The organism is Jeotgalibaca sp. PTS2502, from assembly GCF_001975685.1.
GTDB lineage: Bacteria > Bacillota > Bacilli > Lactobacillales > Aerococcaceae > Jeotgalibaca > Jeotgalibaca arthritidis.
On sequence record NZ_CP019433.1, the window covers coordinates 2,115,511 to 2,173,181 of the forward strand.

The 57,671-nt window shown below is 38.6% G+C and carries 52 protein-coding genes, 1 pseudogene, 1 riboswitch and 1 other annotated feature (1 of these 55 running past the window's edge); of the genes and pseudogenes, 44 read left to right on the forward strand and 9 right to left on the reverse strand.

Annotated elements, in window-relative coordinates:
- Both BW721_RS10590 and BW721_RS10595 read left to right on the forward strand, forming a co-directional pair.
- Nucleotides 1-1,634 carry the 3' portion of an ABC transporter ATP-binding protein gene (locus BW721_RS10590; RefSeq protein ID WP_076768427.1) on the forward strand. Its footprint begins 121 nt before the window's first position, so 1,634 of the gene's 1,755 nt are visible here — the last part of the coding sequence; its start codon lies off the left edge, out of view; it ends in the stop codon at nucleotides 1,632-1,634.
- Nucleotides 1,627-3,399 carry an ABC transporter ATP-binding protein gene (locus tag BW721_RS10595; RefSeq protein WP_076768428.1) on the forward strand — a complete coding sequence of 591 codons (1,773 nt, stop codon included), beginning with the start codon at nucleotides 1,627-1,629 and terminating at the stop codon, nucleotides 3,397-3,399. The genes BW721_RS10590 and BW721_RS10595 overlap by 8 nt, the downstream gene beginning before the upstream one ends.
- Before the next feature lie 273 nt (nucleotides 3,400-3,672).
- Here BW721_RS10595 and BW721_RS10600 read toward each other — a convergent pair whose 3' ends face one another.
- A complete protein-coding gene (locus tag BW721_RS10600; RefSeq protein WP_076768429.1) occupies nucleotides 3,673-4,674 on the reverse strand; it encodes a nucleoid-associated protein in 1,002 nt (333 codons plus the stop codon).
- A 138-nt stretch (nucleotides 4,675-4,812) separates the two neighbouring features.
- Between BW721_RS10600 and BW721_RS10605 the strand changes: the two genes are divergently transcribed.
- The 8 genes and pseudogenes from BW721_RS10605 (at nucleotide 4,813) to BW721_RS10640 (ending at nucleotide 13,301) form a co-directional block, all read left to right on the forward strand.
- Nucleotides 4,813-5,592, forward strand: a complete 780-nt coding sequence (locus BW721_RS10605; RefSeq protein WP_076768430.1) for an IclR family transcriptional regulator — start codon at nucleotides 4,813-4,815, stop codon at nucleotides 5,590-5,592.
- A gap of 234 nt (nucleotides 5,593-5,826) precedes the next feature.
- Nucleotides 5,827-6,804 (forward strand): annotated as a pseudogene (locus tag BW721_RS12130) (sugar kinase).
- A 60-nt stretch (nucleotides 6,805-6,864) separates the two neighbouring features.
- Nucleotides 6,865-7,036, forward strand: a riboswitch (Lysine riboswitch).
- A 110-nt stretch (nucleotides 7,037-7,146) separates the two neighbouring features.
- On the forward strand, nucleotides 7,147-8,394 hold the full coding sequence (gene lysA / locus BW721_RS10615) for a diaminopimelate decarboxylase (RefSeq protein WP_076768431.1): 1,248 nt from the start codon (nucleotides 7,147-7,149) through the stop codon (nucleotides 8,392-8,394).
- 18 nt (nucleotides 8,395-8,412) lie between these two features.
- Nucleotides 8,413-9,294, forward strand: a complete 882-nt coding sequence (dapA, locus tag BW721_RS10620) for a 4-hydroxy-tetrahydrodipicolinate synthase (RefSeq protein WP_076768432.1) — start codon at nucleotides 8,413-8,415, stop codon at nucleotides 9,292-9,294.
- On the forward strand, nucleotides 9,291-10,001 hold the full coding sequence (gene dapB, locus BW721_RS10625) for a 4-hydroxy-tetrahydrodipicolinate reductase (protein WP_076768433.1): 711 nt from the start codon (nucleotides 9,291-9,293) through the stop codon (nucleotides 9,999-10,001). Before dapA ends, dapB begins: the two co-directional genes overlap by 4 nt.
- 118 nt (nucleotides 10,002-10,119) lie before the next feature.
- The gene (locus tag BW721_RS10630) at nucleotides 10,120-10,806 is read left to right on the forward strand and encodes an alanine:cation symporter family protein (RefSeq protein ID WP_076768434.1); all 687 of its coding nucleotides are present in this window, start codon (nucleotides 10,120-10,122) and stop codon (nucleotides 10,804-10,806) included.
- A 118-nt stretch (nucleotides 10,807-10,924) separates the two neighbouring features.
- Nucleotides 10,925-12,646 (forward strand): IS1182 family transposase, encoded by a 1,722-nt coding sequence (locus BW721_RS10635; RefSeq protein ID WP_076768435.1) that lies wholly within the window; start codon nucleotides 10,925-10,927, stop codon nucleotides 12,644-12,646.
- 1 nt (nucleotide 12,647) lies between these two features.
- Nucleotides 12,648-13,301 (forward strand): alanine:cation symporter family protein, encoded by a 654-nt coding sequence (locus tag BW721_RS10640; RefSeq protein WP_232222985.1) that lies wholly within the window; start codon nucleotides 12,648-12,650, stop codon nucleotides 13,299-13,301.
- 238 nt (nucleotides 13,302-13,539) lie between these two features.
- On the opposite strand, the gene BW721_RS10645 is transcribed toward BW721_RS10640, so the two are convergent.
- A complete protein-coding gene (locus BW721_RS10645) occupies nucleotides 13,540-15,510 on the reverse strand; it encodes a S9 family peptidase (protein WP_335617479.1) in 1,971 nt (656 codons plus the stop codon).
- Between the two features lie 151 nt (nucleotides 15,511-15,661).
- Nucleotides 15,662-16,786, reverse strand: coding sequence for a DNA cytosine methyltransferase (locus BW721_RS10650; RefSeq protein ID WP_156892247.1), 1,125 nt, complete (start codon nucleotides 16,784-16,786; stop codon nucleotides 15,662-15,664).
- Between the two features lie 111 nt (nucleotides 16,787-16,897).
- Between BW721_RS10650 and BW721_RS12355 the strand changes: the two genes are divergently transcribed.
- The 9 genes from BW721_RS12355 (at nucleotide 16,898) to yidD (ending at nucleotide 23,230) form a co-directional block, all read left to right on the forward strand.
- Nucleotides 16,898-17,152 (forward strand): helix-turn-helix domain-containing protein, encoded by a 255-nt coding sequence (locus BW721_RS12355; protein ID WP_198031361.1) that lies wholly within the window; start codon nucleotides 16,898-16,900, stop codon nucleotides 17,150-17,152.
- Entirely contained in the window at nucleotides 17,139-18,230 is a 1,092-nt protein-coding gene (locus BW721_RS10660) for a hypothetical protein (RefSeq protein ID WP_076768438.1), read from the forward strand. The genes BW721_RS12355 and BW721_RS10660 overlap by 14 nt, the downstream gene beginning before the upstream one ends.
- A 29-nt stretch (nucleotides 18,231-18,259) precedes the next feature.
- Nucleotides 18,260-19,435 carry a GNAT family N-acetyltransferase gene (locus BW721_RS10665; protein WP_076768439.1) on the forward strand — a complete coding sequence of 392 codons (1,176 nt, stop codon included), beginning with the start codon at nucleotides 18,260-18,262 and terminating at the stop codon, nucleotides 19,433-19,435.
- Between the two features lie 14 nt (nucleotides 19,436-19,449).
- On the forward strand, nucleotides 19,450-20,343 hold the full coding sequence (locus tag BW721_RS10670; RefSeq protein ID WP_076768440.1) for a diacylglycerol/lipid kinase family protein: 894 nt from the start codon (nucleotides 19,450-19,452) through the stop codon (nucleotides 20,341-20,343).
- 84 nt (nucleotides 20,344-20,427) lie between these two features.
- The gene (locus BW721_RS11970; protein ID WP_076768441.1) at nucleotides 20,428-20,622 is read left to right on the forward strand and encodes a hypothetical protein; all 195 of its coding nucleotides are present in this window, start codon (nucleotides 20,428-20,430) and stop codon (nucleotides 20,620-20,622) included.
- Between the two features lie 73 nt (nucleotides 20,623-20,695).
- Nucleotides 20,696-20,995: a hypothetical protein gene (locus tag BW721_RS11975; protein WP_076768442.1), complete on the forward strand. Its 300-nt coding sequence runs from the start codon at nucleotides 20,696-20,698 to the stop codon at nucleotides 20,993-20,995.
- A gap of 222 nt (nucleotides 20,996-21,217) precedes the next feature.
- On the forward strand, nucleotides 21,218-21,700 hold the full coding sequence (locus tag BW721_RS10685; protein WP_232222921.1) for an Lrp/AsnC family transcriptional regulator: 483 nt from the start codon (nucleotides 21,218-21,220) through the stop codon (nucleotides 21,698-21,700).
- Nucleotides 21,697-22,866 (forward strand): aminotransferase class I/II-fold pyridoxal phosphate-dependent enzyme, encoded by a 1,170-nt coding sequence (locus tag BW721_RS10690; protein WP_076768444.1) that lies wholly within the window; start codon nucleotides 21,697-21,699, stop codon nucleotides 22,864-22,866. Before BW721_RS10685 ends, BW721_RS10690 begins: the two co-directional genes overlap by 4 nt.
- A gap of 67 nt (nucleotides 22,867-22,933) precedes the next feature.
- Nucleotides 22,934-23,230, forward strand: a complete 297-nt coding sequence (gene yidD, locus BW721_RS10695; RefSeq protein ID WP_076768445.1) for a membrane protein insertion efficiency factor YidD — start codon at nucleotides 22,934-22,936, stop codon at nucleotides 23,228-23,230.
- A gap of 3 nt (nucleotides 23,231-23,233) precedes the next feature.
- Here the strand turns inward: yidD and BW721_RS10700 are convergent, their stop codons facing one another.
- Nucleotides 23,234-24,502: an ABC transporter permease gene (locus tag BW721_RS10700; RefSeq protein WP_076768446.1), complete on the reverse strand. Its 1,269-nt coding sequence runs from the start codon at nucleotides 24,500-24,502 to the stop codon at nucleotides 23,234-23,236.
- A complete protein-coding gene (locus BW721_RS10705; protein WP_076768447.1) occupies nucleotides 24,495-25,394 on the reverse strand; it encodes an ABC transporter ATP-binding protein in 900 nt (299 codons plus the stop codon). Before BW721_RS10705 ends, BW721_RS10700 begins: the two co-directional genes overlap by 8 nt.
- A 200-nt stretch (nucleotides 25,395-25,594) precedes the next feature.
- Between BW721_RS10705 and BW721_RS10710 the strand changes: the two genes are divergently transcribed.
- Both BW721_RS10710 and ybaK read left to right on the forward strand, forming a co-directional pair.
- On the forward strand, nucleotides 25,595-26,134 hold the full coding sequence (locus tag BW721_RS10710; protein ID WP_076768448.1) for a CDP-alcohol phosphatidyltransferase family protein: 540 nt from the start codon (nucleotides 25,595-25,597) through the stop codon (nucleotides 26,132-26,134).
- A 21-nt stretch (nucleotides 26,135-26,155) separates the two neighbouring features.
- Nucleotides 26,156-26,641 carry a Cys-tRNA(Pro) deacylase gene (gene ybaK, locus BW721_RS10715; protein ID WP_076768449.1) on the forward strand — a complete coding sequence of 162 codons (486 nt, stop codon included), beginning with the start codon at nucleotides 26,156-26,158 and terminating at the stop codon, nucleotides 26,639-26,641.
- Nucleotides 26,642-26,830: 189 nt separating this feature from the next.
- On the opposite strand, the gene BW721_RS10720 is transcribed toward ybaK, so the two are convergent.
- A complete protein-coding gene (locus BW721_RS10720; RefSeq protein ID WP_076768450.1) occupies nucleotides 26,831-28,003 on the reverse strand; it encodes a pyridoxal phosphate-dependent aminotransferase in 1,173 nt (390 codons plus the stop codon).
- A gap of 327 nt (nucleotides 28,004-28,330) precedes the next feature.
- On the opposite strand from BW721_RS10720, the gene BW721_RS10725 reads away from it, so the two are divergent.
- From BW721_RS10725 to BW721_RS10745, 5 genes are all read left to right on the forward strand, one after another.
- The gene (locus BW721_RS10725; protein ID WP_198031362.1) at nucleotides 28,331-30,091 is read left to right on the forward strand and encodes an ABC transporter ATP-binding protein; all 1,761 of its coding nucleotides are present in this window, start codon (nucleotides 28,331-28,333) and stop codon (nucleotides 30,089-30,091) included.
- Nucleotides 30,088-31,845, forward strand: a complete 1,758-nt coding sequence (locus tag BW721_RS10730) for an ABC transporter ATP-binding protein (RefSeq protein ID WP_076768451.1) — start codon at nucleotides 30,088-30,090, stop codon at nucleotides 31,843-31,845. The genes BW721_RS10725 and BW721_RS10730 overlap by 4 nt, the downstream gene beginning before the upstream one ends.
- 304 nt (nucleotides 31,846-32,149) lie before the next feature.
- Nucleotides 32,150-32,845: an NAD(P)H-dependent oxidoreductase gene (locus BW721_RS10735; RefSeq protein WP_076768452.1), complete on the forward strand. Its 696-nt coding sequence runs from the start codon at nucleotides 32,150-32,152 to the stop codon at nucleotides 32,843-32,845.
- Nucleotide 32,846: 1 nt separating this feature from the next.
- Nucleotides 32,847-33,026, forward strand: a complete 180-nt coding sequence (locus BW721_RS10740) for a hypothetical protein (RefSeq protein WP_076768453.1) — start codon at nucleotides 32,847-32,849, stop codon at nucleotides 33,024-33,026.
- A gap of 2 nt (nucleotides 33,027-33,028) precedes the next feature.
- Complete coding sequence (locus BW721_RS10745; protein WP_076768454.1) at nucleotides 33,029-33,406, forward strand: hypothetical protein; 378 nt, start codon at nucleotides 33,029-33,031, stop codon at nucleotides 33,404-33,406.
- 24 nt (nucleotides 33,407-33,430) lie between these two features.
- Here BW721_RS10745 and BW721_RS10750 read toward each other — a convergent pair whose 3' ends face one another.
- Nucleotides 33,431-33,931, reverse strand: coding sequence for a GNAT family N-acetyltransferase (locus BW721_RS10750; protein ID WP_076768455.1), 501 nt, complete (start codon nucleotides 33,929-33,931; stop codon nucleotides 33,431-33,433).
- Between the two features lies 1 nt (nucleotide 33,932).
- A complete protein-coding gene (tyrS, locus tag BW721_RS10755; protein ID WP_076768456.1) occupies nucleotides 33,933-35,204 on the reverse strand; it encodes a tyrosine--tRNA ligase in 1,272 nt (423 codons plus the stop codon).
- Between the two features lie 50 nt (nucleotides 35,205-35,254).
- Nucleotides 35,255-35,456 (reverse strand) — a binding site (T-box leader).
- Nucleotides 35,457-35,731: 275 nt separating this feature from the next.
- Between tyrS and BW721_RS10760 the strand changes: the two genes are divergently transcribed.
- The 13 genes from BW721_RS10760 to BW721_RS10820 all read left to right on the forward strand — a co-directional run bounded on the left by BW721_RS10760 (nucleotide 35,732) and on the right by BW721_RS10820 (nucleotide 49,475).
- The gene (locus BW721_RS10760; RefSeq protein ID WP_076768457.1) at nucleotides 35,732-37,048 is read left to right on the forward strand and encodes a C40 family peptidase; all 1,317 of its coding nucleotides are present in this window, start codon (nucleotides 35,732-35,734) and stop codon (nucleotides 37,046-37,048) included.
- A 156-nt stretch (nucleotides 37,049-37,204) separates the two neighbouring features.
- Nucleotides 37,205-39,220: a methionine--tRNA ligase gene (metG, locus tag BW721_RS10765; RefSeq protein ID WP_076768458.1), complete on the forward strand. Its 2,016-nt coding sequence runs from the start codon at nucleotides 37,205-37,207 to the stop codon at nucleotides 39,218-39,220.
- Nucleotides 39,221-39,406: 186 nt separating this feature from the next.
- Nucleotides 39,407-40,180: a TatD family hydrolase gene (locus BW721_RS10770; RefSeq protein ID WP_076768714.1), complete on the forward strand. Its 774-nt coding sequence runs from the start codon at nucleotides 39,407-39,409 to the stop codon at nucleotides 40,178-40,180.
- Nucleotides 40,177-40,755, forward strand: a complete 579-nt coding sequence (rnmV, locus tag BW721_RS10775) for a ribonuclease M5 (protein ID WP_076768459.1) — start codon at nucleotides 40,177-40,179, stop codon at nucleotides 40,753-40,755. The genes BW721_RS10770 and rnmV overlap by 4 nt, the downstream gene beginning before the upstream one ends.
- Nucleotides 40,756-41,652, forward strand: a complete 897-nt coding sequence (gene rsmA / locus BW721_RS10780; RefSeq protein WP_076768460.1) for a 16S rRNA (adenine(1518)-N(6)/adenine(1519)-N(6))-dimethyltransferase RsmA — start codon at nucleotides 40,756-40,758, stop codon at nucleotides 41,650-41,652. It abuts the gene before it with no gap.
- A gap of 116 nt (nucleotides 41,653-41,768) precedes the next feature.
- The gene (locus BW721_RS10785) at nucleotides 41,769-42,026 is read left to right on the forward strand and encodes a Veg family protein (RefSeq protein WP_076768461.1); all 258 of its coding nucleotides are present in this window, start codon (nucleotides 41,769-41,771) and stop codon (nucleotides 42,024-42,026) included.
- Nucleotides 42,027-42,184: 158 nt separating this feature from the next.
- Nucleotides 42,185-43,039, forward strand: coding sequence for a 4-(cytidine 5'-diphospho)-2-C-methyl-D-erythritol kinase (gene ispE / locus BW721_RS10790; RefSeq protein ID WP_076768462.1), 855 nt, complete (start codon nucleotides 42,185-42,187; stop codon nucleotides 43,037-43,039).
- Between the two features lie 258 nt (nucleotides 43,040-43,297).
- A complete protein-coding gene (locus BW721_RS10795) occupies nucleotides 43,298-44,233 on the forward strand; it encodes a metal ABC transporter substrate-binding protein (RefSeq protein WP_076768463.1) in 936 nt (311 codons plus the stop codon).
- A 20-nt stretch (nucleotides 44,234-44,253) separates the two neighbouring features.
- Complete coding sequence (locus BW721_RS10800) at nucleotides 44,254-44,961, forward strand: metal ABC transporter ATP-binding protein (RefSeq protein ID WP_076768464.1); 708 nt, start codon at nucleotides 44,254-44,256, stop codon at nucleotides 44,959-44,961.
- A complete protein-coding gene (locus BW721_RS10805) occupies nucleotides 44,907-45,725 on the forward strand; it encodes a metal ABC transporter permease (protein ID WP_076768465.1) in 819 nt (272 codons plus the stop codon). Before BW721_RS10800 ends, BW721_RS10805 begins: the two co-directional genes overlap by 55 nt.
- Before the next feature lie 146 nt (nucleotides 45,726-45,871).
- Entirely contained in the window at nucleotides 45,872-46,690 is an 819-nt protein-coding gene (purR, locus tag BW721_RS10810) for a pur operon repressor (RefSeq protein ID WP_076768466.1), read from the forward strand.
- A 333-nt stretch (nucleotides 46,691-47,023) separates the two neighbouring features.
- Nucleotides 47,024-48,409 (forward strand): bifunctional UDP-N-acetylglucosamine diphosphorylase/glucosamine-1-phosphate N-acetyltransferase GlmU, encoded by a 1,386-nt coding sequence (gene glmU, locus BW721_RS10815; protein ID WP_076768467.1) that lies wholly within the window; start codon nucleotides 47,024-47,026, stop codon nucleotides 48,407-48,409.
- An 82-nt stretch (nucleotides 48,410-48,491) separates the two neighbouring features.
- On the forward strand, nucleotides 48,492-49,475 hold the full coding sequence (locus BW721_RS10820; RefSeq protein ID WP_076768715.1) for a ribose-phosphate diphosphokinase: 984 nt from the start codon (nucleotides 48,492-48,494) through the stop codon (nucleotides 49,473-49,475).
- Nucleotides 49,476-49,749: 274 nt separating this feature from the next.
- Here BW721_RS10820 and BW721_RS10825 read toward each other — a convergent pair whose 3' ends face one another.
- A complete protein-coding gene (locus BW721_RS10825; RefSeq protein ID WP_076768468.1) occupies nucleotides 49,750-50,721 on the reverse strand; it encodes an L-lactate dehydrogenase in 972 nt (323 codons plus the stop codon).
- A 173-nt stretch (nucleotides 50,722-50,894) separates the two neighbouring features.
- On the opposite strand from BW721_RS10825, the gene pth reads away from it, so the two are divergent.
- From pth to BW721_RS10850, 5 genes are read left to right on the forward strand one after another with little or no spacing between them, the layout of a single operon-like run.
- Entirely contained in the window at nucleotides 50,895-51,464 is a 570-nt protein-coding gene (pth, locus tag BW721_RS10830) for an aminoacyl-tRNA hydrolase (protein ID WP_076768716.1), read from the forward strand.
- A 54-nt stretch (nucleotides 51,465-51,518) separates the two neighbouring features.
- Nucleotides 51,519-55,040, forward strand: a complete 3,522-nt coding sequence (mfd, locus tag BW721_RS10835; RefSeq protein WP_076768469.1) for a transcription-repair coupling factor — start codon at nucleotides 51,519-51,521, stop codon at nucleotides 55,038-55,040.
- A 6-nt stretch (nucleotides 55,041-55,046) separates the two neighbouring features.
- Nucleotides 55,047-56,636, forward strand: coding sequence for a putative polysaccharide biosynthesis protein (locus BW721_RS10840; protein ID WP_076768470.1), 1,590 nt, complete (start codon nucleotides 55,047-55,049; stop codon nucleotides 56,634-56,636).
- Nucleotides 56,633-57,319, forward strand: a complete 687-nt coding sequence (locus BW721_RS10845) for a MazG nucleotide pyrophosphohydrolase domain-containing protein (RefSeq protein WP_076768471.1) — start codon at nucleotides 56,633-56,635, stop codon at nucleotides 57,317-57,319. The genes BW721_RS10840 and BW721_RS10845 overlap by 4 nt, the downstream gene beginning before the upstream one ends.
- On the forward strand, nucleotides 57,306-57,572 hold the full coding sequence (locus tag BW721_RS10850; protein WP_076768472.1) for an RNA-binding S4 domain-containing protein: 267 nt from the start codon (nucleotides 57,306-57,308) through the stop codon (nucleotides 57,570-57,572). Before BW721_RS10845 ends, BW721_RS10850 begins: the two co-directional genes overlap by 14 nt.
- The last annotated feature ends 99 nt before the right edge of the window (nucleotides 57,573-57,671 follow it).

Consider the following 57,671-nt stretch of genomic DNA (forward strand, 5'->3'; position numbering starts at 1 on the left):
TTCTAGTTGACCGCGTTATTAATAGTGGTGAATTAAATCTATTGGAACCCTTATTGCTGTTAATGATTGCATCAACAGTTATCCGAATGGTTTTACGTTATGTGTTCCAACTTCAATTTGAGCAAATTAGTCAAAATGTTCTCTATAAAATCCGCGAGGAGCTTTATATAAAATTGCAGGAACTTGATTTCACCTTCTTCAATACGACACGAGTAGGAGACATTATGGCTCGAATGACGGGTGATACAGATGCCATTCGTCATGCAGTAGCGTGGGCTTATTTTAATATTTTAGATAATATTGTTTTGTTTATTTCAGCCCTTATTTTCTTAGCAGCATTTGAATGGCGTTTAACTCTTGCTTTGTTAGTGGTGACACCTGTGATAGCTCTTTTAACGGTTTTATTATCTCGTGAAGCCAACCAAGCCTTTTACCATATTAGAGAAAGCTTCTCCCGTTTAAATTCAATGGTAGAGGAACATATCGGTGGCAATAAGGTCGTTAAAGCATTCGCACGTGAAGAATTTGAAATTGAGAAGTTTAATCATCGTAATGAAGATTTTAAAAAGCGAAACTTGGCATCTGCTAAGGTTTCCGCTACTTATTTGCCAATTATTGAAACATTCGCTGGCTTTATGAATATTATTGCGATTGGATTAGGTGGTTTGCTTGTTCTTCAAGGGGCCATGTCGATTGGTAATTTAGTCACCTTTAACGGCTTGATTTGGATGTTGAACATTCCTATGCGTAATGTCGGAAACCATGTCAACGACTTGCAGAATTTTAATGCTTCAACCTATAAAATTCGTCAAATGCTAGCAACTGAACCACAAATTCCTGTCAGCTCACAAAAAACAGTTGATAAGTTGCAAGGTGATGTCGAATTCCAGCATGTTTCCTTTGCATTCTCGGATGATCCAGATACAAAAGTTTTAACTGATATTAACTTTAAGTTGAAGGCTGGGCAAACATTAGGTGTGTTAGGTGAAACAGGTTCAGGGAAGTCCACTTTAGTTAACTTGATTTCACGCTTCTTTGATCCAACGGAAGGCCGTGTTCTTCTAGATGGCATTGATGTCAAACAAATGAATGTGATTGACTTACGACGGAATGTTGCGATTGTGATGCAAGATGTGTTCTTGTTCTCTGATACGATTCGTAAAAATATTTCTTATGGAACACCAGGTGCTCGCTTTGAGACCGTTCGTCGTGTAGCCGAAGTAGCTGATGCTGATCAATTTATTGAACGGATGCCCGATCGTTATGAAACATACCTAGGTGAGCGTGGAAGTGGCTTATCAGGTGGTCAAAAGCAACGCTTGTCTTTAGCACGTGGGTTAATTAAAGACCCATCTATTTTAATTCTGGACGATACCACATCTGCTGTCGATATGGAAACAGAAGTGAAAATCCAAGAAGGGTTGAAAAAAACGAGTGAGCAGAAAACGACGATTATCATTGCAAACCGTATTTCTTCTGTTAAAAACGCCGATATTATTTTAATTTTATCGAAGGGACAGATTGTAGAACGTGGCAATCATGAAGAATTGCTGGCTAAGGGCGGCGCTTACTATCAAATATATGAAGAACAGCTCGGCCAGGCTGAAGTAGAGGAGGAACTATCAGATGAATAATGCCTTTTCTGAAATGAAAGAAAATAAAATTAATACGCAGAATTTCAAACGACTAGGTAGTTATTTGTTGCCTTACAAGTCTGTTGTAGTGAAACTGTTAATGGTTATTATTTTCTCCAATATCGTCTTGATATTAGGACCCTATTTAACGAGTTATGTGATTGATACAGTCATTCCCACTCAAAATCGACAAGCACTTGTTTGGGTAGTCGTTATTTATACTGTTGCAACGATTTTAAATGGCTTAGCTACCCGTTATCGTATTTTAAATATTACAACTTTAGGACAGGATGTGCTAAGGGACATTCGTTCTGACTTATTTAATCATATGCAAGAAATGTCCTTTAAATTTTTTGATTCACGTCCACATGGTAAGATTTTAACGCGAATTGTTAATTATATTAATTCCTTAAGTCATATTTTATCGTCTGGTTTAATTACGGTTATCTCTGATATTTTAAGTATTGTGGTGACCTTAATTATCATGGTCACCATTGACCCAGTTTTAACCTTGTATAGCTTTTTGCTACTGCCACTTTTATTTATCGTAACGCTAGTGATTAAAAACAAACAGCGGTTGGCTTATGAGGAATTAAGTGAAAAGCAGTCGAATTTAAATGCCTATATTCATGAATCAATTGAAGGGATTAAAACGACTCAATCCTATACCCGAGAAGATATGAACTTTGACATTTTTGCGGATGTTAGTGATCAACAACGAACATCCTGGATGAAGGCTGTTAGGATGCAGTTTTTACTAGGCCCTATTGTTCAAGTCATTGCTACAGTAACGATTTCTTTCATTTACTATGCGGGAATTAAGAGCTTAGGTGTTAATGTATCGACAGGTGTATTGATTGCCTTTGTCGCTTATGTGAATAACTTTTGGAATCCGATTATTAACTTGGGTAACTTCTATAATTCACTCGTTTCAGGAACCGTTTATTTGGACCGAGTTTTTGAAATGATGGACTTAGATCCGTTAATTACAGAAGCTGAGGATGCCTTTGAAATGCCGCCTGTTAAGGGAGACGTTGTTTTCCGCGACGTAACATTTGGTTATCAGGAAGGGCAACCCATTTTTGAACACTTGTCATTCCATGTTCAGCCAGGTGAAACCATTGCTCTTGTTGGTCCAACTGGCGCAGGTAAGTCGACTATTACCAATCTGATTTCTCGTTTTTATGATATTCAAGCAGGGCAAATCTTGATTGATGGCATTGATATTCGTGATGTGACGTTGAAATCACTTCGCCATGAAGTTGGGGTTATGTTGCAAGACACCTTTATTTTCTCAGGAACGATTATGGATAATATTCGTTATGGGAAACTGGATGCAACTGAGGAAGAAATTATTGAAGCTGCTAAAGTAGTACGGGCTCATGATTTTATCAAGGACTTAAAGGAAGGGTACCATACGATTGTTCAGGAACGAGGAAGCACCTTGTCGGCTGGTCAACGTCAATTGATTTCTTTTGCCAGAACCTTATTGGCTGATCCGAAAGTATTGATTTTGGATGAAGCAACGTCAAGTATTGATACCCAAACTGAGATTCTGCTACAAGAAGGATTGGATTATTTACTAGAGGGGCGGACAGCCTTTATCGTTGCTCACCGCTTATCGACCATTCGAAATAGTGACCGTATCTTCTTTATTGGTAACCGCCAAATTTTAGAATCGGGTTCACATACGGAGCTGATTAGTCAAAAAGGACGCTATTACGACTTGTATCGAACACAATCAGAATTGTTGAAAAAAATGTAACTTAATAAAAAATGCTAGTGAGTTTATCCAAACCTATGCCTACGATGCAATACCAATATTAACTATCATTCCTATGCAGAACAAGTCACAGGTAAATTCGCGATGTTGAAGATAGCTAAGTACTTAAAATTAGAACTAGTAGCTCTTTAAAAAATAAAATGTAGTCAAATAGCCATCAGCTAGGATTTTCATCCCAGCTGATGGTTGTTTTTATTGGTTGTGAGGAAGATCAGCGTTCAAAAACGTTCAGATGTAGCTTCAGAAGAGACAACCCTAGAATAAATTTTTGATTTTCTCTATATTCTTAATCATAACGGATGTTGTTCCGTCAGGATTATTAATAAATTCGACAACTTCGGTATCTTTGTACAATTTTAGAGGGATACTAATCTCAATCCCGTTATCTAAACGGAATTTTTGTTTAGAATATTTTGGTCCAGCTACAGCTACTTCAGCAGGAGCGCGGTCGACATAACCCATCTCATTGATTTGCTCAAAAAACTTTTCTTTTTTTGCATAGTTATCGCCGTACAAGGTCTCCGCAATGGCTTGATTATCAATGACATTTTCCTCGTTCATGCTATGTACAATAGCTTCTTTTGTCTCAGCGAGAACTTGGAATTCTTCGTCGTTAAAGGCCTTGCTCGTTTTCTGAACAGCCTTTTTAATAATTGCAATATTTTCCTTTAAGCTTGGTTGTGGCTTATCCTCTAAAAATAACTCAGTAAAGTAGAAGACTTTTTCTGCCAACTCATCAATCAAATGTTTTTTCTCAATGACGTGGTATTCCATATTAGTGAGGTTTAATACCATTCCTTCTTGAATAGCTTGGCGCGCACTCGGTAAAATTGACCGATTCACGATCAATTGATTCGTCAAAGTGTCATCTTCATAGGAAACATGATGAGTAATTGAATCTGAATGATTCAGTTTAAACAAACCTAAACAAGGCACTTCATCCATAGTAAAGAGTGTAAATAACAAATCTGCCGGTGGAATTTCAGAATTGATTTTAGTAATGGCAAAAAATTGTTCCGTTAACTCTTTCGTCGCTTCAATAAAATCCGTTTCAATACGATTAAAAACTGGAACTAATGGATTTTCGTCAGCTAGCATACCAGTTTTCATGCTGTCGGAATCTTCTACTTTTTCAATTTTGGCATGAATATAATCTAAGGTGAATTTCTCGCTAATATCCAATCCCGCAAAGGAAAAAATAGCTTCATTGCTGTTTAAGTCAAAAATATGTAAAATAGCTTCTTTTATATAAATCATTGGGCTACCTCCGTTTCAGTCACGCTTAGTAGTATCTCACACATTTGAATTTCCTAAAAGTAAATTTTGATTTGCAAACCACCTATATTTGTCTTATATTTGAAAGAACGATTGATTTAATCAGAATGGAGCATAACAATGACTCAACCACAACCATACGGCACAGTGTTGCTGAAAGCTGAGAAGATATTGAGTTTTCTAGCTTCCAAAAGTGAGCCACAGCCCTTACATGTGATTGCCAAAGAGACAGAAATGACAAACTCAACGGCATCTAAAATTTTATCTACCTTAGAATTAATTGGTTATATTCACCGAAATGACAAAACGAAAACCTACCAATTGGGTAGTGGTCTCGTTAAATACGCCAACCAATATTTGAAGGATTTAAGTATTTCAAAAATTGCTTATCCTTATTTAAAAGAGTTGCATCGTCTGTTAGATGAAACGGTTCATCTGTCCATTCGTGAAGGTAACGAAATGCTGTATCTCAATAAGCTAGAATCAACCCAGCCCATTGTTGTCACCACATCTCGCATTGGATTTACGAAACCCATGTACGCCTCAGCTATGGGAAAAGCTGTGTTAGCAGAATGTTCAACAGCAGAATTGGATGATTATTTTTCAACCGTGAGGATGACGGCCTTTACCCCGAATACACGTGTAGACCGCGATGATTTAGAAAAAGAATTTCAATTTGTGCAAGAGCACGGCTATGCCTTCGAAAACAGTGAAGAGCAAATCGAAGTTTTCTGTATTGGTGCATCCTTATCAGTGGATGGGAAGAATTACGGCGCCTTTAGTGTGAGTATGCCAACTTACCGCAGAACACCTGAATTAGAAGAAAAAGTAATTTCTGCTATTTTGGAAACGAAGAGAAACATTATTCAAGAGTTAAAACAAGTTTATCATTATTTATAAAAGAGAAGAGACAGCCTTTTTTAGTGAAAATGGGTTGTTCTCTTCTCTTTTATATTCTATAATAGAAGAAACATTTCCTATTAAAAAACAAGATTTCCTATTCGGAAAGAAAAGCAATTTTACTAGGGATTTAAATTTTAATAACATTTGTAACCGTAAACATTTAAAAAATAGAGAAAAAGAGGGTCCGTTACGAAACAAAATATTTTATGCGTTGGAGAAACACTTGTCCGCTTGTCAACTCAAGTTGGGGTTCACTTTTACGATACGATTAGTCTAAATTTAAACTATGGTGGAGCTGAAGCTAACGTTGCGATTAACTTGGCTAACTTAGGCCATAAAACAACTTACTTCACCAAAGTACCTAACAACCAATTAGGTCAAACTGCGATTAAAAATACACAAAAATACGGAGTCGATGCAAGCCATGTTATTTATGGTGGCAACCGCATTGTATCTTATTATCTAGAAGCAGGGGCTGGTCCTCGTGCCGCAAATATTATTTATGACCGCGCTCATTCCGCTATTTCAGAAATGAAAGTAGACGAAATCAATTTTGATGAGCTATTAGAAGGAAAAACCATGCTTCATATTACAGGGATCACGGCAGCTCTTTCTAAAGATAGTGCTGAAGTGACTTATCAATTGATAAAAGCGGCTAAAGAAAAATGATTGGTTGTTAACTTTGACGTCAACTTCCGTTCTAAATTGTGGACTGTGGAAGAGTGTGCAGTCTTCTTGAAACGTATTCTTCCTTATGTCGATTACTTATCAGCAGGTAAATTGGATGCCATTAACTTCCTTGGTGTGAAAGAATTAGATTCAAATCAATCAACAACAGAAATTGAACAATTGGATTACTATTTTGGGAAAATCCATGAACGTTATCCAAATATCCAAATTTTCTATGCAACAATCCGTAATGTAATTTCAGCAACCCACAATACGTTACAAGGTGCGTTTTGGAAAGAGGGTATTACTTATTATTCGAAGATTCAAGATATGGACCACATCATTGATCGTATTGGTGGGGGAGATGCGTTTGCGGCAGGTGTTTTACATGGTATTTTAGAAAATTATGATCCAGAATATACCATTAACTTCGCAACAGCACTATCATCATTGAAACATACCATTTATGGAGATGTGTCCCCATTCACGGTGGAACAAACAGAACGTACGATGACACACGATGCGCGTGTTGATCGCTAACAAATAAGTTAAACAAATAATGAGTAGACAATTAGTTTTGTTAATGTTATTCTAATGTAACGTATAGATAGAGGTAGCAATGTAAATGAGTAAGACATGGGAGAAGGCATTCTAGGATCATGTTTGAAAGGTAATCATTGCCGAACAGTTAAAATTGGCAAATTTTAATTGTGGGGATGTGGGGAACACCTACATCACTCCTACTTGCAAAAGTGGTGGTGCTAAATATGTTGTCTACATCTGCTTGTAAACAATATAAAGGCGCCAGAAATGGCGTCTTTTTTTTGTTATAATAAAAGAAAATAAAGGAGCAGATGAATAGTAGAATCGAGGAGAGAGACAATGACGGAATTACACATTGGCGGTGCTGCCGCTAGCCAATTAGTGGCGCAATATGGCAGTCCCTTATATGTTTATGATCAACAACAACTTGAAACGAATATACACTCATATAAAAAAGCCTTCAAATCTGATCGTTTTCCAACCAAAATTTTATACGCATCCAAAGCCTTCCAGACGGTTGGGATGATGAATTTGGTCAACCAATATGGATTTGGTGTGGATGTCGTGAGTGCTGGCGAATTGTATACAGCCTTACAATCAGATGTGCCAGTTGACCATATCTACTTTCACGGCAATAACAAATCAACAGAAGAACTGAAAATGGCTTTTGAATCGGGTATGCAACATATTGTTTGCGATAACTTAATGGAATTGACAGAGTTAAGCCAATTAGCAAATGATTACAAACAACCGATGCAAATCATGTTTCGTTTAAATGTCGGCATTGAGGCTCATACTCATGAGTATATCGTGACGACTCACATTGACTCGAAATTTGGGATGGCTTATGACAGCTCAGATTTTAAAGCTTGTTTAGAGCTATTAAACGACAGTGACTACCTTGAATTAGAAGGCTTCCATGTTCATATTGGTTCACAAATTTTTGAAATGGATGCATGGTATGCGGCTATTGATAAGATGGTGTCTTACTTGAACGACTTTGACCAACCGTTAGCCCTTAATTTAGGTGGTGGCTTTGGTGTTCGCTATACCGAAGACGACAAGCCGCTAGGGATTGAGGAAACGATGCACCTATTATTACGTTATTTGGACCAATCGTTAACGGCAGCAGATTTAACCATTAAAGAACTAATTATTGAGCCGGGACGCAGTCTAGTTGCTGAAGCGGGTTATACCCTTTACGAAATTGGTTATCAAAAACAAACACCAAACAAAACATATTATTTTGTAGATGGTGGTATGGCAGATAACATTCGTCCAAGTTTGTACCAAGCGAAATATAGTTGTGATGTGGCCAATAAAATGGATGCAGAAAAAACAGAACACGTAACAGTGGCTGGAAAGTACTGTGAATCGGGCGATGTTTTAATCCAAGATGTTGCATTACCAAAAGTTGAAAAAGGGGATTTACTAGTCGTTTATGCAACAGGTGCATATGGCTACTCAATGAGCAGCAACTATAACCGTAGTTTAACGCCAGCAGTTGTTTTTGTTAAAGACGGCCAAACAACTGAAATTGTCAAACGTCAAACTTACCTAGACTTGTTACGTAATGACCTAAAATAGAAACCGGAGGATGATGAAATGTTAAGCGGATCTTTAGTAGCCATTATTACGCCTATGCATGAAGATGGCAGCATTCACTTTGAAAAAATGGGTGAATTAATTGAATACCATATCGACAACCATACAGATGGGATTGTATTATTAGGAACCACCGGTGAAGCATCAACTATGACTTTCGAAGAGGAGAAACAATTAGTTTCTTTTGCAGCTGAAAAAATCGCTAAACGTGTGCCCCTTATTGTCGGCAGTGGTAGCAACAACACGGCAACAGCTGTAGAAAATAGTAAAGCTTTTGCTGAACATGGTGCGGATATGCTCTTAGTAGTAACGCCGTATTATAATCGTGCCAACGAAGGCGGTATGGTTCGCCACTTTGAAACTATCGCTAATAGTGTTGATGTTCCGATTATTTTATACAATGTGCCAGGGAGAACAGGATGTAGCCTGTCTGTATCAGCCGTAGCGACACTAGCGAAACATCCGAATATTATTGGGATAAAGGAAGCATCAGGTGATATTGGTTATGCCGTTAAACTGGCTCCCTTATTGAATGATGACTTTGCTATGTATAGCGGTAATGATGACATTATCGTGCCACTATTGAGTTTAGGTGCCAAAGGTGTGATTAGTGTTTGGGCGAATATTATGCCGAAAGAGGTTCACGATCTAGTTAGCTTCTATCTAGAGGGTCGCCACCAAGAATCGTTAGCAATTCAAACTGCTTATTTAGACTTGGTCGGTGCGCTATTTTATGAAACCAATCCTATTCCAGTTAAGCACGCCATGAATGAGTTAGGTTTTGGTGTTGGTCCACTCCGAATGCCACTTGGTGAAATGGATGCGCCTAATTATCAAAAATTAGTTGCTGTTTTAGCCAAGTATAAGGAGGTATGGTCTTGAAAATCGGTTTAGTAGGTTATGGTGCTATGGGACGGGTTGTGGAAGAATCTATTCAAGCAGATGACGAATTAGTTGTTTTTGCACCCGAAACAAATCAGTCCTTAGCAGGCTATCAAGAAAAATTAGCAGTGTTGATTGATTTTTCAAACCCGGCTAACTTGGATAGTATTGTTCAATATGCCAGTGACTACAAAGTACCCGTTGTAATTGCAACAACAGGTTTTTCAAGTGAAGAACAAGCAAAAATTACAGCTCTAAGCGAAAAAGTTCCCGTTCTTATGAGTGCTAATTTTAGCTTAGGCGTTATGTTGGTTAATCGGATGTTGAAGGACTATAGCCCTATTTTAAAGGACTTCTTTGATATTGAAGTGATTGAGAAACATCACCGTTTAAAAGTAGATGCACCGTCTGGTACAGCAAAAATGTTTGCTGATACCATTAATGAGACGCTCAACTACGATTTTGTTTATGGACGAGAAGGTGTCAGCAAGCGCCAAGATAAAGAGATTGGCATCCATGCGGTTCGTGGTGGCAGTATTGTTGGCGAACATGAAGTTATTTTTGCTGGACAAGACGAAGTCATTTCAATTAAACACCAAGCTTTTTCGAAACGGATTTTTGCTGTTGGCGCATTAAATGGTGCTAAATGGCTAGCTGGAGATAAAGAACCAGGTTTTTATGATATGAATGACGTTTTATTTGATTAAGGAAGAAACGCGGTTGGGAAAAACCAATTGCGTTATTTTTATGGTTGATTTTTAATCGAATTCTAATCATAATAGAACGAGTTATAGTTGTTTGACTATGCCTGAAAGGGGAGAGTAAATGGGTGACGTGTTGGGTATCGTCGAACAACTAAATAGTTGGTTGTGGGATTTATTATTAATTGTTTTATTATGTGGGATGGGATTATTTCTATCTATTCGCTTGCGATTTATTCAGTTTCGAAAATTTGGAGAAAGTTTTCGCAAAACGTTTGGATCAATGTCGTTGAAAGGAGACAAAGCGAGTGCGGAAGAAGGAATGACATCTTTCCAATCGCTAGCGACATCCATTTCAGCACAAATTGGGACTGGGAACCTAGCTGGTGTGGCAACTGCCATGGTATCTGGCGGACCGGGATCAGTGTTTTGGATGTGGTTGAGTGCTTTGTTAGGGATGGCTATTATTTACGCCGAAGCAACATTGGCTCAAAAGTATCGGACAACGGAAAATGGTGAGCTGGTCGGGGGGCCAGTTTACTATATTCAAGCAGCCTTTAAAGGCAAACTAGGTAAAGTGATTGCTGCTATTTTTTCTCTTTTAATTATTATGGCATTAGGATTTATGGGGAATATGGTGCAAGCTAATTCAGTTGGACACGCTGTTAAGAGTGCTTTTGGTATTGAACCTTGGCTAACAGGGACCGTGATGGCTGTCATGGCACTAGTTGTTTTTATTGGTGGCGTTCAGCGGGTTGCTGCTGTAACAGAGAAGATTGTGGGACTGGGAAAAAACTCAGTCCCTGAATAAAGAAAATCCCCAACTCTTTCTAAATTGAAGGAGTTGGGGATTTTATTGTTTTAAAAGACATAGTGAGCCAAATACCTTATAATTTAAGTACGACCAAAAACCAAAGGAGTGACTCACCATGTATCAAAATTATAACACAATGGAGACGGCCTTAGCACTACAATTGGATTTTACAATCCCGAGTGATCACGAAGCACGCCTCATCAGCCGTTTCGTCGATTCGATTCCTTCGGAATTTCTCCTGGAAGAGACGTCTCATACAGGTCGCCCTGCCTTTCATCCCGCGATGCTTTTGAAGATGTGCTTATTTGCCTATAGCCGCACCACATTTTCCGGACGCAAAATGGAACGCATGAATGAAGAATCGATTCCCATGAAGTGGTTGACAGGCGACACTTCTGTTAGCTACAAGACAATCAACAATTTCCGTTCAAGCGAGCATGCATCAAAGCTTATTAAGTATGCCTTCATTCTTTTCACAACACTCTTGAGTGACAACGGCTTGATTCACGAAGATGCGTTATATATCGACGGTACGAAGATACAAGCCGATGCAAATATTTATAGTTTTACTTGGAAGAAAGCAATCGAACGCTATGAAGCAAAACTCAATGATAACGTTTCGAAATTGTATGATGAACTCGTCCAAGCAAAAGTAAACCTCGCTTTATCGGAAGAGACATTGAAAACAGCAGAAGGTATTAAAGAAATAATCGGTTCTCTCGACAAGGAACTTGTGGCCGTCGAAGCTGCGATTACAGAAGAAAAAGTGGTTCCTAAAGGTGGTTCGGAACAGAAGCGACGTCGTCGCATCCTCAAAAAATACCGGAATAAATGTAAAAAAGATTTCTTACCGCGTAAGCAACGCTATGAAGAAGCAAACGCCACATTTGAAGACCGAAACAGTTTCTCTAAAACAGATACGGACGCAACGTTCATGTGCATGAAAGAAGATCCGATGAAGAACCGTGAGTTGAAACCGGGCTATAATCTTCAGGTCGCATCGAGCAATCAGTTTGTCATCGCCTATGATATTTTTTCAAATCCGACGGATACACGCACGTTTATCCCTTTTTTGGAATCCATTCAAACGTTGGATTTATTCACGTATATCGCTGCAGATGCCGGTTATGGCAGCGAAGAAAATTACGAGGCGGTTCTGGATACCTTTGGTAAGGTTCCGCTCATCCCATACGGCATGTATCATAAAGAAAACACTAAAGCCTATCGCTCTAATCCTAAACACCGCTATAACTGGGATTATGACGAGATCGAGGATGCCTATACAGATTTAGACGGTGTACGCTTTAGTTTCTCGCATTACAGTACGCGAAATGATAAGAATGGTTTTCAAAGACAATTTAAAGTATACAAGGCTGATGTGGAACAACAGGACGAGTCGCGCAATCAATTAGCCAAGACACCGAAAGGTGCCCAGCGCCAGACAGCGGTCAACTATAACTGGGAATACTTCAAGCAGCATGTAAAAGAAAGCCTTGAGAGCGATCGTGGAAAAGAAATCTACGCACAACGAAAAATCGACGTAGAAACTGTTTTTGGTCGTATGAAAGGTGTATTTGGCATGCGCAGAACTCATGTCAGAGGCAAGCAAGCCGTTCATAATGACATCGGGATCATGCTTATGAGCATGAATCTTACAAAACTAGCCCTTGAGGCTAGAAGAAAAGCGGAAGCTTTTTACAAAAATCCAGTGAAAAATAAAAATCGCAATGAAACAATCAGAATTATGATTATTTCATTACGCTTTTTTTATTTAAGGCTAGTTATTTCCCAGTCCCGTCTTTTTTACGATTGCTTGTTTTATCGTTATTGGCATTAATATTAAAGCGGTACCGGCTAGTTTTCAAATGATTTTTGTGGGTGCTTTTAAACCTGAAGCTGTCTTAGGCGGGGTGTTAGGTGTTTCTGTCAAGCAAGCGATTCGCTTTGGGGTGTCACGTGGCTTATTTACTCATGAAGCAGGAATGGGGTCAACACCTCACGCACATGCATTAGCTCGGGTAAACCATCCGTGTGAACAAGGACTGGTTGCGATGATGGGCGTTTTTATTGATACGATTGTCTTATTACCGATGACTGTTTTAGTGATTTTAACAACGGGATCACTCGATGGCGCAACAACAGGGATTGAATTGACGCAAGTAGCTTTTTCAAAAGTTTTTGGTGATTGGGGCTACAGTATTGTCGCAATCAGCGTATTTTTCTTTGCTTTTGCCACCATTATCGGTTGGTACTTTTTCGGTGAAGCAAATGTAAAATACCTCTTCGGACGTAAAGCGATTCCGCTATATAGCCTATTAGTGGCAGCTTTTATTGCTGTCGGTAGTGGATTGAAAGTGGATTTAGTTTGGGCGTTGGCTGATTTGTTTAATGGATTGATGGTTCTCCCTAACTTACTAGCACTCTTCGTCTTAACCAAGCTAGTTGTTGAGTTAACAGCTGACTACGAATCTGGACAACTAGATAACGACTAGCTATATTTTTCAATAACCTAGACAAAAAGCATGACTTCTCCCAGTTAGGAGAGGACATGCTTTTTTATAGACTAGGGGATTATAAGTTCAGCCATCAATGTCTAGCTCCCAAGTCCTGGCCTACTGAAAAAAAGATAAATTTGCCCCATTGCGCGCTTCGCTGCTCATTCAGGGTCAAATTTCCTATTTTTTCATAGGCCAAGGCGGACTTGTCCGCTTTTCTTATCAATTAGGATTATTACTGATAAGTATCCAACCAAGCCATCATGGCGTCAAAGCGGCTCATCCGCAGATTAGGAAGACCGTCTCGTGACAAGCCGTGATTAGATTGCGGGAAGGTAATTAATTTCGTATCAACATGATTTTTCTTCATAGCCACATAAAATTGCTCAGCTTGTTCCATTGGACAACGTAAATCTTGTTCGCTGTGCATCAATAATAATGGTGTTGTAGCTTGGTGAGCATGGGCAAGTGGCGACATCTTCCACAGACCTTCTACATCTGATAAATCGCGTTGCAATTGGAATTCCACAAAGAAAGCACCGATATCACTCGTTCCATAAAATGAAATCCAGTTAGAAATCGACCGTTGCGAAATAGCGGCACGGAAACGATCCGTATGACCAACAATCCAGTTGGTCATAAAACCACCATAACTACCACCAGCCACATAGAGACTAGAGCTGTCAATTTCAGGATGTTCATTTAGCACATGAGTCGTTCCTAACATCAAATCCTCGTAATCCTTATGACCATAATCACCCAGAATAGACGAAACGAATGACTGGCCGTAGCCGTTGCCGCCACGTGGATTCAATAGAATAACACCGTAACCTTGTCCAGCCAATACTTGCATTTCATGGAAGAAGGATTCCCCATAACAGACTTGTGGGCCACCGTGGATATACAAAATAGCAGGGTGATTGTCCCGCTTCTCAACAGGCGGTAAGTACCAGCCTTGAATATCCCACTGATCAGCACCTTTAAACCAAAAGCGCTCCGGTTCTACTACAGCATGAGACTCAAAATAAGTTTGGTTAGGCTGGTACAAACGGTCAAGATGGCCGCTAGCCAAGTCAATGACTGCCAACGCACTTGTTTCTGTTAAAGAGGAGTAAGTGACAACTAGCTGCTGGCCGTCTTGCGACAAACTGCCATCTGTAAGATGAAGTTGTTCATCAAAGAGTAAGGTGGTATGACCGTGTCGATCCCCTTTGTATAGTTGGATTTTACCATGGTGAGTGGCTGGGAAGAGGAATTCAGAATCTGTTAGCCAAGTCGGACGAATCCCTTGCACGCCTTGCTGGAAATCTGCAACAATCGTATCCAATACTTCTACATCTAAATCATCAGTTAAACAGATTAATTCATGTGAAACCATATCGTAACCATAAAGCTTATTTAAGGATACAAAGGCATGCTCGAAATCATTTCCGACTAATAAGAGATAATCTTCTTGATCAGACATAGCTGCAAAATAGAAGCTTCCTTTTGGAACAGTTGTTGTCAGTGAACGTTGTGTTTTTGTATTTAAGTCATAATAGTAAATCGTACTTCCATAAGACCATTCATCGTCACGATTTAAATCGTCATTCAATAATAAATAACTCTCGTCTTTTGCTACATAAGACAAGCGAACGGGATGACTTTCTTCAAGTAAGGTTTCAACGTTTTGACTTGCGACGCTGATTCTCTTGACTAAATGATGACGGTCTTGAGGGAGTATACCTGCACCATCTAATTTGTAAGTTAGTTTATTAATCTCAGTTGGCGCGGGCAGTTTCTTTTCTGACGACTGTGTCTGGCCGTCCTTTTTAGTTAAGATTGTCGTTTGGTAGAAAATGGCACTTGAATTGTCGGCCCACATATAGTGAGAAACGCCTTCTTTTTCAGTTGTTAAGGTAAAAGCACTCCCGCCATCTAGCGGCATAATCATAACTTGCATTTTCTTATCGTTATGATTATTACTTAAATAAGAGAGATATTTTTTGTTGGGTGACAGTTGCAAATGAAGTTGCTTGTTCCCACCATCTCCCCATTGTCGGCGTTCTTTGGTTTTTAGGTTGTAGCTGTAAATAGCTGATGTGTAAGAGTTCTCTTCTTTATTAGCAATCGTCTCAAGGTAAAAAACGAGCTCTCCCCACATAAGGGGTTGGCTCAAACTTTTTAAATCAAAGAGACTATCCATTTTTAATGGTTCTTTTGTCAAAATATAACCTCCATCTATTCTCATATAAAATAATTAGAGCATAGGTTATGAATGTTGTAAAGGCTATGTGTATTCAAAAATGACCGTGAGCAATAAGGAAAAATGCCTACCATTAAAAATAATAGTAGACATGATTATATATATATTTAACTTATTCAGCTAAGAATAGAGGGATTTGTTCATGATTAGCTTTTTTCTCAGTAGTAAACCATGTGCTCCAATTTTTAGAAATATGCATTCCTATATTGTATGCTAATACAGGGGGAACAGCATTACCAATGATTTTGTATGCTTCCGATGCGCTAACACCATTTTGAACAAATTCGTATTCATCAGGAAAAGATTGAAGTCTTGCGCATTCTCGAACTGTAAGTCTTCTTTCTTCACCATCTAGTGTAACACCACCATGCTCTTTAGATAAACGTCTAAATTCTATATTACCGTGATGTTCAGCTCTAATTGTTGGTGCGACACCATTCCATTTAACTTCAGTTTGTCCTTGTACTTTATTCCCATAATACTTGGCCTTGCTGTATGATTTTTGAGAAGGGTCTAAGGAAAATTCTGGCTCAGGTAAATCCTGTAAAACTTGTTTTACAGAAATAAAAGAATCGTTACTATATAGTGGGGTTGGAAATGGGTTAATATCTTCTGTTACTAGAGCCTCTGATTTAAACCCCATAAAAATTACACGCTCTCGATTTTGTGCTACTCCGTAATGTTTAGCATTTACAACTTTTGTAAAAACCTTATAGCCCAATGATGAAAAGTCATTTTTGATTATCTTATATACATCATCTAAATTTGTTAAACCTTTAACGTTTTCAGCAATGAATATATTAGGCTGTATAATGTTTATTGCCTCCATCATCCACATATATAATTGCCCTCTATTCTTTACAGACGCCTCTTCAATTTCGGTTTCTTTAAACTTATTTCCACTATGTGAAACAGAGCTATTAAAACCTAGTCTTTTACCAGCAACTGAGAAATCCTGACAAGGAAATCCGCCAGTAACAATATCTGCTTTAGGAAAAGTGAATTTTCCTTCCCTATGCTGATGGATAAGGTCAACGATGCTATCTAGATGATAGATGTCATCTCTTTTAAAGTAATTTTCCCAGGCTATTTTTGCACCTGGACGAATATCATTAGCAAATATAGTTGTTAGCCCCGTTTTAGGGAGTTTACGTTTAGTGGCAACATCAATAAATCCGCCCTCTAAACCAAGGTCTAAGCCTCCGCAACCACTAAATAAAGATACTACTTTATACATAAATCCACCTATTTCTATATTTTTCATTTTAACCTATAATAAGTATGATAATCATTTTATACAATAACTACTATCATTTTATAACTTCTGGAGTTATAAATCAAGAAGAAGGTGATTAAAATTATAACTTTTAATCTCGATGAGCTACTTAAAGAATTAAAAATTAGTAGAAATCGTTTCTCTGTCTGTAGTGGAATTAGACCAAATACAATAAATGATATGTGTAATGGCATTACAAAGAGAATAGAAATAAATACCCTTAATTCAATCTTAATTTGCTTAAATAATATGAGTGATCGCTCTATTAGTATAGAGGACTTGATTGCATTTAACAATGAGGAGGTAGATAGAGTTGCAAAGAAATAATTATAAAAATTTATTTGATGAATTGATTACAGCTATCGAAAGCAATGAGCATTATTCAAATTGTGAAACTGGTCTAGCTTTCGAAGAAATCGTGAAAGAAGTTTTAAAGTACTTACAGAAAATATATGATTTTTCATTTAATGATAATGGGAAACATGCGTTTCCTGATTTGACTGTAGTTATTAATGATAAAAATATAGGTCTAGAAGTAAAGTTTTCTGCAAGTGGAAGTTGGAGTTCAAATGCAAATAGTGTATTTGAAAGTATTTCAAATAAGGAAGAGAATGCTTATGACGATATCTATGTTATTTTTGGAAGAAAACCTAAAAAAAATGAGAATAAGGCCAATTTAGAAGTTAGAATTAATAAGTACAGTAATATTATTAGTAGTATTGCTGTAACTCATTCACCTCGGTTTTTAATAGATATGAATACAAGAGAAGAGAGTTTTTTTTCTGAACTAGAGGTTTCATATGAAGAGTTTAGGAAATTTGATAATAATAAAAAAAATCTTTTATTAAGAGAGTACTTTGCTAATAAAAATAAAGAAAAGGATAAATGGTATATTCCATTACAGATTAATAAAGATGAAGATAATATTTTGCCTCAAAGGTTCTCAAGCCTAGATGAAAATCAAAAGAAAAAACTTATAGCGGAAGCTTTTGTTTTATTTCCAACTGACCTTTTTAGGAAACGAGCAATTTATTTTAATGTAGAAGATTATTTTTTGAATAGGTATTTTATTATCTCCTCATCTCTTAGAGATCATTTTACAGCAGGGGGCAAAGCTGACTTAAATAATGACTCTAATGTTAAATACCCTAAAATGGTAACAGTTTATAAAAACGTCGAGAGAATTATAGATGCATTACTTGAGAATCCTAGTGAAGAATTTATAAATTATTGCTATAGTTCTTGGAATAAAGAAAAAGACTTAATAGAACTAGGTGTAAATTCAGAGACTAACATAAAAAATGCATTTAATACGATAAAAACAAAGCTTGCTATAAAAATTGAAATTGAAGATAAATTAGAAGAAAGTCGACAAATGTACTCTACAACTATTGAAGAGCTGTAAATGATATCTCTTTTTAAAGGAGCCAAATGATGGACTATAAACTGATTCCCACTGAGCATTTAGATCAAGTTGTAAAGTTAAAAGACTACTGTTTTGTTAAACGTCATGAAGCTGACCATATGGATGATATTGGACCATGGTTAGAAATAGGGGCTGGGTTAGGTGGCTATGATGGAAAGGAATTAGCTAGTCAGTTACTCATTCATCCACTAGAAATGAATGTATTTGGTCATAGATATCCAATGGGGGGCATCGCAATGGTGTCTACCTATCCTGAATACCGTCAAGGTGGTGTGACCAAGGGCTTGTTGCAAGCGGCATTTAAAAAAATGAAGAAAGATGGTCAAATCCTATCGGTTTTAAGTCCCTTTTCAATAGGGTTTTACCGTCATTTTGGTTATGAAGTCTTTTTTGAGAATAGCAACTATAGCATTCCCGTTGAGAAAATGGCTCTTCGCCAAGAAGCGAGTGGGCGAGTTGTTCGCTTTGATTATGAGAGTGATAACTGTGACGACTGCTTACCTAAAATTAAAGCCTTTCATCAAACAATCGTTGAACAAACCAATGGCTATATGGTTCGTGATGATAGGTGGTGGAATCGCCTTAGATTAAGGGAACCCTTTGATCATTTTGGAGTGAGTCTCAACCAAATGGGAGAAGTGGATGGCTATGTCCGTTATGTTTGGAACAAACCTCAGCTAGAAATAACGGATTTTCATGTGGCGAATGGTCACGCTATGCGGGTATTATGGCAATATATTCAGTCGCATCAATCCCAAATTTCAACAGTTGTGGGTAAGTCTTCTCTTGGAGATTCACTAGCATTCCATCTAAAAGAGCCTGTTTTCGAACGCAGCGGATTCTATGATATGATGATTCGAATTGTTGATGTAGAAGCTTTTTTAAAAGACTACGCCTTTAAAAAACGACATCAACCACTTTATGTGAGTATTGAAGATCCTCATGCTGATTGGAATCAAGCTGTCTTTAAAATTGATACAGATGGTCAGGTTAAAAAGGTGTTAGCTGTTCAGGATGATAGCTTACTGAAAATGGCGATTGGACCTTTTTCAGCCCTGATGGCGGGCTATCAAAGTCTTGATTGGTATCGTCAGTTTGGTTACGCAGAAGTCACAGACCAACAAGCGAAATATTGGCAAGCAGCGATACCATATGGCAACCCACGATTTAATGACTTTTTCTAAGAGGAGCGATACGAATGACAGAAGCATTATTGATTGTAAACCCATCTTCTGGTGAAGAGATGGCTACGGAATATGCAACAAAAGTAGCTGAGATACTCAAGGAGCAATATGATCAGGTAACCGTTAAAGAGACCCAAAAAGCAGGTGATGCGGAGGACTTTGCTAAGACAGCTGCAAGAAACCATATCGATGCCGTTTTTGTTATGGGAGGCGATGGCACGGTTAACGAAGGTGTAAGTGGTTTGGCAGAGGAAGACTACCGTCCTGATTTTGGTTTTATTCCATTAGGAACAGTTAACGACTTAGGACGAGCTCTAGGCATTTCCATGAACCCAGAAGAAGCGATTGAAGAGTTACGCCATCTTAAGAAAGAAAAGATGGATGTTGGTAAAATCAACGAACATTATTTTATTGATGTTGTAGCAGTAGGTGTTATTCCTCGTGCGGTATCCAATGTGGATCCTGATCAAAAAACACGCTTCGGTGCTTTCGCCTACTTTATGGAAGGGGCAAAGGCTCTGAGAGAAAGTGAGTCTTTCACATTCCACTTAACAATAGACGGCGAGGAACTTGTGGAAGAATCGATGGTTCTATTAGTTTCGTTGTCAAATTCAGTAGGTGGTTTTGAAAAGTTAGTTCCTCAAGCAAAAGTTGATGACGGTAAACTACATCTCACCTTATTGAAGGGTAACAAGCTACTGGATAAATTAGCGCTGTTGCCAAAAGTGTTCTCAGGTGAAGTAACAGATGACCAACAGATTGTCTATCGTGCCTTTGAAAAAGGACACATTGCGATTAAAAACGATATAGAGATGACCGCTAATGTAGATGGTGATGAAGGGGATGCTTTGCCATTAGATCTAATGATTTTACCGCAACATCTGACGGTGCTTGTTCCAGGTAAATAATGAGTAGAAGGTTTTTATCATGCGCACACGTTTTTTATCAAAGTTAACAAAGGTGAAATTGAAGATTATTTAGACCACAATGATTTGATTTATATTCCAGTTGGAGTAACCGAAACACACGGTGCCTTGCCAGTGGATGCTGAAACGGTATTAGCTGAGGCAATGGCTTTGAAGATGGCCGAAGTTTCAGATGGTCTTGTTTTACATAATCTGCCTTACTTTTTTGCGGGAGGGACACCAACAGGAAGGGGAACACTGCATCTCAATTGGTGCCTATAAAATATTAAACCGTTTGGATGATGTTCCACTAAATGTACCAGAGTCTAATTCGGTTACCTATGACGTTAATAAGATGATGACAGGTATGCAAGAACCACCAGCAAGCAAGCTGACCAAGTATGCCATGCAGTCGGGAGCAATTGGCTATTATTTTAACGAAGCCAGTACCCATATGGTAACACCTCTCTTAAAAACTGCAGAACAACGAGATGAATTAGCTGATGAAGGAATCGAAGCAATTGATGAACTCGTCACAAAGTTAAATCTTCCTGAAATTGTTGAACACTTACGTCAAGCCGACTACTACACACAAACGGTTAGTCTTGAAAAAATACCCTTGGTTAAAAAAATAAAAATTCCCCACTCGTTTTGATTGTGGTACCGACCCCCAAAAGTTAGAGTAAAATCTAAACTTTTGGGGGTCGGTACATAGGCCTACCCAGCCTAGTGGGTGTTTTGTTCTGTAGGAGTTACGAAACTTTACATTTTTTTATACACGCATAGATTGCGCCGCCTTGTTTGAAGTGATAATATGAAAGATATTTAAAACCTATAACTGCAGCTGCTGAAAGGGATAAAAACAATGAGCCATGAAATGAATGAAAGAATTCTAAAAGTCATTGAGAAGAACAGCCGCCTAACTGCGGAAGAAATTGCGATTATGCTGGGTTTGGAAACGGATGATGTTGTCCATGCCTTAAAGGATATGGAAGAACGTAAGATTATTTGTGGCTACCATACGCTGGTTAACTGGGATAAAGCTAATGATGATGAAGTTTCTGCTGTTATCGAATTAAAAGTTAATCCGCAAAGAGGGGCAGGGTTCGATAAAATCGCGGAACGCGTTTATCACTTTCCTGAAGTAGACGCTGTTTACTTGATGTCAGGTGCCTATGATTTATTAGTTGAAATGAGAAAAGCGCCGATGAAGGATATTGCTTCTTTTGTGGCACGTCGCTTGTCTACTATTGAAGAGGTCCAATCAACCTCAACTCATTTTATTTTAAAACGTTATAAAGACCACGGCACTTTGTTTGTGGATGAAGATAAAGACAAACGGATGGTGGTTTCCCCATGAGAAACCCACTAAGCCAAAAAGTACAAACGATTCAGCCATCCGGTATCCGTCGTTTTTTTGAAATTGCTAACGAAATACCGGGCGTTATCTCCTTAGGGGTAGGTGAGCCAGATTTTGATACACCATGGATTGTTCGTGATGAAGGAATGTATACCTTGCAAAAAGGGAATACCTTTTATACGGCAAATGCGGGTCTTTTAGAGCTTCGACAAGAAATCAGTCATTATCTTAATCGTCGCTATCAATTGTCATATGAGGCAAAGGATGAGATTCTGGTTACGGTAGGCGGCAGTGAGGCAATCGATTTAGCGTTACGTGCCATGTTGGACCCCGGTGATGAAGTGATTATTGCTGAGCCATGTTATGTATCCTATTTACCTTGTGTTGTTTTAGCAGACGGTGTACCGGTCAGCCTTCAATTAAAAGAAAAAAATCAGTTCCGTTTGATGCCGGATGAATTAGAAGCAGCGATTACGGATAAAACTAAAATTGTTATATTATCTTATCCAAACAATCCAACTGGTGCTATTATGGAAAAAGAAGACTTAGAAGCCATTGCCGAAGTGATTAAAAAACATGACTTGTTTGTTTTGAGTGATGAAATCTATAGTGAGTTATCTTATCAAAATGAACACGTCAGCATTGCGTCCTTACCAGGTATGCGTGAGCGTACTATTGTCATTAATGGCTTTTCGAAGAGTTTTGCGATGACAGGCTGGCGCTTAGGTTACGCTGCAGCTCCTGCTCTTATTATGGAGCAAATGACTAAAATCCATCAGTTTGCTATCATGGCGGCTCCAACTTCAAGCCAGTATGCCGGTATTGTGGCGATTCGTGACTGTGATAAAGAGGTTGCAGAAATGAGAGAAAGCTACGATCAACGTCGTCGTTTCCTAATCGATGTGCTTGATCGCTTAAAGCTACCTTGTTTTGATCCCTACGGTGCCTTTTATGTATTCCCAAATATTTCAGAATTCGGAATGACATCAGAAGAATTTGCGACTCGCTTAGTTCAAGAAGAAAAGGTTGCTGTTGTTCCAGGTAGTGCCTTTGGTGAATCGGGAGAAGGATTTATCCGTATTTCTTATGCCTATTCAATTGAAGAGTTAAAAGAAGCCTTTGTTCGAGTTGAACAGTTTATTAATCGACTACGATTAGAAAAATAGAAAAGTAAAATAGAGGTTCAAGTCGACGGACCTGAACCTCTATTTTTAATAAAAGGGAACGATAAGAATGAGAAAATTAATGATTAAAGGTGTCAAAGGTTATCAAAGTCATATATCACCTCTTTTTGCACCGAGCTGTCGGTATTATCCCACTTGCTCCACTTATATGATTAATGCCTTAAACCAACATGGCACGATTAAGGGCACTATTATGGGGACAGCTCGTATTCTTCGCTGCCACCCCTTTATTAAAGGTGGCTATGATCCTGTCCCTAAACGCTTTACCGTGAGACGTAATCCCAATGCTGATGAACAGCTCGCAGCCATGCGACAACAAATGGCTAAACGCAGTGAGAACGAGTAGTGATTAACTCTCGACTTGCTGTGTTTTTTTGCGGTCATTTTTAACATTTCGAATGGACGTCTTAATAATTTTGAACATATTACTTTCTGAGTAGATTAAAACATTAGAGCGATAGAGTAACAGTGAAATAAAGGTCACTAATATAGTAAAGGCAACCATCACTAGCATGGAAATACCGACCTCAACATTTGATACCGTCTCTGCTGCAATTCGGAAGGGCATAATAAATGGTGAAAAGAATGGAATATGTGAGCCAATCTTAATAATAGGATTTGTCGTACTCGCAAAGGCAAACATCCCACCATAAAAGCCTGCTAAAGCAATAAAAATAATCGGTGTAACAGCTTTGGACACATCTTCAATCTTGGTTACCATTGACCCTAAGAAGGCTGCTATTACAGCAAAAAGAACAATGCCGGCAACAAAATAGAATAAAGCAACCCCTACCATGCCACTCAACAGATTGATGATATCCAAGTCGCTTGGAATCAGATTTTGAATAAAATCAAATTGAAGGGCAACTGCGAAAATCAGCCCATAAAAAGCAATTTGGGTTAAACAAATTAGAAAAATAGCAGTCAACTTACCAAAAAAGTGGGTGGTCGACGACACACTAGAAAGAACAATTTCCATAATGCGTGTGCCTTTTTCAGATGCAATTTCTTCTGCGATAATACTGGAATAGGTCATGATAAACATGAAAATAGCAATACAGATAAAGTAGGCAGCGCCAGTCTTGATGGCTTCATCTATATTGTCATTTTCAATAATGTTGCCGTCGTCAACTGCTACTGTTGAGCTTTTAACCGTAGGTGGTGTGTTTAAAGCCATCATGTCATCAGAAGAAAGGCCCAATGCCTGTGATTGTAAGTCAAGCTGAACAGCAGCTAGAAGGGACGTGATATAGTTAAGGTCAAGTGAATCAAGCCCTGAAACTTCAACGAAATCTGCTGTGACATGGTTGTTAGCCGTGCTGACTGACAAATAAGCATCAATGATTTCGGATTCAATTGCTGTACGAGCGTCTTCCAAGGTTGACAAGCTCTCATCCACTACAAATTGCTCTTCTTCGGCCTGGAACACTTGCTGAATTTCTTGAGAATCACTGATAACAGCAATAGTAGGTACCGAATCGAAACGATTACCAATAAAGTAAATAATGGCTGCTATAATCCCAATCATAATAATCGGACTGAGCATCATTGTAATAAAGCCAACTGATTTAACATTCTTTTTATAAACTTGACCCACAATAATCCAAAACTTATTCATCCAGTTCACCTGCTTTCATACGGAAAATTTCATCAAGTGTTGGTGGCTGTTGGCTAAAAGTAGCAATATAGCCGTTTTTAGTGACCTCTTTGAAAATTTCTCGTCCATAAGCTGGGACCTCTAAATCAATAACTTTAAAGCCATCAGAATTTTCACTAATACGCTTCACACCTGGCATGGCTTGTAGAATATTAGTTGGAATCGGTGTATCTAAAAAGAGTTTTGTTCGTCCAAATTGCTCCCTAATATCGGAAACCGATCCTTGTAACACTTGCTTGCCGTTGCGAAGCATGATGAGGTGGTCACAAATTTCTTCCACATTATTCATATCATGGCTGGAGAAAATGACACAAGAGCCATTTTTTCTTAGCTCTTTGATACCTTCTTCTAATAAAGAAGCATTAACAGGATCTAATCCGCTAAACGGTTCATCTAAAATAACCAATTTCGGTTGATGGAGTAACGTTGCAATGAGTTGCACCTTTTGTTGATTTCCTTTAGAAAGCGTTTTGACCTTATCTGATTTTTTTCCTTTAACTTGAAATTTATCCATCCAATAATCGACTTGTGGCTTCACTTCTTTTTTTGGTTTTCCGCGAAGCTGAGCGAAATAAATTAATTGCTCTTCAATTGAAACTTTTGGATATAAACCACGTTCTTCGGGCAAGTAGCCTACACTATTATATTCATTTTTTGTCAACGGCTTACCATTCCATAAGACATGCCCATTATCAGGCGATAAGAAATCGAGAATGAGGCGAAAAGTGGTCGTTTTACCAGCACCATTTTGGCCAATCATCCCCATAATTTCGCCGTCTTCAATGGTGAAACTAACATCGTCAACTGCTTTTAACTTCCCAAAAGACTTGGAAAGGCTTCTCACTTCTAACATCTTTATGTTCCTCCAAATCATTAAAAATTCTTAAGATAAGTCTAACATACTAACGTAATGCGATGAAATAAAATATCGAAAATGTTCGAGATAGCACAAATCTTTATAATGATTTAATGACTTTGTGGTATGATTTATGAAATAAAAGCTTTTCAGATAAAATGAAGAAACAATTAAAAAAGCTAAAAAGGAGGTAGCTAATGAAACATGTTCCTAACATATTAACGTTTATCCGTTTGCTTCTAATTCCGGTTTATTTTATGGTGTTTTATTCAGAAACTGAACATGCCCTGTTACTAGCACTAGCTATTTTTGTAGTGGCGAGTATTACTGATGTGCTCGATGGTTTTCTAGCTCGGAAATATCAGGTCGTTTCGAAGTTTGGAACGGTGGCGGATCCCTTTGCAGATAAGATGATGCAAGTTTCTGTTCTCTATTCCTTATCAGATATTACCATGTTAGAAAAATGGTTTTTCTGGATTATTTTAGTGAAAGAGCTTTGTCAAATTTTATTAGGTATTATTATGGTCAGCATGAAACCCAAGATGATTATGTCTGCCAACATTTTCGGAAAAACAACAACCGTGTTGGTCTTCGTTACCATCATTTTCGCCGTTTTAAGCTTGCCGGGCGCAACCATTATTCAATTTATAACAGCTATTTTAGCTATTATTACCTTTACCCAATACGCCTATCATTTTTTAATGGGCTTGAAAGAGCGCAAGCTAGCTAATAAATAAGCCTTTATTAGGAGTGATGAGATGGCTAAGAAAAAAGCCAAAACCAATGCTATTCGTATTGTTGAACAAAAAAAGATTGCCTATACGGAACATGAGTACCCCTGGAAAGACGAGCATGTCTCAGGTGAAGCGGTAGCAGAGATTCTAAATGTTGATCCTGCGCGTATTTTTAAAACACTTGTAGCAGTGGGCAATAAGACTGGGCCCTTAGTGGCAGTTATGCCGAGTCATACAGAACTGGATTTAAAGAAAATCGCTAAGGTAAGCGGCAATAAAAAAGTAGAGATGCTGCATGTCCATGATTTAGAAGAACTAACGGGCTATATCCGAGGTGGCTGTTCACCAGTTGGTATGAAGAAACTATTGCCAACGTATATTGATCAATCCGCCTTAAATTATGAAACAATTACTGTGTCAGCCGGTAGAAGAGGGCTGCAAATGGAACTTTCTCCAACAGATTTAGGTTCATTAGTCAGAGCAACATTTGACTCTATTCATACAAACTAAAACAGAGGACTGGGAAATAACGCCAGTCCCTTTTTTATATACGAATAATTGTTGCGCAAATGTGCTCAAAAAGGCAGCCCCGACATGCGTTTCCCGAATAATACTCGGATGGTCTACGACCACCCTGCGTTTTTTCGGTCCAACGATTCGGGGCTAAACGCCTTTTTTCCCACTCTCCTGTTTATTTTTTTAAACGAGTTCAGGATAGGCCCTTAATATGTACTGATGAATGCGTTCAACGGCTTCTTGAAGCACCTCTTCAGATTGGGCAAAGGAGATGCGGAGATAGCCTTCTCCCATAGAACCAAAAGCCGAACCAGGTGTCATGGCAACATGGGTTTCTTGTAATAATTCCATTGCGAAGTCTTGTGACGATTCTCCAAAAGCTTGAATATTTGGAAAAGCATAGAATGCACCTTCTGTTTTTAAACAATGGAAACCAGGGATAGCATTTAAACCATCTACAATCACATGACGTCTGCGGTCATAGGCCATTAAATAGTCCTTAACAATAGCTTGATCGGAGTTTAATGCTTCAACAGCAGCATCCTGAATAAAAGGCGGCACACAAAAGCCAATACCCTCTCTAAATTCAGCCATCCGTTCAATAGCAGCTTCATTGCCGACCACGTAACCGACACGCCAACCCGTCATGGCATACGTTTTTGAGAAACTATTAACGATAAAGTGACGGTCTTTGGCAGCAGGAATTTGGAATAAGCTAAAGTGTTCCTTACCATCGTACATGATACTTTCATAAACTTCATCAGACAAAATTGTAATGTGATGGTTATCAGCAACGGCCACAATAGCTTCCATCTCAGCTTGATCTAAAATAGAGCCCATCGGATTGTTTGGCGAATTAATAATTAGTAGCTTTGTTCGATCCGTAATGGCAGCTTCAATATCTTTTGCTTGAATTTTAAACTGATTTTCTTCATAAACAGGCACTTCGACAACCTTTGCGCCTAATCCCATAATTTGGCCTAAGTAGTTCGGATAGTGAGGATTAGCAATCAATACCTCGTCACCCGGATTTAAAACAGACATCATAACGAGCAAGATGCCCTCCGTTGCACCAAAGGAAGCCATGACCTCATCTTTTGAAAAAGCAAAGCCAGTCATCTCCGAATATTTTTTTGAAACGGCGACCTGAAAGGTATCTTCCCCAACATTGTCCCCGTAATGTGTCCGATTTTGTTCGATTGCTTCTATACCTGTCTGTTTGATAAAATCAGGTGTTTCAAAATTAGGTTCTCCCATTGTCAACATAATCGTGTCGTCAAACTGACGCGCCAGCTTCGCCATCTTGCGAATACTAGAAGCTGGATAATGTTTGGAAAGGTTTGACCAATGATACATGCTTACATCTCCTTGTTTCAACTAACGTATTTCTTCTGATTTTATCAGATATTTCAAAGAAAATGAAAAAAACTTTTACTATTTTTTAATAAAAGGCTTGTACTAATGTTTGAAAACGATTAGACTGTAGAAAGACTAAGAAAAGGAGGGTTTACAATGATTGTTATGACTATGAATTTACAACAAATCAAATATTTATTAACCTCCTTCCACGAAGACATTTAATGGGCGTACTATAAGCTAAACGAATTAGTAGGCGCAATCTGTTTAAGGACGGATTGCGCTTTTTTGCGTCCAATTTTAAGTCTTGTTTCATGGAAGGTAGAAATGAGGGAAGTTCAAGTTATGTTTAATGTGATGTTTAAGTTAAAAGATTTTTTTAAAGAAAATCGATTCGATTACGTGGTGTCATTACTAACCATGATCGGCAGTAACGGATTCAGTGTCTTCATTCCTTATATTATCGGGCAACTTATTGATGCCATTATTAAAGATGAACTCACAGGGTCTGCCCTACGTTTGTTTGGGCTATTATTTTTAATTAGTTTAATTGGTGCTTATCTATTAGAATTTATCTGGTCCTATTATCTATTCACAGGCGCTGCTAAACTCCAAGCACAAATGCGATCAAAATTAATGAGTCACTTTTTAAAAATGAGAGCGAGCTTTTATGAAAAATTCCGTACTGGTGACTTAATGGCTCGTGCAACGCAAGATGTCCGTTCGATTGCCGATACAGCGGGTTATGGCATGATGGTATTAATGAATGCGACTTTATTTTTAGCAGTCATCATTCTTATGATGGGCTTGTCTGTCTCGTGGAAGCTAACATTTTTCAGTTTATTACCATTAACGGTCTTAGCTTACTTGTTTGGTAAGTTGGGGAACATTGTTGAGAAACGTTACACAGCAGCTCAAGATGCCTTTTCGTCACTGAATAATGACGTACTAGAAGTGGTGGATGGTATCCGCGTGATTAGAGCTTACGTGAAAGAGGATGACTATGTCGAAAAATTCCGCCAGCAAACGGAAAGTATGCTAGCCAAGAATAATCGCGTTGCAGATGCCAATGCTTTATTCTCGCCGCTCACAAAAGTGACCCTGTCAGTGAGCAACTTGATTTCGTTTGGTTATGGGGCTTACCTAGTCTCCAAAGGACAGCTATCGGTTGGTGACATTGTTGCCTTCCAAATGTATTTAGGAATGATTGTTTGGCCGATTATGTCAATTGGTGAATTGACTAACGTTCTTCGTCAAGGTAGTGCATCGATGGAACGGGTTGAGACCGTTCTTTCAGCAAACGATAGTATGGAAGCTGATGGAAGTAAAGTTATTGATACAGTGGATGATATTACTGTTCACGGTTTATCCTTTAAGTACCCATCTAGCCAAGACGTTAATTTAGACCAGATTGATGTCGTCATTCCGAAGGGGAAAACATTAGGCATTGTTGGGAAAACAGGTGCCGGCAAGACGACCTTTATTCGCCAATTATTGCGCCAATACCCACTAGGTAGCGGTGATTTAATGGTAGGAACAGAACCGATTTTAGCTTATAAAGGTAAGACTGTTCAAAATCTAATTGGTTATGTGCCGCAAGACCATATTCTTTTCTCTAAGAGTGTTAGGGATAATATCGCCTTTGGGAAAGGGAGTGCCACAGATGATGAAATTATGGCAAGCATCCGAATTGCATCATTTGAGGACGATCTCAAGAAAATGGCTGAAGGGCTAGACACCATGATTGGTGAAAAAGGGGTCTCTATTTCAGGGGGCCAAAAACAACGGATTTCGATTGCTAGAGCCTTAATTAAAGATCCTGAAATTTTAATTTTAGATGATTCTTTATCGGCAGTGGATGCGAAAACCGAACAAAAAATTATAGAAAATATCAAACAGCTTAGAAGTGGGAAAACGACTATTATTTCTACCCACCGACTTTCAGCGGTTAAACAAGCCGATGAAATTATCGTTATGGAAGATGGAAAAATTATTGAGCGCGGCAGCCACGACGCCTTAATTAGTAGAAAAGGATGGTACTACACCCAGTATCTTCGCCAAGAGTTAAAGGCAGGTGCTGATGAATGAAAACAGTCAAACGACTATTATCTTATATGAAATATGATAAAGGCAAATTTGTCATAGGATTTACATTACTAATCACAGCAGTGATTACCGATTTATATGCGCCCATTGTGGCACAACAATTGATTGATGATGTGATTACACCCTCAGCTGCATCGGGACAATTGCTAACCGACTTGTTAGTGAGATTGCTCGGCTTGTATGCTCTATTGATTGGTGTAACGGCTCTGTTACGCTATCTGAGTTTCTTAATCCTTACAAAGACTGCTAACAAAATTGTTAAAATTATTCGTGATCAAGCTTATCGTCATCTTCAAAAACTACCGATCCGCTACTTTGATAATTTACCAGCTGGTAAGGTGGTGTCACAAATTACAAACGACACCGAAGTCTTACGCCAGCAGTTTTATGTGGTGACCATCAGCAATGTCATGCTAAATGTGATTTATGTGATTGGGACCTACATTGCCATTACCCGTTTGCATGTCGGACTAGGCTTATCCTTACTTGTTTTATTGCCACTGATGTATATTTGGCATAAATATTACAGTAAATATGCCGGCCGGTTTAGCCGTAAAGAACGGGAATTGAATAGTGATATCAACGGTAAAATCAATGAATCAGTCCAAGGTATGTCGATTATTCAAGCTTTTCAGCAGGAAGAGAAAGTTTCTGAAGAATTTAATACGATTAATCAAGCATGGTTTGAAGTTGAACGGAAATACGTGCTATTAGATTCAGCTGCACAATTCACACTAGGCGGTCTGTTGCGTCACGTGACGCTCATGTTCGTGATGTTATTTTTTGGTAGCCAGTATTTAGATGGTATTTTAGGGATTTCGATCGGGACGCTCTATGTGTTCGGTGACTATGTGACACGTTTATATGATCCTATTCAAGGTATTATCCAACAGATGTCATTTGTTCAACAAGCCATCGCAGCCGGTGAACGTGTCTTTACCTTAGTCGATACACCTGCTGAAGAGGATGCGAGTGGTAAATTAGATTTGACAGTAGGGAAAGTTGAATTTGATCAAGTGAGTTTTGGTTACAAAGAAGAGACCAAGGTTTTGAAGGATATTAGCTTTACAGCAAACTCAGGAGAAACGGTTGCGCTTGTCGGCCATACTGGTTCAGGTAAGAGTTCCATTATGAATCTTTTATTCCGCTTCTATGATCCAGATCAAGGTGAAATTCGAATTGATGGACAAAATACCAAATTGGCTTCGCGTAAAAGTGTCCGCCAAGGGATGGGGATTGTCTTGCAAGATCCCTTTCTTTTTACAGGAACCATTGAATCCAATATTACGCTAGAAAATCCAACGATTACCAAAGAAATGGCCCACAGTGCCTTGGAGAAAGTAGGCGGCGACCAAATGTTGCTTCACTTTGAAAAAGGCTTAGATGAGCCAGTCGTTGAAAAAGGGAGTACCTTGAGTTCTGGTCAAAGACAATTAATTTCATTTGCTAGAGCCTTAGCTTATGATCCTAAAATTTTAATTTTGGACGAGGCGACATCTAGTATCGATACAGAGACAGAAGAAATCATCCAACATGCGATGGATGTTTTAAAAGAAGGGCGAACAACCTTTATCATCGCCCACCGTTTATCTACTATCCAGCACGCTGATCAAATTCTTGTCTTAGACAATGGTGAAATTGTTGAAAGAGGGAATCATCAAGAGTTGCTTTTATTAGACGGTAAGTACGCAGAGATGTATCGTATGCAGAAGAAAAGTATTGCTGAAGCGATGTAAAAAGAGACGTAGAGCCATTTGACTCTACGTCTCTTTTTTTAATAGACTAGGGGATTATAAGTTCAGCCATCAATGTCTAGCTCCCAAGTCCTGACCTAGTGAAAAAAAGATAAATTTGCCCCATTGCGCGCTTCGCTGCTCGCTAACGCATATCATTCGACTAACCCGCTGAAGCGTGAAGTCTCCTGACAATTCAGGGTCAAATTTCCTATTTTTTCATAGGCCAAGGCGGACTTGTCCGCTTTTCTTATGCCTTCTTTTTTTGCTATACTTAATGAAATTAATAAAAACAAGGGGGAAACTTATGCGAACACTGATTATCGTTTCTCATCCCACTTTATCTGATTCTCATGCCCAACAATTTTTACGGGAAAGTTTACCAGATGAAGGTGTGAGATGGCACCATTTAGAACATGACTATCCTGATGGTCAGATAGATAAAGACCGTGAGCAAGCACTCCTTGCTGACTATGACCGCATTATTTTCCAATTTCCACTCTATTGGTATAGTTCGCCGCCACTATTAAAACAATGGCAAGACGAGGTTTTGACAGATGGGTTTGCTTATGGCAAACATGGTAGCCAGTTGAAAGGGAAAGAATTTGGACTGGTGATGACAACAGGTGTTAACGAACGGGAATACCAAGCTGGAGGACGAGAAGGCTTTACTATATCGGAATTAACGAGACCTTTTCAAGCTATTGCCCGTAAATGTGAGATGGTTTATTTACCGTCATTATTGATTGCGCGTTTTGATTACTTATCAGATGCTGACCGTAAAGCGTTACTGATTCGTTATCGCCAATATTTAACTATGTCTGCGAATCCTTCTCTTCTTAACCAAGAAGAATGGTTTAAGTTAGAGCTAGAAACACTCGGTAAGTTTCAACAAACAGATGAAACTAAAGCGACGATTGATTTGTTGATTGAGCAAATGGGGAATAACCGTGACCACTTAGATGATTTGTTATTTACCTTAGAAGAGTTAGGGGAGTGGTAAGGTGGAACAGAAAGAATGGATGCTAAGCCAAATAAAAGACTTGCAGCAAAAAAGTACGGACTATCGTCAGATTGCTTTATTTCAAGCCTTTGAAAAACTCATCCAAGAGCAATATAAACGCATGGAGCAAGCACAAGGTGAAATTGATGGCCGAATGTGGAGTCCAAATAAGTGGGGGTAATGATGACAACTAAAGAAAAGGAAAGTCTATGTCAATCGATCTTTTTAATTATAGCAGTGGTCTTTAAACGTTATGGCGGCTATTTGCTAGGTGAATATGAGACTAGCTTATTTATTTTTATCGCCTTAATCGGATTTTACGTGATTCATCTTTCATTTGTAAAACTTGCCAAAGATTATCCGCAGAGGGACAACTGGGAAGAGAATTTTAATCTCGTGACGTTATTAGGATTTGGACTAGCCGTATTTATTTTGCAACTGATTAATGCAGCTAATATTTTGCTGATTACCGTAGTTGGTATTATTTTAATCTTAATCAATGTCTTAATTAAGTCGAAACGCCGGGCAGCTAAAAATAATATGAATCAAAAAGAAGAGTGAGACTAGCCTCACTCGTCTTTTTGATTAAATGGTATAGTCGTAAATGTAGTCATCCATAACAAAGCCATTGCCAATCGGTGAAACAACGGCATCAACTTGTTTAAAGCCTACTTTTTCGTAGAAGGCGATAGAAGATGGATTGTCTTTATTGACGGTTAGACGCAATTTAGATTTTTTAGCATCTGTTGCTTGTTGAATTAACTTTTTCATCAACTGGTAAGCATAGCCATTGCCTCTTGCACGCTTTAATAAATAAAGCTTACTGATGAATAGTGTGTTCTCCTGCCACTCAAGTGCCACATAACCAATCTCATCTTGGTCAACTTCTACTATATAATAAGTTAATTTATTTTCAGCAATGTCAGCAATAATCCGTTCAGTGGATTGGAAGGTTTTGAGCATATAAGCGACTTGTTCCTGTCCTAAGATAGGCAAGTAGTGCTCATTCCAAATGATTTCAGCTAGGTGAGCGACATCTTCTGCCTGTAAGGTATCTCGAACAGCAACCAATGTAACCTCAGTCATCTTACACCAACTTTACAAGGAAATATTTTTTCTTACCACGGCGCACAATAATAAAGCGTTGATCAAATGAATGCTCACGTGTCATAACAAAATCTAAGTCGGTTACTTTTTCACCATTAATTGAAATAGCGCCATTTTGAACATCTTCGCGTGATTGACGGCGAGATGGTTCAATCCCCAAATCAACCAGCCAAGTCACTAGCTCTTGTTCCGTTAAATTTGATTCGAAAGTCGGCATATTTTTAAATCCTTGTTCAATCTCGTCAGCAGATAATTGAGCAACATTACCAGTAAAGAGAGCATCGGTAATTTTCAGCGCATCTTCTAGGGCCTTTTCACCATGAACGAAGGTTGTCATTTCAGCAGCCAATGTTTTTTGAGCTTGACGCTTATGAGGCTCTGTTTGCACACTTTCTTCTAAAGCTGAAATCTCTTCTTGAGAAAGGAAGGTAAAGAATTTTAAGTATTTAACGACATCGCGGTCATCTTGGTTAACCCAGAATTGGTAAAATTCGTAAGGCGTTGTTTGTTCGGGATCTAACCAAACAGAGCCGCCAGCTGTTTTACCAAATTTTGTACCGTCCGCTTTTAGCATCAATGGAATGGTTAAACCAAACGCTTTTGCCTCTGCGCCTTCTTTTTTACGGATGAGTTCGAGACCAGCTGTAATATTTCCCCATTGATCCGCACCACCAATTTGTAGTTGAACATCTAATTGACGATATAGATGTAAGAAGTCCATCGATTGTAGAATTTGGTATGAGAACTCTGTAAATGAAATTCCCGTTTCCAAACGGCTAGCGACAATATCTTTTGCAAGCATAGTATTGATATTGAAGTTTTTACCAAAATCACGTAAGAAATCAAGTAGTGAAAGTTGTTTTGTCCAGTCTAAGTTATTAACGAGACGGATTTCAGAATCTGCTTCGCCGGCGCGGAATAACTTTTTCATTTGATAGGTAATTTTTTCAGCGTTGTAAGCAACGGTTTCTTCTGATTGAAGCGTACGTTCTTCAGACTTTCCGCTTGGATCTCCAATAGAACCTGTTGCGCCACCAATTAAAATTACCGGTTTGTGACCAGCTAATTGGAATCGTTTCAGTAGCATAAAAGGAATCAAGTGTCCCACATGCATACTTGAACCAGTCGCATCAATCCCGCAGTATAGTCCAATATTCTTTTCATTTAATAACTCGCGTAAGCCGTCTTCGTCTGTTTGTTGGTTGATGGCATCCCGCCACTGTAGTTCGTCAATAATATTAACCTTTTCCATATGAACACTCCTCTTTTAAAATAAAAAAAGCCCTGACAAAGCATAGCTCTGCCAGGGACGATTGATTACCGTGTTACCACCCAAATTGTTTCATAAAAAATGAAACCACTCTAACATGTAACGTATGTTAGCCGCTCATAACAAGTAGCTCCAGAATTGTAATTCAAAATAAGGGTGTACCGGTTCCCACCATTGCCGGCTCTCTCTTCATACAAAATCCTTATTCCTACTGTATTCCTTCAAAGCGTTTATCTGTGTTTTATTCTTGAAATCAGTATAGTCATGACTATAAAAAATGTCAATCTTCTTTTTAAAATACTGATGTAACAGACGGATTGAAACATTTGTCGACAATCATTACATTTATGTTACAAAGGAACTACAAGTCATCGATAAATGGTTTTTCACAAAGAAACTATGCTATGATTTCCTCGTTAAGGAAAATCATAACAGTTTTTTAAAGAAACCGATAATTAAATGATAACTATATATTTGTATAATCACATAAACCTACTGGAGGAAATGACTTGAAGAAGAAACTTGCCACTTTAATTTTAACGAGTTCGCTGTTATCTGCAACATTTGTAGCGCCGTATGCTGTATCTGCTGATGAGTTAACTGAAAAAATTCAACAACAAGAAGAAAAAGTCAATGAACTATCAGGCCGCGTTGAGTCTGCTGAAGCTGTATTAGCTGAGGTACAAGCAGAAATCGCTGCTGCAGAAAACCGTGCTGTTGAATTATTAGCGCAACGTGTTGACACAAATGAAAAAATTGATTTATTAGAAGAAGAAATTGCACAACTACAGGTTGTGATTGATCAACGTGAAGACCAATTGAAAGAACAAGCTCGTTCTGTTCAAATTAATGGGTCTAACACTAACTACATGAATTTTATTTTTGCATCAGAGTCTTTAACAGACTTAATTGCTCGTGTCGACGTTGTAACAACAATGGTTTCAGCTAATAAAAGCTTAGTTGAACAACAAGTTCAAGACCAACAAGCTGTTGAAAACAAAAAAGTTGAGACAGAAGAAAAATTAAACGAGATTATTTCAATGACTTATGAACTTGAAGAATTAAAAGGTCAATTAGAAGTTAAAAATATTGAACAAGAAAGTGCAGTGGCAGCACTTAACGCTGAGAAAGCATCTGCTGAAGAAGATCGTTTAGCGTTTATCGCTGAAAAAGAAGAAGCTGACCGTCGTGCTGCTGAAGAAGCAGAGCGTCAACGTATCGCTGAAGAGGCAGCTATTGCTGCAGCAGAAGAAGCACTAAGAGTTGAACAAGAAGCTGCTCAAACAGTTATTGCCGTAACAAATAATCGTGAAACAGTGACTGCAGCAACGCAAACAACAACTAATAACACGACAACTAATACAACAAATAACAGCCCTGCTATTTCAACACCTGCTATTTCAACACCAGTGATTGAAGAAAAAGTAGAAGTTATCATTGAAGAAAAATCAGCACCATCATTACCAGCACCATCTGGTGATGTTATCGGTGTGGCATACAAATACCTAGGTGTACCATATGTATATGGTGGTAAAACACCAAGTGGTTTCGACTGTTCAGGTTTTACGGCTTATGTTTTCCGTGAAGCATACGGTATTGAAATCGGAGGTTGGACTGGCTCACAACAATACGTAGGAAGTCAAATTTCTGTTAGTCAAGCACAAGCAGGAGATCTATTGTTCTGGGGACCTAAAGGTAGTCCTTACCACGTAGCAATTTCATTAGGAAATGGTCAATACATCCATTCTCCTTCCGAAGGTGGCGTTGTTGAAGTAAACAGTACACAATACTTTACGCCAAGCTTTGCAGTACGTGTTGCAAGATAATATAAACAAAAAGTTGAAATGACTGGGACGAATGTTCCAGTCATTTTTATTTGGAAAATGTCCACATGCTTACCTCTTTTGTGGTAAAATAAGGCGTATATGCAGGTTTTGTGAAAACAAATTTAAAACTTGCCACTTCTAAGGAGGCACTCATTCGTGTTTAAAGAAAAAGAAACATTTTATATTACAACGCCCATCTATTACCCAAGTGGTCAATTACATATCGGAAATACCTATACAACAGTTGCTTGTGATGTGATGGCACGATATAAACGTCAACAAGGGTTTGATGTTCGTTATTTAACAGGAACAGATGAGCATGGACAAAAAATTGAGAAAAAAGCTGAAGAGATGGGAATTAGCCCTAAAGAATACGTTGACGGCATGGCTGAAGATATTCAAAACCTTTGGAAGCAACTTGAAATTTCCAACGATCAATTTATCCGGACAACAGATCAACATCATATCGAAGCGGTTCAAGCTATTTTTGAACGCTTAATCGAACAAGGCGATATTTACTTAGGTGAATATGAAGGTTGGTATTCAGTGTCAGACGAAGAATACTTTACAGAAACACAATTAGCAGAAGTATACCGTGATGAAAATGGTAAAGTTATTGGTGGAATTGCACCAAGTGGTCACGAAGTAGAACTTGTTAAAGAAGAATCTTACTTCTTTCGTATGAGCAAATATGCTGATCGTTTGCTAAAATATTATGAAGAGTATCCGGAATTTATTCAACCAGAATCGCGTAAAAATGAAATGGTGAATAACTTTATTAAACCAGGATTGGAAGACTTAGCTGTTTCACGGACAACCTTTTCATGGGGTGTACCAGTGAAAAGTAATCCAAAACACGTTATTTATGTTTGGATTGATGCATTAGCAAACTATATTACGGCTCTAGGTTACGGTTCAGAAGATACAGTCTTATTTGAAAAATACTGGCCAGCTAATATTCATATGGTTGGGAAAGAAATTGTTCGTTTCCACACGATTTATTGGCCAATCCTATTGATGGCATTGGACTTACCACTTCCAAAACAAGTATTTGGTCATGGTTGGTTGCAAATGAAAGACGGAAAAATGTCTAAATCAAAAGGAAACGTTGTTTATCCAGGTATGTTAGTCGAACGTTACGGCTTAGATGCTTTACGTTACTACTTGATGCGTGAAATCAGTTTCGGTAGTGATGGTGTCTTTACACCAGAAGATTACATTAATCGTATTAATTATGATTTAGCAAATGACTTAGGTAACTTGTTAAACCGTACTGTTGCTATGATTAATAAATACTTCGGTGGTGAAATTCCAGTTGGAACTGACCAAAACACTGCTTTTGATGCAGATTTAGAAGCGACAGCTAAAGAAGTTATTGCTAAGTATGAAGATGAGATGGACCATATGCAATTTAGTTTGGCACTCGCTGAAGTATGGCGTTTGATTTCTCGAGCAAATAAATATATCGATGAAACAGAACCGTGGATCTTAATTAAAGACGGAACGAGAAAAGAAGAATTGGCTAGTGTCATGGTTCATTTGGCCGAAGTGTTGCGTATGACAGCAATCTTACTATCACCATTTATGACTCATGCACCAGTTAGTATCTTCGAGCAATTAGGATTAGACTTCCAACAAGACGGCAGCTGGGACAAATTAACGTTTGGACAATTCCCACAAGGAACAACTGTTGTTAAAAAAGGACAACCAATCTTCCCACGTTTAGATGCGGAAGAAGAAGTAGCTTATTTGAAAGAGCAAATTTCTCCTGCGACAGAAACAGAAGACGTTGCTAGCAACGAATGGGATCCCAATGAAACCGAATTGGTTAGCGAAAAAGATAAGCAAATCAAATATGAAGACTTTGATAAAGTTGAATTAAAAGTGGCTGAAGTCATTGATTGCCAAAAAGTAGAAGGCGCAGATAAATTATTGAAATTCCGCCTAGATGCTGGCGATAAGGGACACCGCCAAATTTTATCAGGTATTGCAGAATGGTATGCTGATCCTGCTTTCTTTATTGGTAAAAAAGTAGTGATTGTTGCTAACTTGAAACCACGTAAAATGCGCGGCGAAGTTAGCCAAGGTATGATTCTTTCAGCTGAAAAAGATGGGCAATTACAAGTTGTTTTTGCACCGGAAACAGCAGAAAATGGTTCGACAGTAGCATAATGAATGAGAAAAGGCTGGGGCGAGTCCCTAGCCTTTTCTTTATGGGTGTCTTATTTTGAGAGTTGTAGTCTACCTTCCGATGTAAAAATTCTGAAAAAACTATTAAAATAATCAGCCAGCAAGGTATTTTGTTTAGAAAACAAGTATAATAGGAAAGAAGATCAATGAGAGAGGAAGATGAATCCTGTGCTATTTGATACACATTGTCATTTGAATGTTGACGCATTTGAAGAAGACGTTGAAGAGACGATTGAACGTGCCAAGAAACTTGGTGTTAGTAAGTTTGCAGTCGTTGGATTCGATACTGAAACCATAAAAAAATCATTGGAATTGAGCCAAGCTCATCCTGAAATATATAGTATTATTGGTTGGCATCCAACTGAGGCCGGTACCTATAGTCCAGACATTCAAGACAGTTTAATTCAACTGTTAGGCCAAGATAAGGTTGTTGCGATGGGAGAAATGGGCTTAGATTATTATTGGAATACCTCACCAAAAGACGTACAAGAGAAAGTATTCCGCCAACAAATTCAAATTGCTAAAGACTTGAAATTACCACTTTCGATTCATATGAGAGACGCCATTGAAGATACTTATCGTATTTTAAAAGAAGAAGATGTATCATCAATCGGTGGAATTATGCATAGCTATAGTGGTGATGTTGATGACATGCAACGTTTTTTAGATTTAGGTATGCATATTTCTTTAAGCGGTGTTGTTACTTTTAAAAAAGCAGTAGAGGTGCATGAAGTAGCCAAAGCTGTGCCTTTAGACCGCTTATTAATTGAAACAGATGCACCTTATTTAGCGCCAGTTCCCTATCGTGGGAAACGAAACGAACCAGGTTATGTGAGATATGTGGCAGAGCGCGTTGCTGAGTTGAGAGAGATGGATTTTAATGAACTAGCAAACGTGACGATGACGAATGCTAAGCGTTTATTTAGATTGGAAGATATATGAGAATAAAAGAAATTATTGTCGTTGAAGGTCGTGACGACACTAAAAAAATAAAGATGGCCGTTGATGCGGATACTATTGAAACAAATGGGTCAGCTATTAATGAGACCGTCTTAAAAGAAATTGAAAAAGCACATGCTCTTAGAGGGGTTATTGTATTAACAGATCCTGATTTTCCAGGAGGGAAGATACGGGAAACTATTATTCAGCGTATCCCAACTGTTAAGCATGCCTTTGTGCGTAAAGAGGACTGTCAATCACCGAAAGGCGGTAGTTTAGGAATTGAGCACGCGAGTCCTGAAATCATTCAAGCAGCTCTCAAAAATGTTCAGACCCCTTATTTTGAAACGAAAGCAGATCAACTTGATTCCTTTTGTTTAGCACTAGGACTGATTGGACAGCCTGGCTCTGCGGAATTAAGAAGAGAATTGTGCGATCTATTGGGAATCGGTTATGCAAATGGTAAGCAGTTTGTTAAACGGATCCGAATGTTTCAAATTTCAGAAGAAGAGATACTAACGATAATGGCTGAAAATGGAATTCCAATTCCTAAGGCTGTTCATGAGGAGATGGCATAGATGGGAACAAATAAACAAAAAGATATTGCAACACCAACAAGAACGAATCAAATTTTAAAAAAATATGGCTTAAACATGAAAAAAAGTTTAGGTCAAAACTTTTTAATTGAACCAAGTATTTTAACAAATATGCTTGAAGCGGCTGATATCGGTAAAGATACGTGTGTGATTGAGATTGGACCAGGTATTGGTGCCTTAACAGAACGTTTAGCACGAGCTGCCAAAAAGGTCGTTGCTTTTGAAGTTGATGAGCGCTTGAAACCGATTTTGAAAACAGAATTAGCAGACTATGACAATATCACTGTCATTTTTCAAGATATATTACAAGCAAATGTCAGAGACATGATTGCAGAGCATTTTGAAGAAGGAGACCGTATTGTAGTAGCAGCCAACTTGCCCTACTATATTACGACGCCGATTATTATGAACTTTATCGAGGCTAATTTGCCTATCGATACCTTTGTTATGATGATGCAAAAAGAAGTGGCTCAACGTATGACTGCGCAACCGAGCTCAAAAAATTATGGTTCGCTAACGATTGCCATTGATTATTATACAGAAGCAGAGATTGCTTCTATCGTACCGAGAAAAGTTTTCGTTCCACAACCAAACGTGGATTCAGCAGTCTTAAAACTATCAAGACGTGATGAAGTGAAAGTAGCTGTTGAAGATGAGAAATTGTTCTTCCAGTTAACGAGAGGGTCCTTCCAACAACGTCGTAAAACGTTGTGGAATAACTTGTTGAGTTTATTTGGGAAAACAGACGATATAAAGAACATGTTAACGGCTAGTTTAGAAGCAGCTAATATTGAAGCGAGTCGCCGTGCCGAAACACTGTCTATAGAAGAATTTGCCAACTTAGCTAATCAAATAACAGCCTACCGGATGAACCATTAAAAAATACTCATCCAATTAAAAAAAGGATTTATTTAACTTGCATCTGATTATCTCCTGTGATATACTTGAAAAATTTGTTATATTGTGCTACAATATATAGCAGTGAGGTGAAGGGCATGCCAAATAGTTTGATGGAAATCAAGGAAGAGCTTGACAATCGTATCGGTAAAAGAGTGTTGTTAACGGCCCAAGCGGGAAGAAAGCGTAAAATTGAACGAAAAGGTATTTTACGTGAAACTTATCATTCTGTTTTCGTTGTCGATTTAGATCAAGAAGAGAATGCTTTTAAACGTGTTTCATACAGTTATGCAGATGTTTTGACATCATCGGTAGAAATCTCATTTTACGATGAGGATTCTAGAGAGTACGCATAATCTCGCTTTTATTTAAAGATAATGAAAAAAGATCTCCTAGCTAGGAGATTTTTTTGTCTAGTATTAAGAAGAAATAATTTTCCCCTTTAAAAGGCCAAGCTTTTTCTTTAAATATTGGCTCAATTCATGTACTATTGAGTAATAAAGGGGGAAGTGAGATGGAGTGGATAGAACGAGCGCCAGCGAAAATAAATTTAACGCTAGATGTCTTATACAAACGAGAAGACGGCTATCATGAACTAGAAATGATTATGTCATCGGTTGATCTTGCTGACCATTTAACATTCACTTCTTTAGAAGAAGATACGATTGAAGTCTACACCGATAAAGTCTTCCTACCGGTTGATAAACGCAACCATGTTTATCAAGCGATTAAACTTGTCAAGGACCGCTATCACATTAAAGCGGGCATCAAAGTTGAGATTGAAAAGAAAATACCTGTTGCAGCTGGCTTAGGTGGTGGCAGCACGGATGCTGCAGCTACTCTACGCGCACTCAACCACATTTGGCAGTTAGGGCTCTCAGTAGAAGAATTGATTGAATTAGGGATGAAAATTGGTACAGATGTGCCCTATTCCATCGTAGGTGGGACAGCTTTTATATCGGGTAGTGGTGAGCAAGTAAGACCGATTAAAGAGCTACCAGCGTGTTGGGTAATTTTAGCGAAACCGAGAATTAGTGTATCAACACGAACGGTTTTTCGCTCGTTAGATATTGAAAAACTTGACTATCTGCCACAGTCCAAAGAGGTGGAGGCAGCGATTGAAGCTGGTGATTATCAGAGGATGACGCAACATCTGAGCAATGCACTTGAAGCAGTTACCTTTGAACGTTATCCACAACTCAGTCAACTGAAAGATCGTATGTTGCGTTATGGCTTGGACGGAGCGACAATGAGTGGCAGTGGCCCCACTATTATTGGCTTTAGCCAGAACTATTCGCGAGTGAAGCGGGTTTATAATAGTTTGCGAGGATTTTGCGAAGAAGTTTATATTTGTCGTATTATTAAATAGCAATAAGAAGAAGTTGGAATACTGTTCCAACTTCTTTTGTCTTTTATTGACAATGTATTATGAATGAATTTTCATGTATTGACCAGACAATATAGCCTTTAAAACAAACTGTTCTTTCTTTTTTTAAAAAAATGAAATGTCAATTAAGCGATATTAAAAAAAAGGCCAATTATAGTTGACTTAATAAAGTAAGCTATGATAAAGTTTTCTTCGTAGTTAAATAGGAATGATTACGATTTAAAAAAAGAGGTGTCGATAATGAGACGATTAAATAAGATAAGAACAAGCATTGTAGCGTTGTTAGCAACAGTAGTCTTAGCAAGCTGCCAAACGAGCAATCAGGCTAGTCCGTCTAGTGAGCAAGGATTGTCGGTTGTAACAACATTTTACCCTGTCTATGAATTTACTAAGCAAGTTGTTGGAGAAAATGGTACAATAATGAATCTTCTATCTGCAGGACAAGATTCACATAGTTACGAACCAACACCGAAAGAGTTAGCACAGATTTCTGAAGCGGATGTCTTTGTTTATAGTAGCGATTATATGGAATCGTGGGTGCCAGATGTTCTAGCAACATTAGCTGATAGTGATGTCCTCGTCATTGAGGCAACAGCCGATATGGATTTATATGAGAACGAAGATGGGCTTGATCACGACCACGACCAAAGCCATGCAGTGGATCCTCATGTTTGGTTAGACCCTGTATTAGCGCAAGATATGGTTGAGCATATTGCAGAAGAGATTTCAGCTATTGATCCAGAACAAGCAACTAGCTATCAAGAGAATGCTCAAGCATATATAGAAGAATTACAACAATTGGATGCTGATTACCAAGAAGCATTTGAAGGGGCAGAGCACCGTATTTTTGTCGTTCAGCACGCGGCATTTGGTTATTTAGCAAAACGTTACCAATTAGAAGAAATGCCCATTTCATCTTTAACATCTGATCAAGAAGTCAGTCCAAGTAAAATGGCTGAAATTGGTCGTTTTATCAATGAAAATGATATCAAAGCCATTTATTATCAAGATTCAGCGAGCTCAAAAGTTGCTGAAACATTAGCTGCTGAAACAGGTGTTGAACGAGAACAATTAAGTGCAATTGAAGGTATCACAACAGCAGACCTTGAAGCAGGCGCAAATTATATGAGTGTGATGCGCGATAATTTAGAGGCATTACAGAAAACCATTCACTAAAAAGAGAAAGGAGCGTTATCTTGGATTATATTAATGTCGATCATTTATCATTTTCTTATGATGGTGAACCCGTTCTAGAGGATATTAGTTTTTCTGTTGAAGCCGGTGAATTTGTTATTTTAACGGGTGAGAATGGTGCAGCAAAATCAACTTTATTAAAAAGTATTTTAGGTTTGTTACATCCACAAAAAGGAACTGCAACAGTATCGAAAACCAATATTCGTGGTGAGAAATTGATGGTAGGCTATGCGCCACAACAAATTTCATCATTCAATATTGGCTTCCCAAGCAAGGTATTAGAATTTGTTGAGTCTGGCCGCTATCAAAATAATCGATGGTTTAAAAAACTAGACGAAGAAGATCATGAGCATGTCAGAAAATCCCTTGAATCAGTAGGAATGTGGGAAATGCGTAATAAAAAAATTGGTGAGTTGTCAGGAGGGCAAAAGCAACGGATTGCCCTTGCACGTATTTTTGCAACTGATCCTGATTTATTTGTTCTTGATGAGCCAACGACTGGTATGGATAAGGAGTCGCGTGAACGTTTTTATGGACTTCTTCGTCATAATTCACAGATCCATAATAAAGCTATTATTATGGTAACCCATGAACACGAAGATATTAAAACTTACATGGACCGTCAAATTAAGCTTGTCAGAAAGGAGAATTCGCCGTGGAGATGTTTTTCTATGGATTCATGCAAAGAGCATTCCAAGCATCAACATTAATTGGGGTTATTGCACCGATACTGGGTTTAACACTCATCCTACGTCGTCAATCCTTGATGGCAGATACCCTTTCTCATGTTTCACTGGCGGGTATTGCCTTAGGTATTTTAATTGGCGTTAACCCAACGATTACAACTATTTTTATCGTTATTTTAGTCGCGATTGGCATTGAGTATTTAAGGGGTGTTTTTAGAGGCTACTCTGAAATTTCGGTTGCCATTATAATGTCAAGCGGTATGGCAGTAGCACTAGTCTTAATGAGCTTTGTTTCTGGTCGACAAACGGCTAATATTGAACAGTTCTTGTTCGGGTCGATTGTAACCATTGATCAGAGTCAAATTACAACCTTATTTATGCTCACTTTAGTGATTGTGGGACTCTACTCTATCTTTAGAAAGCCATTATATGTTTTATTATTTGATGAAGATACAGCCTTGACAGCAGGATTACCTGTTCGGTGGATGTCCTTATTTATTTCTATTTTGACGGGTGTTGCCATTAGCGTGATTATGCCAATCACAGGTTCCTTACTCGTATCAGCTATTTTAGTTTTGCCGGCAGCCATCGCCATGCGATTGGTTAACAGCTTCAAGATGGTAATCTGGACAGGAATTGCGATTAGTTTAATCGGTATGTATGGTGGTTTATTTGCGTCATATGAATTCGGAACGCCACCTGGTGCGACAATCACCTTAATGTTTGTCTTTTTATTTATAGTGGTTAGTATTTTTAAATCCCTTCAAAAACCAAAAAAAGCAAATTAAAATCAGAAAAACAAAGCAAGAGCAGAACATTGCTCTTGCTTTTATTTATAAAAACGAAAAAAATGCGAACGTTAGGAAATAAAAACTTTCTTTTTGTTGGGAGAATCGCTATAATAATCTTAGTTAACTTAAAGGAGAATGCACCTGTGAAAATAAAACGTAGTGATCGACTTGTGGATATGACACATTATTTGTTAAACCATCCTCATACTTTGATTTCTTTAACTTACTTTGCACAAAAATATAAATCAGCTAAATCATCAATTAGTGAAGACTTAACAATTATCAAACGGACATTTGAAACGAATGGTTTCGGAATCATCGAAACACTTCCGGGAGCAGCCGGTGGCGTTCGTTTTACACCGTCTATACCTTGGGACGAAGCAAAAGACTATGTCAATCACTTATGTGATTACATGACCTCTAAAGAGCGCTTGTTGCCAGGTGGCTATGTTTACTTGTCAGATATATTAGGCGATCCAGAAGTTTTGCAACAGATTGGTCGTATTATTGCTGCTAAGTATAAGGACCAAAATGTTACGGCTGTAATGACTGTTGCTACAAAAGGGGTACCGATTGCTCAAGCGGTAGCCAACTATTTGAATGTGCCATTTGTGATTGTTAGACGTGATTCAAAAATCACAGAAGGCTCGACAGTCAGCATTAATTATGTGTCTGGTTCATCGGATCGTATTGAAAAAATGGAATTATCTAAACGCAGCTTGCCAAGTGGCTCTCGTGTGCTGATTGTCGACGACTTTATGAAAGGCGGCGGAACCGTTAACGGGATGCGCAGCATGATTGAAGAGTTTGATTCAGAAACAGTAGGTGTAACTGTCTTTGCTGAAGCAGCCTACACAGATAATAAAGAAACGGATGATTACGTATCATTGATTCGTGTGAACGAAATCGATTTGCGTAATCGCGCTATGAAAGTTGGCTTAGGAAGTTATTTTGACGAATAAGTTACAAGGGACTGGGAAATAACTCCAGTCCCTTTTTTATATACGAATAATTGTTGCGCAAACGTGCTCAAAAAGGCAGCCCCGACATGCGTTTCCCGAATAATACTCGGATGGTCTACGACCACCCTGCGTTTTTTCGGTCCAACGATTCGGGGCTAAACGCCTTTTTTCCCACTCTCTTTTCTTTTTAAGTCAATTATTATTGTACAGAGCCAAAAAAATATGAGAAAATAAGGAAAATTAGATAGTCAAGCCCTTACAAAAGTTGATTGTTCGCTTTTTTTCGGGTACGATGTTTGATGTGTGATTCAGATAAATGAAGGAGAAAGTTATATGACGAAACGTTATGCAATTGTTCTTGCTGCTGGTCAAGGGACCAGAATGAAAAGTAAACTTTATAAAGTACTTCACCAAGTTTGTGGGAAGGCAATGGTTGAACATGTGATTGACCAAGTTGAACAAGCAGGAGTCGACAAAGTCGTTACCATCGTTGGTCACGGCGCTGAAGCTGTTAAAGAAACAGTGGGCAATCGTTCTGACTATGTTCTACAAGCAGAACAACTTGGAACAGGCCATGCTGTGTTGCAAGCTAAACAAGCAATTGGCAACGAAAAAGGAACAACATTGGTTATTTGTGGTGATACACCGCTTCTAACTGCTGAAACCTTACAAAAACTAGTTGACCATCACGAAGCACAACAAGCAAAAGCAACCGTACTATCAGCTCATGCAGAAAATCCATTTGGCTATGGCCGAGTGATTCGTAATGCGGACCAACTTGTTGAAAAGATTGTGGAACAAAAAGATTCAAGCGAAGAAGAAGCAAAAGTACAAGAGATCAACACAGGGACTTATGTTTTTGATAATGAGGTTCTTTTCCAGGCGCTTGCTCAAGTTAAAAACGAAAATGCACAAGGTGAATATTATTTACCAGATGTGATTGAAATTATCAAAGCCCAAGGCGATATTGTTTCAGCTTATCAAATGGCTGATATGGCAGAAGCGCTTGGCGTTAATGACCGTGTGGCATTAGCAGAAGCAGCGACTTTAATGAAGAATCGTATTAACGAAAAACATATGCGTAACGGTGTGACAATAATTGATCCCAATAATACTTATATTGAATCAGAAGTTGTGATTGGTTCGGATACCATTGTTGAAGCAGGTGTCTCATTAAAGGGGCAAACCGTTATTGGCCAAGAATGCTTTATTGGTGCACATTCAGAAATTGTTGACTCAACCATTGGTAACTTTGTTAAAGTTACGAGCTCAATGATTGAGCAATCACAAATGGCAGATTACAGTAATATAGGGCCTTACAGCCATATTCGTCCAAACTCGACAATCGGTGAAGCGGTTCATATTGGTAACTTTGTTGAAGTGAAAAACGCAGTTGTCGGTAAAGATACTAAAGTTGGTCATTTAACTTATGTAGGCGATGCTGATTTAGGCGAAAATATTAACGTTGGCTGTGGCACGGTTTTTGTTAACTACGATGGTGCAAAAAAACATCGTTCGACAATCGGTGACAACTCATTTATTGGTTGCAACGTGAATATTATCGCACCAGTTGATGTGGCTAAAAATGCCTTTTTAGCGGCTGGTTCAACCATTACGAAAGACGTTCCAGAAGGAGCACTTGGTATTGCGAGAAGTCGTCAAGAAAACAAAAAAGGTTACTGGGGAAAACTACCGGCTTCAAATAATCAAAAAGGATAGTTGTATTATTTTTAGAAAAGCTTATTATTATAAGTGAAGGGTATTTTCAAAAAAGAATGAATGGTTAGCGGAGGCAGATATGATAACAGAACAGTATAAAGACCCAAAATTAAAGATTTTTTCTTTGAGTTCCAATATACCATTGGCTGAAAAAATCGCAAAAGAAGTAGGCGTGGAATTAGGCGTAGTATCTTCAACACAATTTAGTGATGGAGAAGTCAAAATCAACATCGATGAAAGTATTCGTGGGGCACATGTGTACATTATTCAATCAACAAGTTACCCAGTTAACGACCATTTGATGGAGCTATTGATTATGATCGATGCATTGAGACGTGCAAGTGCAAAAACAATTAACGTGGTATTACCATACTATGGTTATGCACGTCAGGATCGTAAAGCACAATCACGTGAGCCAATTACAGCGAAACTAGTTGCGAACATGATTACGATGGCTGGAGCGGATCGTGTGTTAGCATTAGACTTACACGCACCACAAATCCAAGGGTTCTTTGATATGCCGGTTGACCACTTACTAGGATCACCATTATTAGCAAACTATTTCTTAGACAATGATAAGTTAAATTCTGACGATGTTGTTGTTGTATCACCTGATCATGGTGGTGTGACACGCGCACGTAAGTTAGCAGAATTCATCCATGCACCAATCGCTATTATCGACAAACGTCGTCCTAAAGCGAACGTTGCAGAAGTGATGAACATCATCGGAGATGTTAAAGGTAAAAAATGTATCTTGATTGATGACATGATTGATACTGCTGGTACGATTACACTTGCTGCTCAAGCTTTACAAGATGCAGGTGCAGTTGAAGTATACGCGTGCTGTACGCATGCTGTTTTATCAGGACCTGCTATGGATCGTTTAGAAAATTCTGTTATTAAAGAAGTTATTGTGACAGATTCAATTAATCTGCCAGAAGAAAAAATGACACCTAAACTGGTTCAAGTTTCAGTTGCACAATTAATTGCAGAAGCAATCAAACGTATCCACGAAAACCGTTCTGTTAGTCCATTATTCCAAGAAAAATTCAAAATGCTAGATTAATATACAAAATAAAGCCAGCAAGATGTTGAAAAACATCCTGCCGGCTTTATTTTTTTGTGTTGATGTAAGATACAGACTTCTTAAATGGTCTGTATCTTACATTTAAGAGACTAAATGCAAGATACAGCTTGCTTTTACGTCTTGTATCTGACATTTCAAGCTATGAATGTAAGATACAGCACTATTTTATGAGCTGTATCGACAAAATGGCTCGAGCAAATAAAGAAAGCTACTCCAAAACAATAGCGTTTTGGAGCAGCTTTCTAATGTGTTATTAAACATCAAGTTCTGCGAAAGAATCCTTAATGACTTTACGAAGTGTATCTGCAGAATGTTGCAAGTTACCCTTTTCAACGTCCGTCAACGGAATTTCGATTGCTGTTCTAATTCCATCGCGGTTAATGACCGCAGGGACACCGATGAAGACATCATGTTGGCCGTATTCGCCATCTAAGTAAACAGAGAGCGGTAAAATTGCATTCTCATCATTGAAGATGGCTTTTGTAATACGAGCTAGCGAAACGGCAATCCCGTAGAAAGTAGCCCCTTTTTTCTCAATGATGCGGTAGGCAGCATCGCGAACAGAATAAAAGACTTCTAGTAGTTCATCTTCATCAACTGTTTCATCATTTTGTTTAATCCATTCATATAATTGTAAACCACCAATATTAGCATGTGACCAAACAGGGAACTCAGTGTCACCATGCTCACCTAAAATATAGGCATGGACGTTACGAGCATCAACATTGACTTTACGAGCAATTTCTTGGCGGAAACGTGCGCTATCAAGCGACGTTCCTGAACCAATCACACGACTTGCTGGCAAACCGGAGAATTTCCAAGTCGCATACGTTAAAATATCAACCGGGTTTGTCGCTACTAAGAAAATACCATCAAAGCCTGTTGCCATGATTTGGTCAATAATACTCTTGAAGATTTTGAGGTTTTTGCTAATCAAATCAAGGCGTGTTTCGCCAGGTTTTTGAGCAGCACCAGCTGTTAGAACAACTAAATCAGCATCTTTACAGTCATCATAAGTGGCTGCATAGATATGTTTAGGACTTGTAAAAGCAAGCGCATCAGACAAATCAATCGCGTCGCCCTCTGTTTTAGCAACGTTCATATCAATGATACCTAACTCACGACCAATATTTTGTGTCACAAGTGCAAATGCATAACTAGAACCAACAGCACCGTCACCGATGAGGATTATTTTCTGACTGTTTTTTCGTTTTGTTTCCACCATACTATTCCCTCCAATTAAACCTGCTAAAATTATTTCCACTCTAAGTATACCACTTGTGCCGTGAATTTATTACTATTTTAAATAGAATTATGCTATACTGTTGGCACTACTGGACGATGACGTGCAGCTTTTTGGCGTTCATTAGAAAAATGATAGAAGAATGGATGAAATTCATGAAAATGATCATCGGCTTGGGCAATCCTGGACCTAAATACACCAATACGAAACACAATATTGGTTTTATAACCCTAGATGAATGGGCTTATCAGAATAATACAAGCTTTAATAAAAATAAATTTAACGCACTTTATTTAGAAGAACGGGTAAAGGGTGAAAAAATACTCTTTATTAAACCAATGACTTATATGAACGAGTCGGGTCAAGCTGTTCGACCGCTTATGGACTACTTTGATGTCGCAATCGACGATCTCGTTGTCGTTTATGATGACATGGATATGCCGGTTGGTCGCATTCGCCTTCGCCAAAAGGGCAGTGCTGGTGGACACAACGGTATTAAGAGTTTAATTCAACATCTTGGCACACAGGATTTTAACCGCATTCGAGTAGGTGTTGGAAGACCAAAACCGAATATATCCGTGGTTCAGCATGTCCTCAGTCCTTTCCCAGAAGAAGAGCACGGAGATGTACTGTACTCAGTAAAAGAGAGTGTGAAAGCCATCGATGATTTTATCAGCGGCAATGATTTTCTCTCAACCATGAATAAATTTAATCAACGCAAGTAGGTTCAGCTTTGCTGAGCCTATTTGCACGTAGAATGATGAAGCAAGGAGATAAACATGAAAGATATACAAGCCTATTTAAAACGATCAGCTTTGATAGCTGATGTTGTGAGTCATGCTAGAGAAGCAGGTAATCAATTAGTAACAGGTATATCCGGTTCAGCAAGAAATTTACTAACGACTATGATCTATGATGAGTTAGACGGGCCGATTGTCGTATGGGCAGCTAACTTGTTACAGGCAACACAACTATATGAAGATATCAGTCAAATTAATCCAATGATTCCCACCTTTCTATTTCCTGTGGAAGAGTCACTGGCTGTAGAAGTAGCCTTTTCTTCGCCTGAATATCGTAGTCAGCGGGTTGAAGCCCTTCACTTTTTAGAAAGTGGTGAAAAAGGAATTGTTGTTGTTCCAACAGCAGGATTTAAAAAATTATTAGCACCCGTTTCAATTTGGCGTGATCACGTACTAACCTTTGATATTGGGAATGAACGTGACTTTGAACAACTGCCAGAAAAATTAGTCGCAATGGGTTATGAACGCGAGAGTATGGTAGCTTCACCAGGTGAATTTAGTGTTCGTGGTGACATTATGGATATTTATGCATTGAATGAAGAATATCCAATACGAATCGAATTCTTTGGCTCTGAAGTTGATCGCATGCGCTTTTTTGAACCGACAACTCAGAAATCCTTTGATGAAGCTGTTGAATCAGTGATGGTTCTGCCAGCCCAAGATACGATTTTTCCGCCGTATATATTACAAGAGCAAGTAGAAGAAATTGAAAAGAAAGTTAAGAAAGCTGAAAAATCAATCAAACATGAGGACGTTAAAAAACGACTAACTGTTTTCTTTAATGATTTTATTGAAAAAGCAAAATTGGGTGAATTACCGCAAAATCCAAAAATGTATACCTCCTTATTTTATCCACAAATGACAACCATTATGGATTATGTGTCTAAAGATACTTTAATTGTAATGGATGAATATGGCAGGACGTTAGAGAGCGAACGCACTCAAAATATAGAAGCGGCTGATTGGGAAGAATTGAAGATTGGTGAAGGGGTCTTGTTGCCGAAACAACAGATGACAGCTGATATTCGTGATGTTGTCAAACAAAGTGAGCACCGCAAACTCTTTTATTCTTTATTCCAAAAAGGGTTAGGGAATAGTCGCTTTACTGCTGTTCACCCGATGCAATATCGTGGCCTCGTCCAATTCTTTGGGCAAATGCCAATGGTTAAATCAGAAGTAGATCGCTGGCTCAAGCAAGATGCTACCGTATTTATGGTTGTTCCTGATAAGGATCGTGCTGAAAAGGTTCATCAAATTTTCCTTGATTTTGGCATCGAGAGTGTCATTATTGGTCAGGATAACTTTATCGAAAATCACGTGAATCTTATCGTCGGTGGGATGGCAACGGGCTTTGAACTGCCAATGGAAAAGCTAGTTGTAATGACTGAAAAGGAACTCTTTAATAAAGCAACGAAACGTCAGCCAAGTAGACAAAAGATGTCGAATGCGGAACGTTTGAAGAGTTATACAGAGCTATCTACTGGTGATTATGTGGTACATGTCAATCACGGAATTGGGAAGTACACGGGCATGGAGACGATTGACGTTGATGGTGTTAACCAAGACTACATTTCAATTCTCTATCAAGATGGGGCTAAGCTCTTTATTCCGGTGACTCAGCTACATTTAGTTCAAAAATATGTGTCTTCAGAGTCTAAAACACCTAAAGTCAACAGGCTAGGTGGTACCGAGTGGGCGAAAACGAAAAAGAAAGTCGCTTCAAGAGTAGAAGACATTGCGGACGAGTTGATAGAGCTCTATGCTAAACGCGAATCAGAAAAAGGCTATGCCTTCCCACCAGATAATCAAGACCAAGTTGATTTTGAAAATCGTTTCCCTTATACAGAAACAGATGACCAATTGAGAAGTATTGAAGAAATCAAAAAGGATATGCAAAAAGAAAAACCAATGGATCGTCTCTTAGTCGGAGATGTTGGATATGGAAAAACAGAAGTGGCCATGCGTGCTATTTTCAAAGCTGTTCTAGAAGGAAAACAAGCAGCTTTTCTGGTGCCAACGACTATTTTGGCACAACAGCATTATGAATCGTTAGTACAACGCTTTGAGGATTTACCATTTGAGATTGGTCTTTTAAGTCGCTTCCGTACGAAGAAACAGCAAGAAGAAACCATTGAAGGTATTCGTAAGGGCAGTGTGGATATTATTGTGGGAACGCACCGTCTCATTTCAAAAGATGTTGTCTTTTTTGACCTCGGTTTATTAGTAGTCGATGAAGAGCAACGTTTCGGTGTCAAACATAAAGAACGCTTGAAGGCGCTGAAGTCGACAGTAGATGTCTTGACCCTAACGGCAACGCCGATTCCGCGTACCTTGCATATGTCTATGTTAGGTGTCCGCGACTTGTCGGTTATTGAAACACCACCTGCTAACCGCTATCCTGTCCAAACCTACGTAATGGAGCAAAATATGGCTGCTGTTCGCGATGGGATTGAACGAGAAATGGCAAGGGGCGGCCAAGCTTTTTATGTCTATAATCGTGTCGATACCATTGAACGTAAGGCGGATGAAATCCGAGTACTCGTTCCTGATTGCAGAGTAGGTGTGGCGCATGGGCAAATGACAGAAGTTCAACTAGAAAACATCATGATGGACTTTGTAGAAGGTGTTTACGACGTACTCGTTACCACAACTATTATTGAAACAGGTGTGGATATTCCAAATGCCAATACGCTCTTTATTGAAAATGCTGACTACATGGGCTTGTCCCAACTTTATCAATTAAGAGGACGAGTAGGGAGAACGAATCGGATTGCCTATGCTTACTTAATGCACCAACGCGATAAAATATTAAGTGAAGTAAGTGAGAAACGCTTGCAAGCTATTAAGGACTTTACAGAATTAGGGTCTGGATTCAAAATTGCTATGCGTGATTTGTCTATTCGTGGAGCAGGAAATCTGTTAGGAGCCCAACAGCATGGCTTTATCGATTCAGTCGGATTTGATTTGTACTCAGAAATGCTGAGCGAAGCAGTAGAACGCAAGCGTGGCAAAGGGTCACGTCGCAAGCAGGTAAATGTTGAGATTGATTTAGCTATTAATGCCTATATTCCGGCAACCTACATTGAAGACGAACGTCAAAAAATTGATATGTATAAACGCATCCAACAACTGAAAAATGAAGATGATTTCTACGAAATTCAAGATGACTTCCAAGACCGTTTTGGTGATTTACCGGAAGAAGTGACCTATCTCGCTCAAGTGGGCTTGATTCGCCACTATGCAGAATTAGCCGAGGCAGAACAGCTAAAACGTCAAGGCGATATCGTTCATATTACTTTCGATAAGGAAGGAACGAAACGACTGCAAGGAGTAGCGATTTTCGAAGCGCTTAGCAGTATCCCTTTACGTGCACAAGTGAATATGAAAAAAGACCAATTAGTGGTATCTATTCAAATTCATAAGGTTGCTATTCCAGCATGGATGGATCATTTGAAAGCATTCCTAGAAGCAAGCGTCGCTGAGCAAAAGGAAGAAAGTTGATAGCCTATGAAAAATAAACAACTAAAATCAATGATGAATGGTGCAGTTTTGCTTTCGGTGGCATCACTCGTTGCCAAAATTTTGAGTGCTGTTTACCGTGTTCCGTTTCAAAATATGGTAGGCAATACGGGTTTTTATGTTTACCAACAAGTTTATCCGATTTATGGGATTGGGATGACATTTGCTTTATCAGGGTTTCCTGTCTTTTTCTCTAAGGCAATAGCAGAAGCAGTTGACCCATTAGACCACCAGCGACTTATGAAACAGAGTTTGCTTATTTTATCCACTTTTTCAGCGCTCGTATTTATGGGCATCTATCTATTTGCTAGCCCGATTGCAGCTTTAATGGGAGATAGTCAATTGACACCGATTATTCAATCGGTGTCCTGGATGTTTTTATTTATGCCACTATTAGCGACATTAAGAGGATATTTTCAAGGGACTTATCGAATGGAACCAACTGCCATTTCTCAAGTTACGGAGCAGTTAGTTCGTGTTGTCGTTATTTTAATTGCCGCTTATTGGTTTACCCAAACGGGGACTGACTTATATGCCATGGGAGCATCGGCTATGAGTGGGGCAAGTTGGGGAGCTGCGTTAGCTTTAGTTGTCCTATTAATGGCGGCTAAGAAAAATGACCACCCCTTATTATTAGCTAGCAAGTCGCAATCGGTAAGAAAAGGCCTGTTCCAATTAACGAAGCGCTATGCGACAGAGGGCTTGACGATCTGCCTCTTAACATCCATTTTAGTCTTATTTCAACTCATTGATTCCTTTTCTCTCTATAAAGGATTGGTTGAAAGTGGTATCGATGCGGATACTGCTAAGTCATTAAAAGGGATTTACGATAGAGGGCAGCCTCTTGTTCAATTGGGGATGGTAGTGGGGACAGGTTTTTCCGCTAGTTTTATACCGATGTTAACTCAAGCCTTTGTCAGTAGACAAGCTGATCGTTTTCAATATGCAGCCAAATCACTGATTCGGATTACGCTAACACTATCGCTTGCAGCGACTGTTGGCTTACTGGCTATTCTTCCAGAAGTGAATCAGATGTTATTTGGAGATCGTAGCGGACAAATGGTGTTGGCGATTTATGTGATGGCTATTGCTGCAGCCTCATTAGTCATGGCTTTTCACTCCATTTTACAAAGTGAAAACCAATACCGTCTAACCTTATATGCACTGGCGATTGGGCTAGTGGTGAAATTAGCGTTGAATAGTTGGTTAGTTAGCAGCTTGGGAACGCTGGGGGCAAGTATAGCAACCTTGACGGGGTTAGTCATCATGGCTATATTCTTAGCGAGTAAGTTATCGTTATCCATGACACAATTGTGGAGAACCGACCACTTTCTACTGAAATTAGTGGGTGGCGCTGGAATGTTGTATATAACCGCCGTTATGACTAAGTGGGTGCTGACCAGTTTGTTATTCCAATCAGATTCTCGCAGCCAAGCAAGTATCGTTGCGTTATTAACCGTAGTAATCGGTGTTATCGCATTTGTTGTCTATATCTTAAGGGTTCAACTCTTTACTATTAGAGAATGGCTATCACTCCCATTCGGAAAGAAATTATTGAAAAAAGGAGTCAAAGGATGATAGAAAATAAACGGGACATCAACCAGCTCTGCCAACAATTAGGAATTGATCCATTTGATGGTCTCCAACTTCTAAAAAGTTCTTCTCTTTCAATTAAGCAGCTTGACCAGTCTAGTCATGTTATTATTCAATGCGATGAACCATTCGATGTGAAAAAGCTAAGTGATTATCCTGATGATTACCGTTTGGCGATCATTTCTGATAACCTCCAGTGGCTGACTGTAAAAGATAGTGAAAGTAACCAGATTATAGGAGACCTTCTTTACTTACCAGCACTAGAACGTGATGCTCAAACCAAACGTTTTACGACAACCCAATCTTATATGGATGAGATTCTAGAAAAAGATATGTGGGCAAGAGAGCAAACCCACGAGAGCTTATTGCCTTATTTAATGGAAGAAGCAGAGGAAGTGGCTGTAGCTATTGCAAATAATGACCAAGACAACTTGGTTGAGGAGTTAGGAGACATTCTTTTGCAAGTCTTCTATCATGCTGGTTATGCTAAGTTGGAATCACGCTTTACAATGGCTGACATACTAGATACACTAAATAAAAAGTTACGCCGTCGTCATCCGCATGTGTTTGATGGTTATGTAGTCAATACCATTCAAGATATTGATGATATGTGGCAAGCGATTAAACGAAAAGAAAAAGAGATGAGGGAAAATAATGAGATTAGATAAATTTTTAAAAGTATCCCGTATTATCAAACGTCGTAGTGTTGCTAAGGAAGTTGCTGATAAAGGCCGTGTCTTAATTAACGGTAAACAAGCCAAATCAGGTGCCAATGTAAAAGTGGACGATGAGCTAACCTTGCAGTTTGGTAACAAGACATTGGTCGTTCGGATTGATAAAATTTTAGATACGACTAAAAAAGATGAAGCGCAAGATATGTATACGATTGTGAGTGAAACTGCTCATACAGAAGAAGATTAGTAAAAGTTCATCGTGACATTTATTTCCTTTTCTTCTATACTGTAACCATATGATAAAATTGGCCGTAGCTATAGTAGAAAACGGATGAGGAGGCTGGCA

Excerpts from the sequence above, each read along its gene's own strand:
- BW721_RS10700 (WP_076768446.1), bottom strand. The coding sequence starts at position 24,502 with ATGAATAAGTTTTGGATTATTGTGGGTCAAGTTTATAAAAAGAATGTT.
- mfd (WP_076768469.1), top strand. The coding sequence starts at position 51,519 with ATGAAAGATATACAAGCCTATTTAAAACGATCAGCTTTGATAGCTGAT.
- BW721_RS10730 (WP_076768451.1), top strand. The coding sequence starts at position 30,088 with ATGAAAACAGTCAAACGACTATTATCTTATATGAAATATGATAAAGGC.
- BW721_RS10705 (WP_076768447.1), bottom strand. The coding sequence starts at position 25,394 with ATGTTAGAAGTGAGAAGCCTTTCCAAGTCTTTTGGGAAGTTAAAAGCA.
- BW721_RS10685 (WP_232222921.1), top strand. The coding sequence starts at position 21,218 with ATGAATGAAAGAATTCTAAAAGTCATTGAGAAGAACAGCCGCCTAACT.
- BW721_RS10725 (WP_198031362.1), top strand. The coding sequence starts at position 28,331 with ATGAGGGAAGTTCAAGTTATGTTTAATGTGATGTTTAAGTTAAAAGAT.
- BW721_RS10850 (WP_076768472.1), top strand. The coding sequence starts at position 57,306 with ATGAGATTAGATAAATTTTTAAAAGTATCCCGTATTATCAAACGTCGT.
- BW721_RS10605 (WP_076768430.1), top strand. The coding sequence starts at position 4,813 with ATGACTCAACCACAACCATACGGCACAGTGTTGCTGAAAGCTGAGAAG.
- pth (WP_076768716.1), top strand. The coding sequence starts at position 50,895 with ATGAAAATGATCATCGGCTTGGGCAATCCTGGACCTAAATACACCAAT.
- BW721_RS10845 (WP_076768471.1), top strand. The coding sequence starts at position 56,633 with ATGATAGAAAATAAACGGGACATCAACCAGCTCTGCCAACAATTAGGA.
- tyrS (WP_076768456.1), bottom strand. The coding sequence starts at position 35,204 with ATGGAAAAGGTTAATATTATTGACGAACTACAGTGGCGGGATGCCATC.
- BW721_RS10735 (WP_076768452.1), top strand. The coding sequence starts at position 32,150 with ATGCGAACACTGATTATCGTTTCTCATCCCACTTTATCTGATTCTCAT.
- BW721_RS10795 (WP_076768463.1), top strand. The coding sequence starts at position 43,298 with ATGAGACGATTAAATAAGATAAGAACAAGCATTGTAGCGTTGTTAGCA.
- BW721_RS10825 (WP_076768468.1), bottom strand. The coding sequence starts at position 50,721 with ATGGTGGAAACAAAACGAAAAAACAGTCAGAAAATAATCCTCATCGGT.
- BW721_RS10720 (WP_076768450.1), bottom strand. The coding sequence starts at position 28,003 with ATGTATCATTGGTCAAACCTTTCCAAACATTATCCAGCTTCTAGTATT.
- rnmV (WP_076768459.1), top strand. The coding sequence starts at position 40,177 with ATGAGAATAAAAGAAATTATTGTCGTTGAAGGTCGTGACGACACTAAA.
- ybaK (WP_076768449.1), top strand. The coding sequence starts at position 26,156 with ATGGCTAAGAAAAAAGCCAAAACCAATGCTATTCGTATTGTTGAACAA.
- BW721_RS10745 (WP_076768454.1), top strand. The coding sequence starts at position 33,029 with ATGACAACTAAAGAAAAGGAAAGTCTATGTCAATCGATCTTTTTAATT.
- ispE (WP_076768462.1), top strand. The coding sequence starts at position 42,185 with ATGGAGTGGATAGAACGAGCGCCAGCGAAAATAAATTTAACGCTAGAT.
- BW721_RS10600 (WP_076768429.1), bottom strand. The coding sequence starts at position 4,674 with ATGATTTATATAAAAGAAGCTATTTTACATATTTTTGACTTAAACAGC.
- BW721_RS10840 (WP_076768470.1), top strand. The coding sequence starts at position 55,047 with ATGAAAAATAAACAACTAAAATCAATGATGAATGGTGCAGTTTTGCTT.
- dapA (WP_076768432.1), top strand. The coding sequence starts at position 8,413 with ATGTTAAGCGGATCTTTAGTAGCCATTATTACGCCTATGCATGAAGAT.
- BW721_RS10595 (WP_076768428.1), top strand. The coding sequence starts at position 1,627 with ATGAATAATGCCTTTTCTGAAATGAAAGAAAATAAAATTAATACGCAG.
- BW721_RS10650 (WP_156892247.1), bottom strand. The coding sequence starts at position 16,786 with ATGTATAAAGTAGTATCTTTATTTAGTGGTTGCGGAGGCTTAGACCTT.
- BW721_RS10690 (WP_076768444.1), top strand. The coding sequence starts at position 21,697 with ATGAGAAACCCACTAAGCCAAAAAGTACAAACGATTCAGCCATCCGGT.
- BW721_RS10665 (WP_076768439.1), top strand. The coding sequence starts at position 18,260 with ATGGACTATAAACTGATTCCCACTGAGCATTTAGATCAAGTTGTAAAG.
- BW721_RS10670 (WP_076768440.1), top strand. The coding sequence starts at position 19,450 with ATGACAGAAGCATTATTGATTGTAAACCCATCTTCTGGTGAAGAGATG.
- BW721_RS10785 (WP_076768461.1), top strand. The coding sequence starts at position 41,769 with ATGCCAAATAGTTTGATGGAAATCAAGGAAGAGCTTGACAATCGTATC.
- BW721_RS10710 (WP_076768448.1), top strand. The coding sequence starts at position 25,595 with ATGAAACATGTTCCTAACATATTAACGTTTATCCGTTTGCTTCTAATT.
- BW721_RS10750 (WP_076768455.1), bottom strand. The coding sequence starts at position 33,931 with ATGACTGAGGTTACATTGGTTGCTGTTCGAGATACCTTACAGGCAGAA.
- lysA (WP_076768431.1), top strand. The coding sequence starts at position 7,147 with ATGACGGAATTACACATTGGCGGTGCTGCCGCTAGCCAATTAGTGGCG.
- BW721_RS10630 (WP_076768434.1), top strand. The coding sequence starts at position 10,120 with ATGGGTGACGTGTTGGGTATCGTCGAACAACTAAATAGTTGGTTGTGG.
- BW721_RS11975 (WP_076768442.1), top strand. The coding sequence starts at position 20,696 with ATGATGACAGGTATGCAAGAACCACCAGCAAGCAAGCTGACCAAGTAT.
- BW721_RS10635 (WP_076768435.1), top strand. The coding sequence starts at position 10,925 with ATGTATCAAAATTATAACACAATGGAGACGGCCTTAGCACTACAATTG.
- glmU (WP_076768467.1), top strand. The coding sequence starts at position 47,024 with ATGACGAAACGTTATGCAATTGTTCTTGCTGCTGGTCAAGGGACCAGA.
- rsmA (WP_076768460.1), top strand. The coding sequence starts at position 40,756 with ATGGGAACAAATAAACAAAAAGATATTGCAACACCAACAAGAACGAAT.
- yidD (WP_076768445.1), top strand. The coding sequence starts at position 22,934 with ATGAGAAAATTAATGATTAAAGGTGTCAAAGGTTATCAAAGTCATATA.